The following is a 57,671-nucleotide window of genomic DNA, read 5'->3' as shown; positions in this document are numbered from 1 at the left end:
GCGGTATTGATGCCGGAAAGTTGCAACTCACTGCGCCAGCTGATGGCCTTACTCCAGTCCACCACCGCGCTGAGATCGGCAGTACCCTGCAATGCCGCCAGCCGCAGTTTATCGAGGGTAAACTGCTGCACATTGCCTTTGCCATCAAGGCTGATCTCTGCCGGAGGAAGCGCGTCGCCTTTCACGGCTGTGCGCAGCGACATCAGGTAATCCGTCGCCTTGCCGCTAAAGTTAAAGCTGAAATTATCCGCCTGATACTGTACCGGGCCGGTTAGCGGCCAGCGTAACTGCGGGCTGCTCAGCGTCATCGCCAGCGGCAGGCCTGCCTGCGCCAGTTCGGTGCTGGCATCCAGCTGCGCCTGCAACGGACCGGAGAGATTCAGCGCCAGTTTCAGCTGTTCGCGCATCGCGCCGCCCAGCGTCATTTTGATCTTTTCACCTTTTAACGGATCGATATTCAGCGTGCCGTTAAGGGTGAAATCCACCGGCCAGTTATCCGCCAGTTGCGCCTGACCGCTGGCGTTCAGCTGCCCCTGTGGTGAATCAATATCGAACGTTTCTAAATGCAGTACCCGGTTTGCCGTTTTCGCTTTGACCAGCAGGCGGTTCACGGCGATATCCGTGTCGCCCGTCAGGCGCAATTGCTCACCGACAATCTCCTGCACCTCGATATCCAGCGGCAGCTGGAAATCCGGCAGTGCCGGCAACAGCGGCTGGGCAAACATCGCCTGCAGCGTTTCACCCAGCGGCTTCTCTTCCGGTTGCGGTGCCGTCACTTTTGGCTGGATAACCTGCTCATCTGCCACCTGCGCCGCTTTCGGCAGCGCCACCAGCAGGCTCTGAATGCGCGTCGGTGCTAACGTCAGTGAACGCCCCTGCCAGTTCACGCCGCTGGAGAATTCCAGCAGCGACACCGTGGTGTCATCGATTTTGATATTGATGTTGTTCAGCGCCAGGCGGCGCAGGCTGATGGGATACGGCGTCGACAAATCGCCGCTGGCGCTCTCCTGCTGCGGCGCAGGCTCGGCGGCGGGCGGCATCTGCTTGCTGTCGACCACCACGCTGACATCTTTCAGCGCCAGATCGTTGACGCAAAACGCCGAATTCTTCAGGCAGCCTAAGTCAACGGCAAGGTGAAACTCACCGGCGCTGACGGATACACCGGGCATCTCAAACTGAATACCGCTCAGCGTCAGGTTGCGCCAGCCGCCGTCCACCTGCTTAATCGCCAGCCCCGGCACCCAGCGCGTGGCGCCGTTAAGCAGCAGATGCAGGCCCGGGGTGGTGCCAATCAGAAACGCGATGCCGCCAAGCAGCAGCAGGAGAACAATCAGAATGCCGATCAGGACCTTTTTCCACAGACTCATAGTTCAGGCCCCAGTCCAATGTAAAACTGCACATCACGCTCCTGTTGGTCGCCAATCGGCCGGGCAATATCGAGTTTGATCGGCCCCACCGGCGACTGCCAGCGCACACCAAAGCCCGCGCCGGTTTTAAAGTTACTCTGTTTGATGTCGTTCACTGCTTCACCGGAATCGACAAACACCGCGCCCCACCATTTGCCAGTCACATTGTACTGGTACTCCAGCGAGCCGGTTGCCAGCTTCGAGGCACCGGTCAGCTTGCCGTCGTCATCGCGCGGTGAAATGCCTTTGTATTTATAACCACGAATGCTGCGGTCGCCACCGGCGAAGAAGCGCAGATCCGGCGGAACACGCTCGAAATCATTGGTTTCGATCCAGCCAAGATTGCCGCGCACAACAAAGCGATGTTTTTCCGCCAGCGTGCGGATCCACACGTTCTGTGCCTGCACCACCGCGAAATCGACATCCGAACCCCAGGTGGTATCGGAAACATCCAGTGAGTAGCGCTGCGAGTCGCCCCAGGTCGGCATCAGGCCGCCGCGCGAACGGGTGCGATTGACGCTGACGCCAGGGTAAATCAGCATGGTGGTATTGGTGACGCTGCCCTGGGTAAAGTGGTCGAGGCTCCAGCGCAGATTGATGGCGCGCTGCCAGCCGCTGCTGCTGTCCCAGTAACGCGAGGCCGCCAGCGTGGTGGAATCGGATTTGGTATCGTTGAGGTCGGTGCGTTTCAGCCCGCCCTGCAGCAGATAGTATTGCTCCAGCGGGCTTTTCAGCAGCGGCACTTTATAGCTGAAATCCAGTTGCTGCTCGGGTGCGGAGACATTGGCGCTGGTGGTCAGGCTGTGACCGCGATCGTTGACCCACGGCTTTTTCCAGCTGGCTTTCACCCGCGGGCCAACATCAGTCGAGTAACCGACCCCGGTTTCGATGGTGTTTTCGGTACGCGGCGACATCACGCCATGCAGCGGCAGGATCTTATTTTTATCGGTTTTGGCAAATTCCGGCGCCACCACCACCGAGTTAAACCAGCCGGTCGCTGACAGGCGGCGATTCAGCTCGGCCAGGTCGCGCGAACTGTAATAGTCCCCTTTTTTAAACGGCAGCAGGTTCTGCAAATACTCTTCACGGATTTGCGAACCTTCAAAAGTAACGTCGCCGAAGCGGTAACGCTGACCGCTGTCGTAGTCGATATCCCAGAACGCCTCGCGGCGCTCCGCCGCGACGCCAAGCTGACTTTTGCGGAAATCGCCATCAAAGTAGCCGTTACGTAGCGCGAGACTGGTGAAGTTACTTTTGAAGCTATCGTATTTGCCGTGGTTGAGGATATCGCCCGGTTTCGCTTTTCCCTCGCGCACCATTTTCTGGTAGTCCTCATCATTGCGCGCATCGCCGCGCACAATCACCGAGACACCCGCAATTTTCACCGGTTCACCGGCTTTCACCCGGGCGATCAGCACCGGGCGGCCGCCCTGCGCAGGCGCGGGACGCGATTCAAATGCTATATCCGGGTCATAGTAACCCAGTGCACGCAGGCCCTCTTTAATCGCCGTCGACACCCTGGCGCGAAAGCGGCCATCGGCCGACACTTCATCGCTGGTGATGGTCGAGAGACGCGCCCTGACGTTTTTCTGTAAATCCCCGGATAATCCTTCCAGTTGCAGGCGAACATTCGCAGCCTGTGCAGCAGGCGCGAGCATCAGCAAGCAACACCAATAACCAAGATGAATTCGTGGCACGCTTACTCCTGTTTCTCTTGCCAGCCCAAATCCAGATGGGCTTACTATTTTCTCTGTCACGCACGAACGGCGGATCCCCTGTTCAGGCGCTTATTAACAGGAGTGTAACCAGGTAACGCCATTAGACAAGGATGAAAGTCGCGCAATAACGCCACTTTCGGGCGAAAAAGCGTATTGTCGTCTATTTTTTCCACAAGCCTGTCACCACTAGCCGCGGGATATCTGCTGCTGCTATAATCCGCAGCGTGTCTGAATGAGACACCCATTATCTTTTCTGCTCCGGTGCATGATGCCGCCGTACTGACGCAGACATTTTTGGCATGGACAGCCGTTTAATCGAGAAGTTGTACACGCAGGTACGCTGCCTTCCGCGCTACACCAGGCCAAAAATGACAAGAGAAACCAACCAACGGAAATTCTATGTTAGATAGCCTGCTTGTCATATTAGTGCTGATTGCGATCAGTTCGTTTTTCTCCCTGTCGGAGATTTCGCTGGCCGCTGCACGCAAAATTAAACTGAAGTTATTAGCCGATGAAGGCAACATCAACGCCATGCATGTGATGAAGATGCAGGAAACCCCTGGCATGTTCTTTACCGTGGTGCAGATTGGCCTGAACGCCGTCGCGATTCTCGGCGGTATTGTCGGTGACGCCGCATTCTCGCCCGCGTTTTACACCCTGCTGGTACGGGTGATGTCGCCAGAGCTGGCGGAACAGCTGAGCTTTATCTGCTCGTTCACTCTGGTGACCAGCTTCTTTATCCTGTTCGCAGATCTGACGCCAAAACGTATCGGCATGATTGCGCCAGAAGCCATCGCGTTGCGCATTATCAATCCGATGCGCTTCTGCCTGTTCGTCTTCCGCCCTCTGGTGTGGTTCTTTAACGGCATGGCGAATATGATTTTCCGCCTGTTTAAAATTCCGATGGTGCGTAAAGACGATATCACCTCTGATGATATTTACGCGGTCGTGGAAGCCGGTGCGCTGGCCGGGGTGCTGCGTAAGCAGGAACATGAGCTGATTGAGAACGTGTTTGAACTCGAATCACGCACCGTGCCCTCTTCCATGACCTCGCGCGAGAATATCGTCTGGTTTGATTTGCATGAAGATGAAGCCAGCCTGAAGGCGAAAATCGCCCAGCATCCGCATTCGAAGTTCCTGGTGTGCAACGAAGATATCGACCATATCATTGGCTATGTCGACTCAAAAGAGCTGCTGCTGCGCGTACTGGGCAACCAGAGCATGACCCTCAGCAGCGGCGTGCAGATTCGTTCTGCACTGATTGTGCCGGACACGCTGACCCTCTCCGAAGCGCTGGAAAGCTTTAAAACCGCAGGCGAAGACTTCGCGGTGATCATGAACGAGTATGCGCTGGTGGTCGGTATTATCACGCTTAATGATGTGATGACCACGCTGATGGGCGACCTGGTCGGTCAGGGAATGGAAGAGCAGATCGTGGCGCGTGATGAAAACTCGTGGCTGGTGGAAGGCGGTACACCGATTGAAGATGTGATGCGCGCACTGAGCATCAACGAGTTCCCTCATTCCGACAACTACGAGACTATTGGCGGCTTTATGATGTATATGCTGCGCAAGATCCCGAAACGTACCGACTTTGTGAAGTTTGCCGGCTACAAGTTTGAAGTAGTGGATATCGACAGTTACCGCATCGACCAGCTGCTGGTAACCCGCATCGATGAACGCCCGGCATCGGCACTGCATCCGGCCAAAGCGACAGAGGCGGAAACGCAGGATTAAGCAACAAAAAGGGCGCGATGATCGCGCCCTTAATGTTTCAGGTCACTGAGCCGGTTAATTAAACTCAGTTTGCAGACGTAGCACCTGGCGATTGACTTCGGACATCACGCTGAAATGCTGTTTGTCCTTAATGCGCGGCATAAGGATCTTCCCCTTATCAAACTCAAACGCGCCAACGTCCTTAATGTACAACCTTCCTTTGAACAGCGTCTTTACGTACTTCGCCACCTGCAGTGGGTTGTAACGCTGGAATATTTTCATTCTGTTATAACTCCTGAGGGTTTAAGTCCACTACGCCTCGCCGTTGCCAAATTTGGCACGAACCACTGAAGCGCAAATTCCTGTTAACTATAGACCAGCCTGTTCTTCGATTGTTCCGAAAAGCGACTTTTTTTACTGAACTTACACAACATTACAGAATAGTATGTTACATCAATATGGCTATTCAGTATAAACCTTCATTCAACAGGGATTTGTGCTGCATGCCGCAAAGCTGGCAACCCGGCGCGACAGACGCATATTCCACGCTTATCATTGCAGAAACATGAATAAGTGGTCGGATCACCTGCCTGTAATGGAGCGCCTATGTTAACTGCCCGTTTTTTCACCCTTTTACTGTCCCTGCTGCTACCTTTTTCCGCCTTTTCCCATAACTTTATCGAGGGTCAGCGTGTCGCCCCTGTCGGTATTGCTGACCGGGGAGAACTGATCTGGCAGCAGGATGAATTCAGCTACCAGAAATGGAACAGTGCCCAGTTGTCCGGCAAAGTGCGCGTTATCCAGCACATCGCCGGGCGCTCCTCCGCCAAAGAGAAAAACGCTGCGCTGATTGAGGCCATCAAAGCCGCACAACTGCCGCATGATCGCTATCAGACCACCACCATCGTTAATACCGATGACGCCATCCCCGGTACTGGCATGTTTGTGCGCAGCAGTATCGAGAGCAATAAAAAGCAGTACCCGTGGTCGCAGTTTATTGTCGACAGCTACGGCGCAGCGAAAAACGCCTGGGGACTGGACGATGCAGGATCGGCGATTATCGTGCTGGATAAACAGGGAGAAGTGCGTTTTGCCAAAGATGGCGCACTCACACAGGATGAAGTGAAGCAGGTCATCGGGTTACTGCATAAATTGCTGCAGTAACCGCCAGCATCCTTTGCTGTATGACAGACTGATGAGCAGGTGTCCGTGGACACCTGCTCATGGATGCCATACCGTCCGTCTCACCAGCAGCATGGCATATCAGTCAGTTACTGTTTATCCACAGTAACTCTTATATCGGTCGCCTTCGCCACATCTTTAGTCGCAAAGTGAGCGGATGGGATAACGATCAGAAAATGGAGACGCGGAATCCCGGGTTAAGGAATGACTCGCGTGGCGCGTAGTCCAGCGTCTGACCGTGCCAGTCATGAACATGCGCGCCCGCGGCAATCGCCACCGCATGCCCCGCGCCGGTATCCCAGATATTGGTCGGCCCAAAACGTGGATAGAGCTGTGCTTTCCCTTCCGCCACCAGGCAGAATTTCAGCGATGAGCCGATGGAAACGGTCTGATGCTCCCCCATCTGCTTCAGATACTCTTTCAGTTCCTCATCAGAACTGGCATGAGAACGGCTAATCACCACCAGTGGCGGGCGGGCATCACGGACATGGATCTGCACTTTATGGCCGCCCTCTTCTTTCCAGGCCTTGCCGTCCGCCGCCGCGTACAGCACATCCATTGCCGGTGCATACACCACGCCCAGCACCGGTTTACCCTGCTCGATCAACGCGATATTGACGGTAAATTCACCGTTACGCTTGATAAACTCTTTGGTGCCATCCAGTGGATCGACCAGCCAGTAACGCTGCCAGTGCTGACGCACGTCCCAGCCTGGCGGATCTTCTTCCGAAAGCACCGGCACGTCCGGCGTCAGGGCGCACAGCCCCTGCACAATCACCTTATGCGCGGCGATATCCGCAGCGGTCACCGGCGAATCATCGGATTTGCGTTCAACATCCAGCGGCGCCTGATCGTTATAAACCGTCATAATCGCCGCACCCGCGTCACGGGACAGCTGGCAAATTTGTTCTAACATTCGTCACCTCATGCTTTGCTTTGTCATGGCGATACCCAACAGCATAACGTAATGACTGCCAGCAGGCTTACTGTTTTTCATCCGCCAGACCGGGTTAATTTTCCGTTACAGTTCACAACTTTGTGAGATTAAGCGTAACCTTTGCACGGTAATCTGAGATCCTGATTCATAAACGGGCGTAATCACTGACAGGAGAATGTGATGCTGAAATCTGGTCTGACACTGCTGGCGTTACTGGTTGCCAGCAGCCTTAATGCGGCAACGGTCGATTTGCGAATACTGGAAACCACCGATCTGCACAGTAATATGATGGACTTCGATTACTACAAAGATACCCCGACGGAAAAGTTCGGTCTGGTGCGTACCGCCACCCTGATTGATGCCGCACGTAAAGAGAGCAAAAACAGCGTGCTGGTCGATAATGGCGACATCATTCAGGGCAGTCCGCTCGGTGATTATATGGCGGCAAAGGGGCTGAAAGCCGGTGAGATCCACCCGGTGTATAAGGCGCTGAACACGCTCGATTACAGCGTCGGCAACCTCGGTAATCATGAGTTTAATTACGGCCTCGACTACCTGCATAAAGCCATCAGCGGTGCACGGTTCCCTTATATCAATGCCAACGTCATCGACAGCAAAACCGGCAAACCGCTGTTTACCCCTTACCTGATTGAACCGCGCGAAGTCACTGACCGCGACGGTAAAACCCATCAGATAAAAATTGGCTATATCGGCTTTGTACCGCCACAGATTATGGTGTGGGACAAAACCAACCTGCAGGGCAAAGTGACGGTTAACGACATCACCGAAACCGCCCGCAAGCTGGTGCCGGAGATGCGACAGCAGGGCGCGGATATTGTCGTCGCCATCCCCCACTCCGGCCTCTCCAGCGAGCCGTATAAAGCGCTGGCGGAAAACTCAGTGTACTACCTCAGCCAGGTACCGGGCATCGACGCGATTATGTTCGGTCACGCCCATGCCGTGTTCCCGGGCAAAGAGTTTGCGGCAATTAAAGGTGCCGATATTCAGCAGGGCACGATTAACGGTATTCCGGCAGTGATGCCCGGCATGTGGGGCGACCATCTCGGCGTGGTTGATCTGGTGCTGGATAACCAGAACGGTAAATGGCAGGTGAGCAGCGCCCGCGCGCAGGCGCGTCCGATCTATGACACGGCAGCGAAGAAATCACTGGCGGCGGAAGATCCGGCGCTGGTAAAAGTGCTGGCGGATGATCATCGCGCCACACGCGAGTTTGTCGCCAAACCGATTGGCCGCTCTGCGGATGTGATGTACAGCTACCTGTCGCTGGTGCAGGACGATCCTACAGTGCAGATCGTCAATAACGCGCAGACCGACTACGTGAAGCACTTTATTCAGGGCGATCCTGATTTAGCGCAGTTACCGGTGCTGTCCGCCGCCGCGCCGTTCAAGGCTGGCGGTCGTAAGAACGATCCTGCCAGTTATGTCGAAGTGGAAAAAGGCCAGCTGACCTTCCGTAATGCCGCCGATCTCTATCTCTATCCGAATACACTGGTGGTGATGAAAGTCAGCGGCCAGCAGGTGAAAGAGTGGCTGGAGTGCGCCGCCGGGCAGTTTAACCAGATCGATGCTCACAGCACGCAACCGCAGGCACTGATTAACTGGGATTTCCGTACCTACAATTTCGATGTCATCGACGGGGTGAATTACCAGATCGATATCACCCAGCCCGCGCGCTATGACGCCGAATGCAAGCTGATTAACCCGAATGCTTCACGTATTAAGCAGCTGACATATCAGGGCAAAGCGGTTGATCCTGCCGCCACTTTCCTGGTTGCCACCAATAACTACCGTGCTTATGGCGCGAAGTTTGCGGGTACTGGCGAGCAGTATGTGGCGTTTGCTTCACCGGACGAGAATCGCTCCGTGGTGGCGGCCTATATCAGCGCCCAGAGCAAGGCTCATGGCGAAGTGAAGCCGCAGGCGGATAACAACTGGCGACTGGCACCTGTGGCGACGGACACGAAGCTGGATCTGCGTTTTGAAACCGCGCCAACGGAAAAAGCGACGGCGTTTATTCAGCAGCATGCGCAGTATCCGATGACAGCGAAGGGGAGCGATGAGACAGGGTTTGCGATCTGGAGTGTGAATTTAGCGCGGTAAAGGCGAGTCACTGCTGCGGAGGGGGAACAACAGGCCCAGTGCCCGCAATTCCCCCATCCCGACCTTCCCCCGCACGCGGGGGAAGGAGGTCATGACGCCCCGTCAGCAAAGGGGCAGTCATCAGGCAACAGAGATTACAGAATCTCTAACAGCTCAACTTCGAAGATCAGGGTGCTCAGTGGCGGAATAGAGGCACCGGCACCACGCTCACCGTAGGCCAGGTTGTGTGGAATCACCAGTTCCCATTTAGAACCAACCGGCATCAGCGTCAGCGCTTCGATCCAGCCTGCGATCACGCCGCTGACCGGGAATTCTGCTGGCTCACCACGCTGCACGGAGCTGTCGAACACGGTGCCGTCGATCAGTTTACCGGTGTAGTGCACACGTACACGATCCTGACGTGAAGGGATCGCACCTTCACCCTGAGTGATCACGCTGAACTGCAGGCCAGACTCGGTGCTGCTCACGCCTTCACGCTTCAGGTTGTCTTCAAGGAATTTCACACCCGCTGCCGCCATCTCCTGCTGACGCTCACGACGTACCGCATCAGCACGCTCATGTACTTCACGCAGCGCACGGTGCACCACATCAACCGGCACAGCTGGCGCATTCCCTTCCAGCGCATCGCGCAGACCTGCCAGCAGGGCTTCTGGTTGCAGACCCTGCAAACCAGATTCCAGCAGCTGCTGGCCAACCTGTAAACCGATACCGTAACTTGCTTGCGCTTCCACGCTGTCAAAAGAAGGGGTTGTCATGGATTTTCCTTTCATCATTGTTCAATCGAAAGGCAGAGCATAACAGTGTGTGGCCTGAGGGTAAAATCTCCTGTTCCAGTAATGACATTTGCCGCAGAAACAGAAACAATAGCCCTAAGCTAAATTAATTACGCCCTTAAGGTCACGCTTCTGGCTTGTGCTTTTTACATCAAACAGTTAGCAGACTATATTTGTTAGTCGATACTGAACGATGCCTGTACAGCCAGACGTCCGGGTTAACGAGGTTATATCCATGGGGAGAATTGCCCCTCAGCGCAGGAAGCGCCAGCCGTTTTACCATCCGGTACTGAGAATGTGGATGGCAAATCGCAAACCATCAGCGCGTGATGCGCGTCAGGAGGAGGAGATGATGTCTGAAGGAGCTTCATCACGCGGCAAACAGTGGCTGAGTAAAGTCTGGCACCTTGCCGATGACGTCAGCTGGATGGATCCGCTCCCACCCGCCCATCGCCGTGGCATCATTGCGGCCCTGCTGGTGATGCTGCTGGCGTTTCTCTGGCCTGCGCCGCAAAGCAATGCACCCACGCCACCGCCACTACGCAGCGGTGCGGCGACTGAAGTGCCGCTACAGGCGGAACTGTATGATAATAACCAGAACGCTCCACAGCAGCAGACCAGCGCCCCACCACCACCTTCAGCGGACGCACAGGGACAATGGCGCAATTATCAGGTGTCATCTGGTCAGACGCTGGCGCAGCTGTTCCGCGACAATAACCTGCCAGTGGGCGATGTGTTTGCCATGGCACAGGTGGAAGGTGACGATAAGCCGCTGAGTAACTTACGTAACGGGCAGAGTGTGAAAATACGGCTGAATGCCAGCGGTGTGGTCACCGGATTAACCGTCGACAGCAGTAGCGGCCCGATTCTGTTTACCCGCCAGCCGGATGGCACGTTTATCCGCGCGCAATAGTCTTTACTGGTCAGGGTGGGGGAAGGGGCTAATCCAGCGTGAGGTGGTCGCAACAGCGATATCATTCAACCCGACGACATTCCTCCACAAACAAAAACGCCGACCCTAAGGCCGGCGTTTCTGCATTTACTGAATAAAATTATTCAGCAACTACATTCACGATCAGTTTCGCGAATACTTCGCTGTGAACCTGGAAGTCCACTTCGTGCTCACCGGTGGTGCGCAGAACGCCGTTCGGCAGACGAACTTCGCTCTTAGCCACTTCAACGCCAGCTGCAGTTACAGCATCAGCGATGTCGCGGGTACCGATGGAACCGAACAGTTTACCTTCGTCGCCTGATTTAGACGCGACGGTAACGGTGCCCAGTGCGTTGATTTTCTCAGCGCGTGCATTGGCAGCAGCCAGAACGTCAGCCAGTTTAGCTTCCAGTTCTGCACGGCGTGCTTCGAAGAACTCAACGTTTTTCTTGGTAGCAGGAACAGCTTTACCCTGTGGAACCAGGAAGTTACGAGCGTAGCCCGCTTTAACGTTAACCTGATCACCCAGGCCGCCCAGGTTTGCTACTTTATCAAGCAGAATAACTTGCATTACCTTATCCTCTTAAAGTCGTTATATGGACAGTTGCCGATTACTGATGACGATCAGTGTACGGCAGCAGAGACAGGTAACGCGCGCGCTTGATAGCACGAGCCAGCTGACGCTGGTATTTTGCGCGAGTACCGGTGATACGGCTCGGTACAATCTTACCGCTTTCAGTGATGTAGTTTTTCAGCGTTGCGATATCTTTATAATCGATCTCTTGAACGCCTTCCGCGGTGAAACGGCAGAACTTGCGACGACGGAAATAACGTGCCATTTGGCTAGTCTCCAGAATCTATCAATTCAATCTGCTCGGCATGTAACACAATCTTGCTCAGGCCATTGCGCCCTTGATGGCAGCTAATAAAACCTGAAACAGTGAGTTGCGTGCCGACCGTTATACTTTGAGTAATGTCCTGATGCGTCGCGCCACTAATAATAACGGGCATACGACACCAGGCTTGCCGGTAAAATCCGGCTTCTTCCTGCTGCGAGCGGTGCTCAAGCACAAACTGGCAGTGTGGAATACCTGACGGGCTAACTTTTCGAACCGGTGTCTTGCACACTGTGCCGGACAGACTCAGCCGATTAACCGTCACGGTCAATTACTCTTCAGAATCCCCAGCATCTGCATCATCAGAGGTTTCGCTAGCATACTCGTCGCGACGCTCACGGCGTTCGTCTTTCGCTTTAACCATCGGAGATGCTTCGGTAACCGCGTGCTTAACGCGCATAACCATGCTGCGAATAACGGCGTCGTTGAAGCGGAAGTTAGTTTCCAGCTCATCGATCACTTCCTGCGGAGCTTCAACGTTCAGCAGAACGTAGTGAGCTTTGTGCAGTTTGTTGATCGGGTAAGCCAGCTGACGACGGCCCCAGTCTTCCAGGCGGTGGATCGTGCCCTGTGCACCAGTGATAGCACCAGTGTAACGCTCGATCATGCCAGGAACCTGTTCGCTTTGGTCAGGGTGAACCATAAATACGATTTCGTAATGACGCATCGAATTTGCTCCTTACGGATTATTCAGCCTCCTGTCAGGGTCAGCCGTGGCCCATGGAAGCAAGGAACGTTTTTAAGTACGGCTGAAAAATTGACGCGTAATCATACTGACGTCTCCGCGCAAACTCAAGCCACAGCCGCAATTAAATCTCACAGATGATGCGTAAAGAAGGTGACAACCGCACTTAATGCTGGCGGCGTAATGCGGTGCCCTACCCCGGCCTCGGTCAGAAAGGTCAGGTTGCTGTCCAGCGACGCCGCCCGCAGCGCCTGTTCCAGCCGCAACGTCTCCGCTGCGGGCACCACATCATCGGCATCGCCATGCCATAACAGCAGTGGACGATCCGCCAGTTTTGCCAGCTGATGGCTGACATCATAATCCGCCAGCGGCGCCAGTCGCGCAGCTCGATCTGCCGTCTGCGCGACAAAAGGCGGGAACAGGGTCTGGCTGAGCGTGCTGAAATAACCGGAACCCATCAGACAAGCCACGCTCTTCACCTGTGGATTACGCGCCATAATGCCCAGCGCCGTCATCCCGCCCATCGATGCGCCCGCCACAGCAAAACGCGCCGCTTCCACCAGCCCGGCCTGACGCAGCGCCGCTTCCAGCGACGGCAGCTCATCAATATTCTGGCGCAAAATTTCCCAGAAATGCCCCAGCAGGTATTCAGCATCACCGTGATAACGCGAACCATGCTGCTCAGCATCCGGCATCACCACGCGAAATCCGGCCTGTGCCAGCGCGACAGCAAAGTAAGAGTACACCTCTTTCGATGAGGTAAAGCCGTGATAAAACACCACCGTCGGCAGTGGCACGCCGCGCCGCCCGGCTGGCGCGGCGTGCAGACACTCAATTTCCGCAAATGACTCCGTCACAATCTCGATCATTTCACCCTCACCAGACAGTTGTTGCGAATAGTTATTATTACAATTAAAAATAATTCATTAACCACATGGTTATTGGGGTAAATATTGACCACCCGTTGCCGTTATTCGTACTGCAACACCTCAATTGAACCACTGAGGCATCACCTGCTTTTTAAAACTTATAAGGTAAAACCATGAAACGTCTTTCACTCAGCAAATGGAGCTTGGGAGTAAAGCTGTCTGTAATGACGTCGTTTAGCGTGGCTGTGCTGTTTCTTATTCTCACGCTGTCATTGACTCATAACGCTGCAAAACAGCTGCAAAACTTAACACTGGGGAATATGCAGAACCAGGTCGCCGGTATTGGCGATATGGCCGGTATGTTTAATGCCACGTTAAGTGAGGAAGTGACCAATTACACCAGGCTTTTCCAGAGCTTTCTGCCGAAAAAATTTACCCGCGATGATTCAACGATGGTCACCGTGGGCAGTGAATCCACCCCCACCTTACGCGCGGGGCTGAAATCACTCAACCTCGATGAAGTCTCGGTCGATGACTTCCTCGAACGCACCGGCGCTATTTCCACCATTTTTGTGCGCAGAGGGGACGATTACATTCGTATCGCCACCTCATTGCGTAAAGAAGATGGCACCCGCGCCATGGGCACCAAACTGGATCGCACCAGCCCGGCGTGGGCGCTGGCAAACAAGGGTGAAACTTACCGCGGTCTGGCGATGCTGTTTGGTAAGCGCTATATCACCCAGTATCAGCCAGTGAAAAACGATGCAGGCGAGATCATTGGCATCCTGTTTGTCGGTGTCGATATCACCTCTCAGTTCCAGCTGATGCGCGAAAAAGTGCTGAATAAAACGCTCGGTGACAGCGGCTACTTTAGTGTGATCAATGGCGCGCCAGGCGCAGCCCAGGGACAATATCTGTTCCATAAAACACTGGAAGGCAAAAAGCCGGACTGGGCTGCCGAAGACCAGCAGCGCCTGTTGCAGGAAAAACAGGGCACCATGCGCATTGTTAATCAGCAGGGCGAAACCGAGATCATTGCCTGGCAGCAGCTTCCCGGCTGGAACTGGGTGATTGCCGGTGAAGTCAGTGAAGCCAGTCTGCTGGCACCGATTAACGCTACACGTAACGCCTTCCTGCTGGCAGGCGCGGCGCTGGTACTGGTGTTTGCTCTCAGCTTTGTCTGGATTACCCGCCGCTGGTTAAGCAAACCGCTGCAGCAGGTGATTGAACTGGCACAGCACTATGCCGCAGGCGATCTGCGTTCAACGCTGGAGACTCAGCGTCAGGACGAAGTCGGCCAGCTGATTCACGCAATTAACGGCATCGGCGACGGGCTGGAGCGCATTGTGGCGCAGGTGCGTCACGCAGCGGAAGAGATCAGTCAGGGCACCGACGAAATCGCCGCCAGCAGCAGCAACATCAGCGAGCAGATCGTGCAACAAGCCAGCAGCGTGGAAGAGACTTCCGCCAGTATGGAACAGCTGGGCGCGACAGTAGAGCAGAATGCGGACAACGTCTCGCAGGCGCTGAAACTGGTTGCCGAAGCGGCGGATGCAGTCGAGCACGGTGGCGATACCGTGACCCGTTCGGTCAGCACCATGTCGGCGATTAAAGTCTCCTCGCAGAGCATTGTGGAAATCACCCATGTGATTGAATCGATTGCCTTCCAGACCAATATTCTGGCACTGAACGCGGCGGTGGAAGCGGCGCGTGCGGGTGAACATGGCAAAGGCTTTGCGGTGGTTGCCGCCGAAGTGCGTGCGCTGGCGCAGCGCAGTGCGCAGGCGGCGAAAGAGATTGATACCCTGATTGAGGATTCGATCAGTAAAGTGACGGAAGGTCATCATCTGTCGGAACAAACGCGCACGGCGATGGATAATATCGTCAGCCGCATGGAGCAGGTGAAAGCGCTGATGGGCGAGATCGATGTTGCCTCGCATGAGCAGTCAGCCGGTATCAACCAGGTGAACGTGGCGATGTCGCAGATTGGTCAGGCGACGCATCACAACACCGAAATGGTGGCGCGTTCTGAGCAGACGGCCGCAGAGCTGAGCCAGAAAGGTCATCATCTCAACCATTTAGTGAGCGTATTCACACTCAAGGGCTAACACTTTGGCGGGGATGGCGTACACTGATGCCATCCCCGACCGGAGAATCCCTGATGCGTCGTATCACTTATCTTCTTCTGGCGCTGCTGCTGACTGGCTGCAGCGCTTTTCGCACCACGCCACAACCGCCTCCCGCACCCGGTCCACAGGCGCAGCAGATTAACCGCGCCCAGAGTATGACGCTGACCAAACTGGCGAATATCACCGCCACCGAACGCGGTTCGCCGGATGATGCCGAGCGGGCACTGGCTGCGCAGGCGAACGCAGCAGGTGCGCCCTATTATCACATCATTATGATCAGCGAAACGGTGATTCCGGGCGTCTGGTACGGCACCGCAACGCTGTACGGCACGGCATCAGCCACCGGTGGCACGCAACAGTAAGCGCGCGCAGTTGTCCTCGCTCAGCGTGCTGGCACCACGGGTATCCAGCATCTGGCAACACCAGGCATCTGCCAGCGGCGGCTCAAGGTGTTTCAGCACCTGCGCGGCCACCGCCAGCTGAAACAGCTGCGTGGTGATATCACGCGCCTGCGCTTCCAGCGGATGACGCAGGCGCAATTTCAGCTGCCGCCAGCAGCGTTCAAATGGCCGGCTGATGCCTTTTACCGCGTCGAATTCCATCTGCAGCATCTCCATCACGCCCGGCTGCTTGTTCAGCACGCGCAGGACATCGAGACACATCACATTGCCCGAACCTTCCCAGATGCTGTTGACCGGCATTTCGCGATACAGGCGCGGTAACTCACTCTCTTCGCAATAGCCAATACCCCCGAGGATTTCCATCGCTTCGGCGACAAAGGGTATGCCACTTTGGCAGATGACATATTTCGCCGCCGGGGTGAACAGGCGGCTAAAGGCACGCTGCATCTCATCCTGAGGTTGTGACCAGGCACGCGCCAGCCGCAGCAACAGAGCGGTCTGCCCTTCCAGCTGTAACGCCTGCGCACTGAGCACCTGACGCATAAGCGGCTGATCGACCAGATTACGCCCCATCACCTGCCGCTGATGGGCGTGGTACAGCGCCACCGACAAGGCGCGCCGCATCAGGCCGTGGCTGCCAAGCGCACAGTCAAAACGGGTATGGCCGCCCATTTTCAGGATCTGTCGCACGCCTTCACCCTCTTCGCCCAGCAACCAGCCGCTAGCATGGCAGAACTCGACTTCGCTGCTGGCATTGGCGCGGTTGCCCAGCTTGTCTTTCAGGCGCTCAATGCGAATCGCATTACGGCTGCCGTCCGGCAACAGGCGTGGCAGCATGAAACAGCTCAACCCGCCTTTGGCCTGCGCCAGCACCAGATGCGCATCACTTTGCGGCACCGAGAAAAACCATTTATGGCCGGTAAGCTGATAAATCTCGCCCGCACCGCGAGCCGCCAGCGGTTCGGCGCGCGTAGTATTGCTCAGCACATCGGTGCCGCCCTGTTTTTCGGTCATCCCCATACCAATCAGTAAACCCTGTTTCTGTGGCGCAGGTTGCTGATGGGGATCGTAGCGGTCGGACAGCAGGCCCGGCAGCCAGTCGTGAAATGACGCTGGCAGGCTTTGCTGTAACAGCGGAATCGCGCCAAAGGTCATGGTAACCGGGCACAGCGTGCCGGCTTCGACCTGCGCATGCAGGATAAAACGCGCGGCACGCGCCACCAGGGCGCCAGGGCTGGCATCACTCTGCCAGCAGAGGTTATGCACGCGGTTGGCACACAGTCCCTGCATCAGCACATGCCAGGCGGGGTGAAAGCGCACGTCATCAATGCGCTCACCGCGACTGTCATAGCGCAGCAATTCCGGCGGTGCAGCGTTAGCCAGCCGCCCCAGTTCCAGCGACTCTGCGCTACCGAGTTGCTGACCAACCGACGCCTGCAGTTCCACATCCCAGCCTGCGCCTTCACGCACCAGCGCTTCGCGCAGCGGCGTATCAGAGAGAAACAGATTACTGTTATTCAGCGGACGTGGCTGATTAAAAACGGTATGCGTATCCCAGGACATATTCGCCTCCCTGTTTTTTTACTAACAAGTATGCGACGTCGGGGAAAAAGTGCCGAAAAATGACAGGATTTTCGGGGCGCGGTCACGCCCCGGAGAGGATTACTTGCTGCTGCGCTGGCGTACTGCCTCAAACAGACAGATACCGGTTGCCACTGACACGTTCAGTGAGGACACACTGCCCGCCATCGGAATGCTGATCAGCTCATCGCAGTGTTCGCGCGTCAGACGGCGCATACCTTCACCTTCTGCGCCCATCACCAGCGCCATCGGGCCGGTCATTTTGCTCTGATACAGATGGTGATCGGCTTCACCCGCCGTACCGACGATCCAGACGTTAGATTCCTGCAGCAGACGCATGGTGCGCACGAGGTTAGTCACCCGGATCAGCGGTACACTTTCCGCTGCGCCACAGGCCACTTTTTTCGCCGTGGAATTCAGTTGCGCGGAACGATCGCGCGGGACAATCACCGCATGCACACCGGCCGCATCGGCACTACGCAGGCAGGCGCCAAGGTTATGCGGGTCGGTGACGCCATCGAGAATCAGCAGGAATGGCTGATCCAGACTGGCAAGCAGATCCGGCAGATCGTTTTCCTGATACTGGCGACCGCCCTTCACGTGCGCCACGATACCCTGATGCACGCCACCTTCGACTTTGCTGTCCAGCCACTGACGGCTTGCCAGCTGAATGACAATCCCCTGGGCTTCCAGCGCCTTGATCAACGGCTGCAAACGACGATCGTCACGTCCTTTCAGAATAAACACTTCCTGAAAACGCTGCGGATCGCGCTCCAGCATCGCCTGCACGGCGTGGATACCAAAAACAATTTCACTCATGTCGTTAACTCAATGATTAATATATTTTTTACCCCCTTCCTCATAACATGAGGAAGGGCTGGGGTGGGGGAACCATCAGCGCCAGTGTCGCCGGCTCCCCCACCCTGACGTTTACGAACCGCATCCCAGTGGTTCGCCCTGACGGGCCAAAACAAGCTTCGGCCAAACGAGGGAAGGGACGATCACGGCGTAAATCAGCTGTTCTCGACAGTTTTCTTTTTCGACGCACGTTTCGCTTTAGTCGCGGCGGCGATTTTACGGGTTTTCGCCGATGGAGTTTTGGTTTTTTTCGCTTTAGCGTCACTTTTCACTTTCGTGTCGCTCTGCGCTTTCACCTCAGCTTCAGCGACCTGCCCCCCACTGCGCGCTTTACCGCCCTTTTTCGCTTTGCCGGTGCTTTTCGCTTTGCCCGGACGCGGTTTATCGCTGCGGAAAGCGCTGTCCGGTTCGAAGTTCACCCCTTTACGCATCTGACGACGCTTGCCGGCATTCTTCGCTTCACCGTTTTTCGCCCGGTCACGCTCAGTTTTGCCTGCGCCACGCGGTTTACGGCTGCTGGAGATCAATGCGAAATCAATCTTGCGCTCGTCCATATGCACCGCATCCACACGCACTTCCACAGTATCGCCCAGGCGATATGTCTGGCCGCTGGATTCACCAATCAGGCGCTGACCAACCGCATCGAAACGATAGTAGTCGTTGTCGAGGGTGGAAACATGCACCAGACCGTCGATAAACAGATCGATCAGACGCACAAAGAAACCGAAACCGGCCACGCTGGAGATGACACCGGTAAAGGTCTGCCCCACCTGATCCTGCATAAAGTCGCACTTCAGCCAGTCGGCAACATCACGCGTGGCTTCATCAGCACGGCGTTCGGTCATCGAGCAGTGCTGACCCAGTTGCAGCATCTCATTCAGTTCGTAGTGATAGCCACCGGTCGGCGTGGTATTGCCCACCAGCGTGCCCGCTTCACGCGCCAGCAGATATTTGATCGCACGGTGCAACAGCAGATCAGGATAACGACGGATCGGCGACGTAAAGTGGGCGTAGGACGCCAGCGCCAGACCGAAGTGACCACGGTTTTCCGGATCGTAGACCGCCTGTTTCATGGAACGCAGCAGCATAGTCTGCAGCATCTCGTGATCGGGACGATCGGCGATCTGCTCCAGCAGTTCGGCATAATCCAGCGGCTGTGGTTTCGCGCCACCTGGCAGTGACAGGCCCAGCTCGCTCAGTACGGTACGGAAACTGGTGATGCTGTCATCGCTTGGGCGATCGTGATCGCGAAACAGTGCCGGTTCGTTATGCTTTTCAACAAAACGTGCCGAGGCGATGTTGGCGAGGATCATGCACTCTTCAATCAGCTTATGCGCATCGTTACGCACGGTGTGCTCGATGCGTTCAATACGGCGTTCCGCATTGAAAATAAACTTCGGTTCTTCCGTTTCGAAGGAGATACCGCCGCGCTGGGCACGCGCCTGCTCCAGCACTTTATACATGCTGTACAGCTCTTCGAGATGCGGAACCTGCGTATGGTACTGCTCACGTAGCGCCTGTTCGCCATCAAGGATATGCCACACCTTGGTGTATGTCAGACGCGCATGGGAACGCATCACCGCTTCATAGTGTTTATAGCCGGTGAGTTTACCCTGCGCGGAAATGGTCATCTCGCATACCATACACAGGCGATCCACCTGCGGGTTCAGCGAGCACAGACCATTCGACAGGATCTCCGGCAGCATTGGCACCACCTGCGACGGGAAGTATACCGACGTACCACGGTTAACCGCTTCAGTATCCAGCGCACTGCCAGGACGCACGTAGTAGCTGACATCCGCAATCGCTACCCACAGGCGCCAGCCGCCACCGCGTTTTTTCTCGCAGTACACCGCATCATCGAAATCGCGTGCGTCTTCACCATCAATGGTGACCAGCGGCAGATCGCGCAGATCGACACGTCCGACTTTCGCCTCTTCCGGCACTTCTTCGCTCAGGTGCGCCACTTCGGCTTCTACCTGATCCGGCCAGCCCGACGGGATATCATGGGTGCGCAGCGCCATTTCCACGGCCAGGCCAGTGCCCATATTATCGCCAAGAATTTCAATGATATGGCCAATCGCTTTACTGCGGCGCGTCGGGCGCTGCTGCAGGTCAACCACTACCACCGACCCCATGCGTGAGCCCATAATGTGCTCAGGCGGGATCAGAATATCAAAGCTCAGACGGCTGTCGTCCGGCACCACAAAGCCCACGCCAGACTCGGTAAAGTAGCGGCCAACAATCTGGCTGTTACGCGGTTCCAGCACGCGCACCACGCGCGCTTCACGGCGGCCTTTGCGGTCAGCGCCCATTGCCTGAGCAAGGATCACATCGCCGTGCATGCACATCTTCATCTGCTCAGCGGAGAGATAAAGATCGTCTTTCTGGCCTTCAATGCGCAAAAAGCCAAAGCCATCGCGGTGACCAATCACTTTACCGCGCAGCAGATCGAGGCGTTCCGGCAGGGCGTAGCATTGACGGCGGGTAAACACCAGCTGTCCGTCACGCTCCATCGCGCGCAGACGACGGCGCAGTGCTTCCAGTTGTTCTTCACCGCTAATTCCCAGCTCAACGGCCAGCTCTTCACGGCTGGCCGGTTTTTCGCGTTTATCTAAGTGCGTGAGAATAAATTCACGGCTGGGAATCGGGTTTTCGTATTTTTCAGCTTCTCTTTCCTGAAAAGGATCTTGTGACATTTCGGTTCCTCCGGTGTCAGCGACTGCTGAGTGACGGCGGGTCCGTCAGCAGTAATTTATAGAGCGGGTGGTTATCTTCCACGAGGTCTGCGAGGGTGTATTTGTCCAGCTCACGCAGAAAACACTGCACGGCGTCGTACAGCGCCTGCTTCAGGCGACAGGCGGAGGTGATATGACAAAACTCATGGCTGCAATTCACCAGCTGCAACGGTTCCATTTCACGTACAACCTGACCAATAACGATCTCTTCGGCAGGTTTCCCCAGCCGGATACCGCCATTTTTACCCCGCACCGCCGCGACATAACCGCAGCGGCTCAGCTGGTTGATAATTTTAACCATATGATTACGCGAGACATTATAGGTCTCACTCACTTCAGTAATACTGGTCATCCGGTCATCGGGAAGCGACGCCATATAAATCAGCGCACGCAGGCCGTAATCTGTAAAACTGGTTAGCTGCACATGTACCTCAGTGGATCACCGACTGGCATCATCCGCTCTGATGCAATTTCTTTAGATGATGATAAACCAGCCCGCGGTATTTCAGGGCAATTTTTTAAACAAGGGGTGATAACTGAACGAAAACAGGCAGGAAGCAACGAGCAGACAAAGGCCGGACATCGTCCGGCCTGAGTAGTGAGATTATGCGTCAAACGGGTCGCGCAGAATCATAGTTTCACTGCGATCCGGGCCGGTAGAAATAATATCAATCGGCACACCGGTCACTTCTTCAACGCGCTTGATGTAATCGCGCGCCGCCTGTGGCAGGCCATCAAGGCTCTTCACGCCAAAGGTGTTCTCTTTCCAGCCTGGCAAGGATTCATAGATTGGCTCAATGCCTTCCCAGCCTTCCGCCGCCAGTGGCGTGGTGGTCACTTCGCGGCCATCCGGCATACGGTAAGCGACACAGATCTTCACTTCGTCCAGACCATCCAGCACGTCCAGTTTGGTCATGCAGAAACCAGACAGGGAGTTGATCTGTACTGCACGACGCACCGCGACCGCATCCAGCCAGCCGGTACGACGACGACGGCCGGTGGTGGCGCCAAACTCATTGCCTTTAGCACACAGGAATTCACCGGTTTCGTCGAACAGTTCGGTCGGGAATGGACCTGCACCCACACGGGTAGAGTAGGCTTTCACGATACCCAGCACGTAATCAACGTAACGTGGACCCAGGCCGGAGCCGGTCGCCACGCCACCTGCAGTGGTGTTGGAAGAGGTCACATACGGATAAGTACCGTGGTCGATATCCAGCAGCGTGCCCTGCGCGCCTTCGAACATCACCAGGTCGCCACGCTTACGCGCGCCATCCAGCAGTTCAGAAACGTCAACCACCATCGCGGTCAGGATGTCGGCAATTGCCATCACATCATTCAGAACCGTATCGTAATCAACCGCTTCTTCTTTGTAGTAGTTCACCAGCTGGAAGTTATGGTATTCCATCACTTCTTTCAGCTTCGCGGCGAAGGTTTCTTTATCAAACAGGTCGCCAACGCGCAGACCGCGACGTGCAACTTTATCTTCGTAAGCCGGGCCAATGCCGCGACCGGTGGTGCCGATGGCTTTCGCACCGCGTGCTTTTTCACGCGCCACATCCAGCGCCACATGGTACTGCAGGATCAGCGGACAAGCTTCAGACAGCAGCAGACGTTCACGTACCGGGATACCACGTTCTTCCAGGCCTTTCATCTCTTTCATCAGCGCAGCAGGCGACAGTACAACACCGTTGCCGATGATGCTGGTGACGTTTTCACGCAGGATGCCAGATGGAATTAAGTGGAGGACGGTTTTTTCACCGTTGATGACTAGCGTATGGCCAGCGTTATGACCACCCTGGTAACGCACAACGTATTTCGCGCGTTCAGTCAGCAGGTCAACAATCTTACCTTTACCTTCGTCACCCCATTGGGTGCCCAGTACGACGACGTTCTTACCCATTTTTCAAAATCACCGATTGCTTAAAAATGGATTCTACCATCGTAATTTTTGTCTTTCAGCACTTTTAGCACACGTTTGCGCAGTTTTTTTGCCCACCTGTGACTCAGGACAGATGACGGCTCACCATGTAGTAAATCACCACCCCGGCCACCACCAGACCACCGCCAAAACGGCGCAGTAAGTGGTCAGGCAACTGGCTCATGGTGCGGATCATGCCGCGCCAGGCACGCGGTAACAGCATCGGGCCAAGCCCTTCCAGCACCAGAACTAATGCCAGCGCCAGCAAAATAGTCGAGTTCATATGTCATCCAATAAAAAAGGGCCGGAAACCATTCCAGCCCTTTAGCATAACATCGTTATGAATTAACGTGTTGAGGTCGATGGCGACTTCATAAAGCGGAAGAAATCGCTGTCAGGGCTCAGCACCATCACATCCTGATTGCTGCCGAAGCTGTTGTCATAGGCGCGCAGGCTGCGGATAAAGGCATAGAAATCCGGGTCCTGACTGAATGCGTTAGCAAACAGTTTCGCCGCTTCCGCATCGCCTTCACCACGGGTGATCAGCGCGGTACGCTGTGCTTCTGCCAGAGTACGGGTCACTTCGTAATCCGCTGTCGCACGCAATTTTTCCGCCTCTTCCTGACCCTGTGAACGCTGGCTACGCGCTACCGCTTCACGCTCAGCGCGCATACGGTTAAAGATCGCGTCAGACACTTCGGTCGGCAGGTTGATCTGCTTGATACGTACGTCAACGACCTGAATACCCAGCGCCGCCATACTGTTCGGGTTGATAGCCGGCTCTTTGCTGCTGGTTTCACGCTCAACGCGTGCCGCCGCTGAAGCAATGGCATCATCCGCCGCCGGGGTGGCGATCTCATCATCGCTGCCTGCGCTACCGGTGTTCAGTGCATCACGCACATCAGTCGTCAGGCGACCACGCGAGTCAGTGACGATATCTTTCACATCCAGGCGACCCATTTCAGAACGCAGACGGTCGCTGAACTTACGTTTCAGCAGCACTTCCGCCTGTGACACATCACCACCACCAGTTGCCAGGTAATAGCGGCTGAAATCGCTGATGCGCCATTTGATGTAAGAATCAACGATCAGGTCTTTCTTCTCTTTGGTAACAAAGCGATCTGCCTGGTTATCCATGGTCTGGGTACGTGCATCCAGTGTCTTCACAGATTCCAGGAACGGGATCTTAAAGTGCAGGCCTGGCGCAAACACCTGCGGTTTATTTTCATCATCGCGCAGAACTTTACCGAAACGCAGTACAATACCGCGCTCGCCTTCCTGCACCACAAACAGTGACGCGTAGAGCACCACCAGCACAACAATTAATCCAACGATTAGTGGCTTACGCATTGCTTACTCTCTCCCTTCGCGCTGGGTATCGTTGCGCTGCGCATTAGCGCGACGCTGATCCATGATGTTTTCCGGACTGAACGACGAACTGCTGCTGGCGCGATCATTACTGTTCGACGCTGGCGGCAGGCGCAACAGGCTGTTGTTACTGCTGTCCTGACTGTTATTTTGTGATGAACCTGTCTGACCACGCATAATCTGATCCAACGGCAGCACCATCAGGCTGTTGCCTTTATCGTTGACCAGCACTTTACGGGTGTGGCTCAGCACACGCTCCATGGTTTCGATATACAGACGTTCGCGGGTGATCTGCGGCGCGGCTTTATACTCCGGCAGCAGTTTAGCGAAGCGTTCCACTTCACCCTGCGCTTCCAGTACCACACGTGCTTTATAAGCACGCGCTTCTTCCAGAATACGCTGTGCCTGACCGTTCGCACGTGGCTGCACTTCGTTGGCGTAGGCTTCGGCTTCACGTACATACTGCTCGCGGTTTTCACGCGCAGCGATGGCATCATCAAACGCTGCCTTCACTTCTTCCGGTGGACGTGCCGCCTGGAAGTTAACGTCCAGCAGGGTAATCCCCATGTCGTACGGGCGAATGGTCTCTTCCAGCTCACGCTGGGTATCGCTACGCACCACGGTACGGCCTTCCGTCAGAATACGGTCCATGGTGGAACGGCCAATCACACCGCGCAGCGCGCTGTCGGTTGCCTGGCGCAGGCTGTCGTCAGCACTGGTCACGGCAAACAGGTAGCGTTCCGGATTGGTGACGCGGTACTGCACGTTCATCTCAACGCGCACCACGTTTTCGTCCGAGGTCAGCATCACACCGGATGCCGCCAGCTCACGTACCGCTTCGACATTGACCGCACGCACCTGATCGATAAAGGTTGGCTTCCAGTTCAGGCCGGGCTCGACCAGATGGTCGAACTTACCAAAACGGGTGACCACACCGCGCTCGGCTTCTTTGATGGTATAGAAACCACTGGCCGCCCAGACCACCACAGCCGCCACCGCCATAATCGACAACAGTCGTCCGCCATTGCCCGACGATCGACCACCGCTATTCTCACTGCTGCTCTTGCCACCGCCCAGTCCACCCAGCTTCTTGCTGAGCTTACGGAAGATATCATCAAGATCAGGTGGTCCTTTGTCGCGACCTCCTTTGTTTCCCCCAGAGTTGCCGCCTTGATTATTGCTGCTTCCCCACGGGTCGCGGTCCTGTCCGTTATTCCCGGGCTGATTCCACGCCATGTTTATACTCCATTAATTGTGTGTGCGGTGGTATCCCTGCCGGGATACGCGTTTCAGGCAAAATCAATCAAACAATGTAATCCACCAGCCCCGGCTCCTGCTTGCACAGCCGACGCCAGTCAATAACCGGCATGCGCACCTGTAAACCGACGCTGCCATCCTCTTCATTCCACTCTTTCTCAATCGCCTGCAGCTGGTAGAAACGGCTGCGCAAGCGCCCCGCTTCCGGCGGCAGACGTAAATCGTACTGCGCGATTTCACCGGCAAGGCGTTCGGTCAGTGCCTGGTGCAACAATTCAACACCCAGACCGGTCTGCGCCGAGAGCCATACCCGAATCGGCAGATTTTCATCGTTGCGGTCGATACGCGGCTCAAAGCCCTCCAGCATATCGATTTTGTTCATCACTAATAGCGTCGGGATCTCATTCGCGTCGATCTCTTCGAGCACCACATCGACCGCTTCAATATTTTCATCAACGCGAAGATCCGCAGCGTCAATCACATGCAGCAACAGCGTTGCCTGGCGCGTTTCCTGCAACGTCGCTTTAAACGCCGCCACCAGATCGTGTGGCAGATGGCGGATAAAACCTACCGTATCCGCCAGTACCACTTCCCCGACATCAGGCACATTCAGACGTCGCAGCGTAGGGTCCAGCGTGGCGAACAGCTGATCCGCAGCATAGACATCCGCCGAGGTAATACAGTTAAACAGCGTGGATTTACCGGCGTTGGTATAGCCCACCAGCGACGCGGTCGGCACATCGGCCTTGGCGCGCGCCTGTCGTCCCTGCTCGCGCTGCTTCTCAACGCGTTCAAGGCGGGACAGGATCTGGCTGATGCGGTTACGCAGCAGGCGGCGGTCCGTTTCCAGCTGAGTTTCACCTGGACCACGCAGGCCGATACCGCCTTTCTGACGCTCCAGGTGGGTCCAGCCGCGTACCAGGCGTGTTGCCAGGTGGCGCAACTGTGCCAGCTCGACCTGCAATTTACCCTCATGGGTGCGGGCGCGCTGGGCAAAAATATCCAGGATTAAACCGGTGCGGTCGATCACGCGACACTCACACAGACGCTCAAGATTACGTTCCTGAGCCGGGGTTAAGGCGTGATCAAATAACACCACCGATGCGCCGCTGGCTTTCACCGCATCAGCGATTTCGACTGCCTTTCCTTCACCGACAAAATATTTGGGATGTGGTGCTTTACGGCTGCCTGTCACCACACGCAGCGCTTCGACACCCGCGGAAGAGACCAGAGTTTCAAACTCCATCAGGTCTTCCATATCTTTGTCTTGCGAGAAATAGATGTGAACCAGGACGGCCTGCTCACCGGCATCGTAACGGTCAAACAAGCGTAGGACCTCTCATTAGTAACTGGACCAGGACGGGGAACTCAGGGAATAACGAACTCCCCGTCCAGGCATAACGGGATACGCGCTTACTCAGCGTTTTCACCGTCAGATTGTTGCTGCGCAGAAGGCGCGCTGCTACCGCCGCCGTGATAGTTGCTGCTGCCACCGGTGCCACTGTTGCTGTGATGGGATACCGGACGGGACGGAACCACGGTGGAAATAGCGTGCTTGTACACCATCTGGCTTACCGTGTTTTTCAGCAAAATCACAAACTGATCAAAAGACTCAATCTGCCCCTGCAGCTTGATGCCATTTACCAAATAAATCGAAACCGGAACACGTTCGCGACGCAGTGCGTTCAGGAACGGGTCTTGCAATGATTGCCCCTTAGCCATTCTATCTTTTCCTTATATGCTTGTTGTTTATTACTTAAGAACCCTGTGGTTCTGAAATACTGCGTAAAAATTTGCGCACGATAACGCACCAATTGTACACAATCACCCATGCTTCGCACTAAGAACCTGTAACACGTTTTCACGGGCAAGTTCTGGCTGTTCGCTGTCAAGCCAGTGAACATTTTCCCAGCCTCGTAACCACGTGATCTGGCGCTTAGCTAACTGCCGGGTCGCGCAAATTCCCCGATAAACCATTTCGTCGTAATCGATTTCGCCAGCAAGATATGACCACATCTGGCGGTAGCCGACACAGCGAATGGAAGGCAAGTCCGTATGCAAATCTCCTCGTGCAAACAGTGCCCGAGCCTCCGCTTCAAAACCTGACGCCAACATCTGCTTAAAACGCAATGCTATACGTTCATGTAACACGTCGCGTTTCGCAGGGGCGATAGCAAACTGTATCACTTCGTAAGGCAAAGCTTCGCCCGCTGTTTTTGTCAGTTCCGTTAAAGTTTTACCCGAAATAAAAAAAACTTCCAGTGCTCGCGAGAGTCTCTGGGGATCATTCGGATGAATACGACTTCCGGCCACGGGATCTATTTCACATAACTGGCGGTGTAAGGCATCCCAACCCTGTTCACTCGCCATCTGCTCAATACGCTCGCGCACTGCAGGGTCAGCCGAGGGCAACGGCGACAGCCCTTCCAGCAACGCTTTGTAATAGAGCATCGTACCACCAACAAGCAACGGAATACGGCCATCACGGCTAATTTCCGCCATTTCTGCCAAAGCATCACGGCGAAACTCCGCGGCTGAATAAGCCTGCGCAGGATCGCGAATGTCCAGCAGCCGATGAGGCGCCTGAGCTAACTCCTCCGCGGACGGTTTGGCGGTGCCAATATCCATGCCGCGGTAAATCAGGGCGGAGTCCACGCTGATCAGCTCAACCGGCAGACGTTTGCGCAGCTCAATCGCTAACGCCGTCTTACCGGAAGCTGTCGGCCCCATCAAAAAAATCGCCTTAGTCCGGCCCGCCATTGTTTCTTCACTCATACTTCAGGGCGTTCAGCGCCGTATCAATTTCAATCGGTTGCACTAAACCAGAAGGTGGCGATTTCACCAGCGCCGGGCAAAGCCGTTCAACTTCCGCCAGCAGCGCAATCGCCTGCGAGTGATTCCAGTGCGGATGTTCTGCCACCGCGTGGCGCGCCAGCCACTGTGCAATCGACGCTGGCGCAACATCCTGCTGCCGGGCGAGATAGCCTAACAGTTCTGGAATCAAGTTTTGTAAATTTTGTTGGCGCAATGGTAAAGGCACCGCGCGTAATGTCACATGCTGGGCGTCAGTCTGCAGGTCGATACCTAAAAGCGCCAGTAACGCGCTAAAACGCCCTGCAGCTTCGCGTTCCGGCTGGGCAATTTTCAGCCGCACCGGGATTAATAACGGCTGCGGTTTCAGCCCTTCTTCACCCGGGTCGAGCTGCGCCTGTTTCACCCAGCGTTCAGCCACCGGCAACGCCAGCAACGCCAGCGTGGCGCCGCGTTCAATCAGCGCATACTGCTCGCGTACCACGGTCAGCACCCGGCCAAAACTCTGGCTGTGGGCGTCTAACGGCTCGGCTTTCTGCGGTGCTGGCGCGGGTGTCCGCTCAGGTTCACGGGCGCGCGACGGCTCCGGAGTATTCAGTAGTTGCTGATACAGTGCACCTTCCCGTTTCTGATAACCCGGTTCCTGACGCGGCCAGTTTGCCTGACCACCACCGCTGTGGCTGCTTCTGCCAGCACTGGATGGCGAAGGTGCAGAGTCCCCGCTCGTCTTACGTGGTTCCGGTTGCCAGCTGGCGGCAGGTTTCGCGGGTGCCGGTGTGGCGAAATGGTTCGCGCCAGCCGCCTGACGGTTTTCCGGTTGCCAGCGTTCGGCTGGCGCATCATCCGCAGCGCCGAACGACAGGGTTTCCGCGCCGCTTTCCTGCAGCACACTGAGTACGCCCTGATAGATAAAATCATGCACCAGCCGTGACTGGTGAAAACGCACTTCATGCTTCGCCGGATGGACATTGACATCCACCTGGTGCGGATCAATTTCCAGATAGAGCACGTAAGCGGGCTGATTATCCGCCCCCAGTTTATCCTGATAGGCCTGGCGGATAGCATGGTTGATCAGCCGGTCACGCATCATACGGCCATTAACGTAGCAATACTGCAGTTCGCTGATCTGGCGCGAGCCCGCCGGATCTGCCACCCAGCCACGCAGCGTGAGATCGCCGTGCTGCCACTCAATTTTTAGCGCATGGCTGATAAAGGCGCTGCCACAAATCGCGCCCAGCCGCCGCTCCTGCTGACTGCTTTCATTGACACCACGGTACTGACGCACCAGCTTACCGTTATGGGTCAGCGAGATCGCCACATCGAAACGCGCCAGCGCGATACGCCGCACCACTTCATCAATATGGGCGAACTCGGTTTTCTCGGTACGCATAAATTTGCGCCGCGCCGGGGTGTTATAAAACAGATCCAGCACTTCCAGCGTAGTGCCGGGCGGATGAGCAGCCGGTTTGACCGTCACCGCCATCTCGCGGCCCTCGGCATAGGCCTGCCAGGCTTCATGCTGTTCGGCGGTGCGCGAGGTCAGCATCAGGCGAGAGACGGAACTGATACTGGCCAGCGCCTCGCCACGAAAGCCGAGGCTGACTATCGCTTCCAGATCGTCGAGCGAGGTGATTTTACTGGTGGCATGACGCGCCAGCGCCATCGCCAGCTCATCTTTATTGATGCCACAGCCATTGTCACGGATGCGGATCAGTTTCGCGCCACCTTTCTCAATATCGATATCGATACGCGTCGCGCCCGCATCCAGGCTGTTCTCCACCAGCTCCTTGACCACCGATGCCGGACGTTCCACCACCTCACCCGCCGCGATTTGGTTGGCCAGTTGAGGCGGTAATACCTGAATGGGCATGATTAATCCTCGTCGTTAATGAAGTCCTGACTTCCCCCTCATAAAATAGGGGAGGGTTGGGGTGGGGGAACAAGCAACGCCATGCCAGCCTTCCCCCGTTCACGGGGGAAGGGACGGTTGGATCAGCGCGACCGTCAGGATGCCGGAATGGTTAAGGTCTGTCCCAGCATCACATTGGAACTCTTCATATTATTCGCCTGCATAATTGCCTGCGAACTGACGCCATAGCGGGCAGCAATGCCCGTCAGCGAATCGCCGCGCACCACTTTATGTTTGCGCGGCTGGCTGCTGGCCGTCGTCGTACTGGCGCTGCCCGCCGGCACTTTTAACCGCTGTCCAACCCAGACGACATCTTTCTTCAGAGTGTTCAGCGAGCGCATGGTCGCCATACTGACGCCATAGTGCGCAGCAATCCCGGATAATGTCTCACCGCGTTTCACCACATGACGCGTGGTTGCGCCGGTGTACTCTGTTGCTGTCGCGGTCCTGTTTGACTCTACGCTAACCGCCGCTGCGGACTCCAGTGGCCGGTTTTCCTCCTTTGGGGCAGACTGTAGCGGATGCCCCTGGAAGTAACTGCGCAGCCCTTTGTATATCGATTCGGCAATTTTCTGCTGGTAACCGCTGCTGCCCAGTAGCCGTTCTTCGGATGGATTACTGATAAAGCCCGTTTCCACCAGCAGGGAAGGAATGTCCGGTGAACGCAGCACGCCAAGGCTGGCATGTTCCGGACGCCGTTTATGCAGAGACCCCACCCGCTGCAGCTGAGCAATCACCTTCACCGCCACATCGTAACCGACACGCTGCGAATGACCGAACTGCAGATCGAGTACCGCCTGGCTGAGATAAGGGTCGGCCTGGCTGTTCGCCAGCAAATCACCCGCACCGCCCAGCAGTTCGGATTGTTTTTCATGCTGCTCCAGCCAGTTTGCCATCTCACTGTTGGCACGACGGTTAGACAACACCCATACCGAGGCACCCGAGGCGCTGCGGTTTGGCGCGGCATCGGCGTGAATCGACACCAGCAGATTGGCATTCTGCTTACGCGCCACGTCCGAACGTCCCATCACCGAAATAAAGTAATCGCCATCACGGGTGAGCACGCCTTTAAACATCGGGTCATCATTCAGCAGCGCCTGCAACTTGCGGGCAATCGCGATAGTGACATTTTTCTCTTTCAGACCGCCACCACCAATCGCGCCCGGGTCCTGGCCACCGTGACCGGCATCAATTGCCACAATCACCGTATCGTTAGCGCTGCTACTGCGTCCTGGCGCAACACGGCTGCTGCCGCTGGTGACCGCCGTCACTTTATCGCCGCTAAACGGGTTGCTGGCAGGCGTCGAGGTCACCGGATTGGCGCGGGAAATCGTGCTGACCGGTGCGGACGACGCCGTGCTGCGTTTCGCCGTCTGGGTGCCATTGATGGTAAACACCACCTTGTAATTCTCACCGTTACGCTGTGTCACGACACGTGTTTTCGCTGGCTGCGTCAGTTCAAACACCAGGCGAATGCTCTGATTGTCTTTCGGCTGGCTGGAGCGAATACGTTTAACGATATTGTCGCCGCTAAAGCTCAGCGGTAATCCCTGTACCACGCCGCTTTTTCGAATATCCAGCACCACCCGATTCGGATTGCTGAGCGGGAAGAAGCCATAGACCGGCTGACCACTAAAGCTCAGCGAGACCGTCGCCTCGTTGTCGCCGTTGGCGACCTGAATATCCGATAAATTGGCGGCAAGGGAAGAGAACGAAACCAGACACCATGTCAGGATTAACGCGACTTTGATGCGCAACATCATGAGGGTTCCCTGCCCGCGGTAAACTGCTGCAACATGGCTTCACCCGCCGCCGACAGAGCGGAGATTTCCGCCTGGCGTGCCGTGCCCTGATAGTGCAGGTGCAGCGCTAAATCCGGCGGCGGCAGTACGCCTTCCCCCTGCTGCGGCCACTCCACCAGGCAGATGGCATCCTGCGCAAAGTAATCGCGGATGCCCATAAATTCGAGTTCTTCCGGGTCGGCAAGGCGATAAAGGTCAAAATGGTAAACGTTGTGCGCAGGCAGCGCATAGGGTTCCACCAGCGTGTAAGTCGGGCTTTTCACATTGCCCTGATGGCCTAATGCCTGTAAGAAACCGCGACTAAAGGTGGTTTTCCCGGCCCCTAAATCGCCATAAAGATGGATCACCGCCGCGCTGTCGCAGACACGGGCCAGTTGCGCCCCCAGTTCAAGGGTAGCTGCCTCATCGGGCAATGCGATAACACTGGTATTCATGCTTTCGTATTCGACATCTCAGGATTAACAAACAGGTGCAGCCCGGAAAACAGATCGCTTGCCAGCATGCCACGCGTACCATAACGCGCAGCCTGGTGATCAGCGGCTGCGCCATGCGCCACACATCCGGCGCAGGCTGCATCATACAACGAGAGTTTTTGCGCTGACAGTGCGCCGATAATGCCGGAAAGCACATCACCCATGCCACCCGTCGCCATACCGGCGTTGCCGACATCCGCAAACGCCATCTCCCCTTGCTGGCTGGCAATAATCGTACCCGCCCCTTTTAAGACCACCACCCCGCCATAGCGCCTGACCAGGCGTTGCGCTGCATGTAAGCGGTCACTTTCAATGTCCGCCGTTTTCACATTCAGCAGACGCGCCGCTTCGCCGGGATGTGGCGTAATGATGCGATTCTGACGCTTCTCCGGGCTGATTGCCAGTAAGTTAAGCGCATCCGCATCCCAAAGCATCGGTTTCAGGCAGTTTTCCACTTTTTTCAGCGCCTTCTTACCCCATTCGCCCTGACCCAGCCCCGGCCCGATAACCACCACATCCGCCCATTCCAGCCCGGCCTCCAGCGTGGCGGGACTGAGCGCCTGCACCATCAGCTCCGGGCAGGCCGTCAGCAGCGGCGCGATATTCTCCTGGTGAGTAAGCACTCGCACCAGTCCGGCACCTGCTCGCAGCGCGGCCTCGCCGGCAAGCCGAATCGCCCCTGCCGTACCGTGGTCGCCGCCAATCACCAGCAAACGGCCATGATCGCCTTTATGCGCCGTCGCGCGGCGGGGTTTCAGCCAGTGGCAGAGCGATTGCGCATCGTAACGCGCCATGGGTGGATTCTGCCCCGCCAGCCATGCATCGAGTCCAAGCGCATCGCAGTGCAACGCGCCGGTATACTCGCGTGCTTTGCCCGTCAGCAATCCGGGTTTCAGCGCAATAAACGTCAGCGTTGCGCTGGCATTTATCACCTCACCCGGCGTGGTGCCGGTGCTCGCCAGCAAACCGGACGGGATATCGACGGCAAAAACGGGCGCATCATGCTGGTTCGCCTTGCGGATTACGTCATCGTAAGGCGCTTTCGGCGGGCGATTAAGCCCGGTGCCCAGCAAAGCATCGACAATCACATCGACATTATCCGGCCAGCTCACGTCCGCGGCATGAATCAACCCACCCGCGTCCAGCCAGGCCGCACGCGCTGCCTGCGCTTCTTCCGGCAATGGACCGCTGCCTTCACAGGCCAGCAGCGTCACCTCGATACCTGCCGCCTGCGCCAGCCGCGCCACCACATAGCCATCACCGCCGTTATTGCCGTGGCCACACAGGATCAGCCAGTGGCGTGCCGCAGGCCAGCATTGCTGAATACGGTGAAACGCGGCACTGCCGGCACGCTGCATCAGCTCATACAGACTGATGCCCAGGCTGTCCGCCGCTGCGCGTTCCAGCGTGCCAATCGCCTGCGCGGGCCAGACAGAGTGTGGTAAACTGCAGTGGTTTTCTCTTTGGTTATGGTCAGTCATGTCACACCCTCTCGATCTCCATCAGCTTGCTCAGGATATAAAACAGTGGGGACTGTCGCTCGGTTTTCAGCAGGTCGGTATTTGCGATACCGATTTAACACTGGAAGAACCGCGCCTGCAGGCATGGCTGGACAAACAGTACCACGGCGAAATGGACTGGATGGCGCGCCACGGTATGATGCGCGCGCGTCCCCATGAACTGCTGCCCGGCACCCTGCGTGTGATCAGCGTACGCATGAACTACCTGCCCGCCAAAGCGGCATTTGCCAGCACGCTGAAAAATCCCCGGCTCGGCTATGTTAGCCGTTATGCACTGGGCCGTGATTACCACAAAGTATTACGCAATCACCTGAAAAAACTCGGTGATATGATCCGTGAGCATTGTGGTGATGCTCAGTATCGCCCGTTTGTCGACTCCGCGCCGCTGCTGGAACGCCCGCTGGCCGCCAAAGCCGGCTTAGGCTGGACCGGTAAACACTCTCTGATTCTGAATCGCGAAGCCGGTTCCTGGTTCTTCCTTGGCGAACTGCTGATCGATATTCCGCTGCCCGTCGACCAGCCGCAGGAAGAGAACTGCGGCCGCTGCGTGGCCTGCATCACCACCTGCCCTACCGGAGCGATTGTCGAGCCATATGTGGTGGATGCACGGCGCTGTATCTCCTATCTCACCATTGAGCTGGAAGGCGCGATTCCCGAGGAGTTCCGTCCGCTGATTGGCAACCGCATCTATGGCTGTGATGACTGCCAGTTGATTTGTCCATGGAATCGTTACGGCCAACTGACCGACGAAGATGATTTTAGCCCACGCGCCGTATTACATGCGCCGCCGCTGAGCGAACTTTTTGCCTGGGATGAAGCGAAGTTTCTGCGCATTACGGAAGGTTCGGCGATCCGCCGCATTGGTCATTTGCGCTGGTTACGCAATGTTGCCGTGGCAATGGGCAATGCGCCCTGGGACCCGGCAATCGTGGCGCAGCTGGAGGCGCGCGTGGGAGAGAATACGCTGCTGGATGAACATATTCACTGGGCGCTGGCGCAGCAGCAGAGCAAACGCAGCGAACATGCCATTGAGGTGCAGACCTCGCAACAGAAAAGGCTGGTCCGTGCTATCGAAAAAGGACTACCGCGTGACGCCTGAGCAAAAAACGGCATAGCTTATGCCGAAAAAACCTTTTCCACATGCTGTGCATAAAAATAAAAAGTCGTTGTCATTCAACTGTCACAGGCATGGCAAGTGATCCAGATAACAAATTGAAATAATATATTTTCTATTATTTTCAGGCGGTTACTTGTGATATGTAAAAAAATGCTGTGCAGATCAAAGGACGCAGTCAACGGTTATCCTGTGGATAACTCTGTTTACAATATTTTGTCAATCTGCAAATACGGGCATGCGCGGGTGATTTATCATTGTGGATAATTCAACCGTACACAAAAGAAGCGTGTGAAAGCGTAGCAGAACAAGCAATAACACTAACTATCTGTTTTTAAAGCGCTTTCCTGAAAGGACATCAGGAAAGGTCGCTATTGTGGACTGATTCGCCTGTGATAGCAAGCCCTGCCGCACTTTTTTCGCTTCAGAGCCAGCGCTGGCCTGAGGGTGGAAAAGAACGCATTCCGTAAGACAGCCTTATCGTCATCCTGAGCAAAAAAGCGCGAGAAATCATCGCATCAGCGCCAGATGCTGCTGGAAAGCATAAAACCATCACTGTTTGTGGTCAAAACACCCAAAAAATGTGCAGATTTAGAGACACTTGTCTTGGTGATTCGCGCTGCTATTATTAAGAATAGTAATCATTATCAATAAAACTTCAGCGCAGCCATGGACAGGGATGCCACGCCTTTACTGCGCGCACCGCTTTACTCACAGCTAACAATAAGAGCTTACTTCTGGGGAATTCATGCTATGGCAGGCACAACAGGGAACCCGCACCATGAGGCGCGGCACGATCCCGCCAATATCACAGAAAATGCAATGCAGGGCGTACCGGAAAGCTGGGCGCGCATTATGCGGTTTGACCAGCCGCTGGAAGGCGTCAATATCTGCTGTATGAGCGGCCAGCCTGACACCAGCTGGTCGTTTCAGGCCGAAGGCGGCCCGTCACTGTCGATGAGCATTCTGCTGGAAGGCTGCATTGAGTCGGCTATCGATCACGGTGATGTGTTTATGCTGAACGCGGGCTCGGTGATCCTTAGCGCCACTGCGCAGCATCTCTCCGGCAGCAATATCCTGTCGCCCGCCCCTGACTTCCGCATGGTCAACATTAATCTGACCCCCGCCGCGCTGGGCAGGATGACCGGATTGAGTATGGACGATGTGCTGAAATATATGCGCTCAACGACGGGCGGCATGCCGCATGTGGATGCCTGCGTGGCGCATCTGCCGCTGTTCAGTGCTCTGCAGCGCCTGGCCGCGGAAATGAGTCAGTGCCACTACCTCGACAGCAAGGCGCGCAATGTGTTTCTGTGCGCCAAAGTCAGCGAAGCCCTTGCCGCAGTACTGGATCAGTGCTCGCGTGAACGCGGTAACGCCTCGACGCTGCGCGCCGTTCCTTCAGATCGCTTACGGCTGCTACAGGCACGCGCCATGCTGGAAGATCGCCACCAGGAACCCTGGAGCGTCCAGTCGCTGGCACAGGCAGTGGGACTGAATGAGAAACGCCTGCAGGCCGGTTTTAACGCCCTGTATGGCAGCACCGTTCATGAATCGCTGACGCGTATCCGCCTTGATGTGGCACTGGCGATGCTCTCTTCCGGCGCCAGCGTCACCGATACCGCTCAGGCCGTCGGCTTTGCCAATGTCAGCCACTTTAGCAAGGTCTTTCGCAACACGATTGGCGTTTCCCCCAGGCGCTGGGTGCATGGCCACCCGCCAGCCAAATAGCTCCCCAACCTGCCCGCCATACAGCCGTATCGGGCAGTTCACACAGCTTTATGTCAGCATAACGTAAATAGTGATATGAAAATGTTGCCGTAATAGACAACTTTTGTCTGAAACGCGGTAGCCGATTTTTTCCGCATCTCATAGCATCCAGCCTCCGGGAGAAAATCTGGTCAGTGTGCCAGTGCCCGCGGTGGAGACCTTTTCCCCCGCACAACCTCGTGTGCACCAGCACAGCATGACACAGGGGAAGCCACACTGACCCACCGTTAAACGGGATACGAGCGCCACAATAACGAAATGATTCTAATTATCATTATCACTCTCATGCTCATATCCGTACTCATCACGATGTCATTGTGCTTATTTTAAAAGGTTAATACGGACATGATTTGGGGTCGAAAACACGGCAGCCAGCAGATAACCCGCAACCTGACCAGATTATTGCTGATCATCATGCTGGTGCCTGGAGGTGGACAGGTATGGGCAGCCGAAACAGGGCAGGATGAGACTCAGGACACGGCCACCAGCACCACCGCCAGTGACACGCTGACGGTAACAGAAAGCGCCCCGCCGCCGCCTCCACCGCCGCGTAATGATAAAACCGGTGCCAGCAAGGAAGATGTTGAACGGCGTGGCGCCAGCCATCTGAGTGACGTGATCGACCAGGTGTCCGGCACCTCGATGAACAGCCTGTATGCCCGCCCCGACGTGTCGGTCGGTATACAGGGCGTCGCCGGTCATGGCCGCGTGACTCAGCAGCTGGAAGGCGTGACGCAAAATTTTCACGCTTTTACCTCGGATATCGGCCAGACCGGCTCCATTTTTGTTGAACCACAATTCCTGCAATCGATGGATGTCAGCCGCGGCACCAGCAGCGGCACCGGTTCACTCGGCGGCCTTGGCAGTACCGTTGATTTCCGCTACCTCGACCTTGATGACGTTTTACGTCCCGGCCAGCGCCTGGGCGGAATGGTGCGCGGCTCTACCGGGTTCAGCGAATATGCCAACGGGCAGAAACCCTCTGGCTCCCTGTTCCTTGCCGGACGAGATGAAAGCTGGGAGGTGATGCTGGGCGCGTCACACAGCAAGAACGATGCTTACAAAGTCGGCAGCAATTTTAATGATGGCGCAATGCTGAATGAGTTTCATGCCACCAATCTGCTATTTGCGACGGGCAGTAATCAGTTCCCGACAACAAGTAATTGTGCTTATGCCGTCAGAGGGATCGCGGGCGGCACAAGGGACGGACTCGAGAACTGCCAGATGACGCCACAGCAGTTAGCGTGGTTCCAGCAGGCGACGAAATCAGGCGCATTAAAAGGCACAGAGCGTGAAACCGAATCCCAGTTACTGCGGCTGCGCCACTATTTCAACGATGAATATGCGCAAAGCCTGGAACTGTTCGCCACCGCCAGCCATGCGAAATATAAAACGGATCTGCAACCCTATATTCGTGCATCAACAGTTGATAGTGAAGATGCAGCATGGACCGATCAGCTTTGGTCGGTAGATACCAAACTGGATAACCAGGTCGTGAACCTGAAATACAATGCCGCCTTTTCCGAACTGATTAACCCTCAGGTGCAGCTGTACCATGAAGAACAGGAACGCAAACAAAGCTGGACGGGTATTGCAGGCTCTAATGCTTCAGGCTGGCCCCTGCACTATGACGTCAACATCCAGTCCACAGGTTTAAAACTGGCTAACACCAGCCATTTCTCGCTACCGGTGGTGGGTGACTGGCGTTTCGATGCCGGAGTAGAAATGCGCCGCGCCGATAAAAAAGTGGACAGTTTTAACGAAGATGATGCGCTAAAGCAGATCAACGCCAGCAGAGGGATAGACTATACCGCCCAGAAATGGGATACCGATTCACGTGATACCAGCCAGAGCATCGCTCTGAACCTCAGTACTGACGGCGATACGCCATGGCAGTTCACCGCGGGTGTTGGCTTCCAGCGGCTGAAAATGGATATTTATTCGCCAAACTTCATGAGTGGCAACGTCTCACATGAAGGCACGAAATACACCTTAGCCTACTTTAGAAGAATGTATATCGCACAGGGCTATTCAACATCACAAGCCATCGCCATGGCGAGAGAGACCGCCGCGCAGTATACCGACTCGTTCAAAATCGATACATCACAAGGCACCGACTCGCGCTATGTCAGTGATAACCAGCAACATCACTTTAACCTGAAATCCGGCAATATCGGCACGCAATATACCCTGCCAGACACCGGACTCAGCACCTATGCTTCGCTCGGCTATAGTGAGCGAGCACCCACCAGCAACGAGATGTATACCTCTGGTGCCTGGATGCGACAGTTATTTGTGACCAACCCGGACCTGAAACCCGAAAAGAATGTTTCGCTACAGCTGGGAGTGAACTACAACCACCACGCCTGGCTCACGGATTCAGATGAAGTCAACGTTGGCGTAGGTTTCTACCGCAACCGTATTCGCAACTATATCGGTTATGGCCCAATGTGGATGAGAGATGACGTGATCTCAGGCGATGCGGGTTCAACCCCTTCCGCAGTGGGCAACGTTAATAACCTTGAAGCGGTAATCCGTCAGGGGTTTGAGCTAAATCTCGCCTATCAACAGCCGCTGTTTTATATCCGCAGTAACCTGACCCTGCCGCTTCGTCACGACAACAAAATGTGCAGCGTAAAATCCCCCAGCGGTAACAGCTATTACAAAACCACAGATGCGAGTGGCAACACCGTCTATACCCGTACGGGCAGCGGCGGCACGCAGTGCTATTCGGGCTGGAACTGGATGGAGACCAGCCTGATCGAACCGATCCGCGGCAGCGTTACCGCCGCTCTGACACCGTACAGCGGCCAGCTGGAAATGGGCGCGACATTGCATTATCGCGGTAAACAGCGCGCCGCTTACTGGTACGTAAAAGATGTCCAGGACTCAGGCACTGACAGAACACAGAACGAATTGCCGGATAACGATGGCTGGCTTGAAGTGTCGCTCTGGCCCAAAACCTTCAAAGTGGACCTGTTTGCTAACTACCATTTCAGCGAGCAGTTCAAAGTGGGCGTGTACCTTGCCAACCTGACCGACCAATTTGACGGCACCACCACTTCCATGGGCTACAACTTCTACCCTGGTCGTACCCTGACGGCCAATATGGAGTATCGCTTTTAACTTTGCCGCTTCAGCCATTGGGGCTGAGCAACTGTACCGGGGTGGCGCCCGGATGATGTTTAAAGGAGAAAACAGCATGTCTTTACAGTCTGAAATCACCAGCTGGCGCGCTGACTACGACCAAACCAACGTCAACACCTACAACCCGGCCTATCTGGGTTCACTGCGCGATACCGACGGTGTCTATCATACCGGTGCAGGGACCTATAAAAGCGGCAACAACCCCTATGATTTCAATATCTATACGGGTCAGGGCGTGGATCATAATGACTCAGACAATGGTGGCGGCAAGTATCTGGTGACATCCACTAACGGTTTTTCATGGAGTACCACCGATGCAAATAGCAACAACCTCTATGAGTTCCAGTCCTCAGGTAGTCTGAATACGTTATACCTCGGCCACACGCCGGATAATGACACGGGTGCAGCGCCGTTGTCTGGCACTCTGACCACCTTTAACAGCGACTACCCACTGATCGTTGTCACTGGCTTCAACATTGCGATCGACTCGGTTGCTTCCAGCGTATTCGGCGTAGCCAACGGCAACTCCGCTATCGCCGTTTCCGGCACCTTCGCCAGCCTGCTGGCAAACTCGTCACTGTTCGAAAGCGCGACGCTGAACACCGCTCTGCTGTACAGCCTGACCTTCGACAGCACCACCACCCAGGCATTTGAGTTCGTGCTGGATAAATACCTGGAGTCAAAAGGTTCCGATATCACCGATTCCTTCGCCGATATCCAGAGCGCACTGTCCGGTACGGGCGTATCCATCAGCTACTACGACCAGGCCAGCGACTATGCGTCCGGCGGTGTGGTGACCTCTGCGGTAGCGCAGGCGTCGCTGGCCGAATCGACCAGCGACCTCCTGCAGGCAGCCTGAGCCGCCAGCCAGAAAGTAAAACGAGGTAACAGGCGCGTGCTGACGCTTTTGTGAAGGAAGGAATCCGCACGTTGCCTGATGTAATGCCGGGGCTGATACAGCCCCGCTTTCCGGCCACCGTGCATGTTAACGGCTGGCGACAACGCCTGCAAACAGAAGCCGCAGGCTGGTTTCACTCTCCCGGCAACTGCCGTGAGAGATCGATGTTGCGTAAAAGGGGCTGGACTGTAATGACAACGGGCAATTCCCGGCCGGTAACCAATGCGCGTGGTGAGCTGGCCCGCGCCCTGCTGAGCTACAAACGTAGTTTTATTCATATCGGTGTCTTTTCAGGGGTGATCAACCTGCTGATGCTGGCACCCGCCCTGTATATGCTGCAGGTGTATGATCGGGTACTCACCTCCGGCAACGCCATGACACTGCTGATGCTGACGCTGATGGTGCTGATGATGTTCGCCTTTATGGGCGCACTGGAGTGGGTGCGCAGCCTGGTAGTGTTACGCCTGAGCACCGGTTTTGACCGCACACTGGCGCCGCGTATCTTCGATGCCGCGTTCAGCGCCAATCTGAAAACCGGCAAACTCAATGCCGCCCAGCCGCTGGAAGATTTGCAGCAACTGCGCCAGTTCGCCACCGGCCAGTCGCTGTTTGCGCTGTTTGATGCTCCGTGGTTCCCGGTTTATCTGCTGGTGATGTTTCTGTTCCACCCACTGCTCGGCTGGTTTGCCCTCGCTGGCACCATCGTGCTGATGGCGATTGGCTGGCTCAACGAACGCGTCACCCGTCCTCATCTGCAACGAGCGGGGGCGCTGGCGATCTCATCACGGCGCGATGCTGCGGCCAATCTGCGCAATGCCGAAGCCGTGGCGGGGATGGGGATGCTCAGTAATCTGCGCCGTCGCTGGGCCGTACAGCATCTCGATTACGTACGGGAACAAAACCTCGCCAGCGCCCGCATGGCCGGGATTCAGGGCTGGAACAAGGCGCTGCGCATGGCGGTACAGTCGCTGGCGCTGGGTCTCGGTGCCTGGCTGGTGCTGAACCATGAAATGACCGCCGGAATGATGATCGCCGGGTCGATTCTGCTGGGACGCGCACTGGCACCGATTGATCAAATCATCGGCGCATCACGCCAGTGGACCAGTGTGAAAGAGGCCGAGCGTCGTCTGAGCCAGCTACTGGCTGACTTCCCACCGCTGGCCGCCGGAATGGATTTCCCGCGCCCCGCTGGCGCGCTGGCAGCACAAGCGCTGATGGCCGCTCCGCCCAGCCAGACGCAGCCGGTGCTGCGCGGGATCGACTTTACACTGGACGCCGGTCAGACGCTGGTGGTCATCGGCTCCTCCGGTGCGGGCAAGACCACACTGGCGCGCTGTCTGGTCAATGCCTGGCCACCACTGCGCGGTAGCGTCCGACTCGACGGTGCGCCACTGGATCAATGGCGGGCGGAAACACTGGGCACACTGGTGGGGTATCTGCCACAGGATGTACAGCTGTTTGCCGGTAGCGTGGCGGAAAATATTGCCCGTTTCGGCGAACTGGACGAACAGCAAGTGATTGCCGCCGCACAGATGGCGGGCGTGCATGAACTGATTCTGCAGCTGCCCGCAGGTTATCAGACCCGCCTTGGCGAAAACGGTATGGGCTTGTCAGGCGGACAGCGCCAGCGCGTCGGACTGGCGCGCGCATTGTACGGTGATCCCTGCCTGGTGGTGCTGGACGAACCTAACGCCAATCTTGATGAAGCCGGTGATGCGATGCTGGCGCAGGCGATCGGGCGCATCAAAAAGGCCGGTGTCACGCTGGTGGTGATCACCCATAAACCCAATATTCTTCAGCAGGCCGACAAACTGCTGGTTCTGCATGCCGGCACACAGGCCGACTTCGGTCCGCTGGCCGAGGTGATGCAGCGTATTCAGCGCAACACGCCAGCACAATCCCAGGCACAAACCAGGCACCCATCTTCTCCTCAGACCAGCACCCGAGTGACGCCGCTGACAACCGTCTCATTCGGTCACGCCTTACCACGCAGGGGGGGCGCATGAGCACAAACCCGATGCTGAATACTGCCGTAAGCAGCGAAGCCGCGCTACCAGAGGATGACCTGTTGTCAGTCGATAACCGCCACTACGTACGTCTGGGCTGGCTTATCGTGCTGGCTGGCGTCAGTGCGTTTATCGCCTGGGCCGCGCTGGCACCGCTCGATGCAGGCATCCCGCTGGAAGCAAAAGTCGTCGTCAGAGGCAACAGCAAGGCGGTGCAGCCGCTGGCCAGCGGCAAAGTGCAGCACATCCTGGTCGCCGACGGCGACAAGGTGCAGGCTGGACAGTTGCTGGTAGAACTGGTGCCTACCCTGCCTGCCAATCAGCTTGATGCGCTGCGCTTCCAGTATCTCAGCAGCCTGGCGAGCGAGAACCGGCTGGTAGCCGAACGCGAGGGTCTGGCGCAGATCCGTTTTGACGATCGCCTGCTGAACAGCGACAGCCTGCAGCGCGACGAAATTATCCAGACCCAGCAACAACTGTTCGCCAGCCGCCGCAGTGCTCAACAGGCGACACTCGACGGCCTGGCCGCCGCGTTAAACGGCTCGCGCGATCAGCGTGACAGTCTGCGCCGCAGTCTGCAGGCACGTCAGCAGCAGCGTACCACCTTCGAACGCCAGCTGGCAGGGCAGCGTGCACTGGCGGATGACGGCCTGCTGGCGCGCAATCGCCTGCTGGAAACAGAACGCCAGTACCTGCAACTGAACGGTTCGATTGCTGACGATCAGGGGCGACTGGCCAGTCTGGAAGGCCAGCTGCGTGAAGCACAATTGCAGTTGATTCAGCAGCGCGAGAATTATCAGAAGGAACTGCGTAACACGCTGGCCGATACCCGAATCCGCAGCGCGGAGCTGCTGGCGCGGCTGGACAACGCACAGTACGAACTGAGCAATACCCGTATTGTTGCGCCTGCCAGCGGTATCGTGGCCGGACTCAGGGTATTTACCGAAGGTGGCGTGGTCAGTACGGGCGATAAACTGATGGATATCGTACCTGGCGATCAACCGCTGCGGGTTGAAGGGCGTCTGCCCGTGCAGTCAGTCGACAAAGTACATCCCGGCCAGCAGGTGGAGCTGGAATTTATGGCCTTTAGCCGCACTTCAACGCCAAAACTGCCGGGTACGGTGCGTACCATCTCCGCCGATCGGCTGGAAGATGCCGAAGGCCAGCCCTACTACCATGTGGAGATCATCGTCGACGGCCTGCAGGGACGTGAAGTGCTGCCGGGATTGCAGTTGCAGCCGGGGATGCCCGTCACCGCCTTTGTCAAAACCGGTGAACGCACCCTGATGAACTATCTGGTGAAGCCACTGCGTGATCGTACCCGACTGGCGCTGACGGAGGATTAAATGAAGGGATGCAGTCACACAACAGGCCGCCGCCTCGGTGCGGCGAAACCGATATGCAGATCGGTACTGGTCTTGCTGACGTCACTGGCCATCACACCGCTGGCGCTGGCGGATTTTCTTACACCATCGTCGTTGTCCGCGCAGCAGGAATCCCGCACGGCATTGCTGCCAGGCGACGCGCCAACGATGAATCTGGTGCAGGCCTACGAGCGCATGTTGCTTAACGATCCGCAGGTACAGGCGGCACGCGCCGCGCGTGATGCTGGCCGCGATGCGGGCAATATCGCGCGCGCTGCGTTGCTGCCACAGGCTTCAATCAACTATCTGCGTAACCGCACACGCCTGGCGGAAAAAGTGGCTATATCCGGTTCGGATCAGTCGCTGACGGTAAAGGATAAATTCTACGGTCAGCGCCGTGGCGTGACCATCGAGCAAACGCTGTTCGACTACTCGGCGATCAGTACCTATCGTATGGGCGAAACCCAGGCGGAGTATGCCGATCTGCAGTACCGTTTGCAGTTTCAGCAGGAAGCGGTGGCGTTAATTGACGCCTATCTGAATGCCCTGCTGGCGCGGGATTCACTGCAACTTGCACGCTATCAGCTGCGTGTCTACCAGGATATGCTGCGCGGTAACGAGCGGATGATGGCGCAGGGCGAAGGCACGCGCATCGATATCCTTGAAACCCGCACCCAGATTGGCGCGACAGAAGCTGAACTGGTGAACTATGAAAACGAACTGGCCGACCGCCTGCGTGAGCTTGCGATGCTGCTGGGCGAACCGTTGCATCAGCAGCAACTGATGGCGATTAACCTGAAAACCGGCCTGTTACCGCTGCACAATGCCGACCTGAAAACATTGCTGGCCGATGCGCAACAGCAGAACCCGGAAGTGCAGGCGGCAAGGCTGGGGGTACGTTACAACGATCTGACCATTGAGCGGGAAAAAGGCCAGTTTATGCCGCGCGTCTCGGCTTACGCCTCGTATGAGCATATCGAATCCGACAATATCAACAACAAAGGCCGTAACTACGACAGCAACACCATTGGTTTGCAGGTCACTGTCCCGCTGTTTAACGGCGGCTCCAGTTATTATGCCACGCGCCAAGCGGTCAACCGCCGTGAGCAGGCACGCTTCGAGCTGGATCATGCCACCAGTAACACCGCCACCATGCTGGAGAAATACTGGCGCGTCTGCACCACCAGTGGCAGGCGCATTCAAACCCTGCGACAGAACGCCGCCGACAGCAGCGAGCTGGTGCAGGCGATGCGCCGCAGTGTCTCCGGTGGCGAGCGTACCAACACCGATGCGCTGAATGCCGAGCGCCAGGCTTATCAGGCACGCCTTGAGTTGCTGCGCAGCTATGTGGAGTGGTTCCAGGGTTACGCCAAACTGCAGTTCTATGCCGGACGTTTTTCTGAAGATGATGTGCTGGTGCTGAACCGGCAACTGGTATCTACCAGCAGCCAGCGTCCTGATGCTGACAAGGCGTTTTAATTAACGGCCCGCTCGCGGGTAAGCCTGCCGGTTTACCCGCCAATTTCGGCTGTCAGCCACTGAATATACTCCGCTATGGCTGCTTCGTTTCTCTGACAGTATGACCATTTCTGATAGCGCCGTATGGTGATAAATCCCGCCTGCCGCAGGAGATCAATATGGCGGCTGGCGGTTGGCTGCGCCACCTGTAAGGCCTCAGCGATCAGCGTAATACAGACACCGAAGGTCTGCGGATCAGCTGACACCTGCCCGCTAAAATGTTGCTGCGGATATTTAAGCAGTCGCAGTATTTCCAGTCGCGGTTCACTGGCTAATGCCCTGATCTGGGTTGATCTCTCGCTCATAGTTTGTTTTATATAGTCATATAGCAAATATTGAATATGAGGATAACATGATTGACCCCCTGCTGGTCACTCTCCATCAGCGGTTAATATCGCTGCCACTGGCTGCGGATTTACAGGCACTGCGGGAGCATGTCCTTGCATGCTGGCCCATACAACCCGAAAAAAACCGCCGGATGAAAAAAACCGTGCATCAGCCCGCGGTGGATTATCTTGACCAGGCGTTAAGCATCGGCGAGGTATCAGGAGAAAAAGAGATTTGCCGGCTCCTCCGCGGGCTGGCACCGTACTTAAGCTGGAATTTTGGTTATCAGCCACACCCGGATTTCCCCCGCCTTGCGGAACAAGTCGCGTTCTCGCCATTGATCGGGCCTGACGATGTGTGGATTTCATCTCAGCTGGCTATCGGTCTGACCCTGATTGCGCCAGAAACCCTTTATCCGGCACATCATCATCAGGCGGCAGAAATCTACCTGCCATTGTCTGGCACGGGTTTATGGTCGATGGGCAATACGGAATTTCATCCCCGCAAACCGGGTGAGTTAATTATTCATCATAGCCACGTCCCGCATGCGACACAGGCGCAACACGAACCGGTTCTGGCATTGTATATATGGCATGGGGAATTAGCGTCGCCATCGGAATGGCTGTAGATCGGGCATGACGAAGCAAAATATCTGAAAGATGACGTCGGGATAAAACAAGGAAGTTTATCTGAAGATGCGATTAAAACATGACTGGAGCGGGAAACGAGACTCGAACTCGCGACCCCGACCTTGGCAAGGTCGTGCTCTACCAACTGAGCTATTCCCGCTTAGGAGTGGTGCAGTGCTGTAAACAGCGACACGAAATTTGGAGCGGGAAACGAGACTCGAACTCGCGACCCCGACCTTGGCAAGGTCGTGCTCTACCAACTGAGCTATTCCCGCATCACATCGTGCCACCTGACGTTGATTTATCATTTAACTTGTTGATTAAAAATGAATTTTCATCATCAAGCCCGTCAGGAATGGGCGCTATTATGGCCCTGTTCGAAAAAGCTGGCAAGCACTTTGTTGCAAAGCACCGCTCGAACGTCTAAAAGTTCGTCACACCGCACATTTGCTCCACAAAAAGTATGGATAAAAAGGCAAATGATGTCGCATTCCGGCTGCGTTGCGATTTGACGGCCCTCCCGCCAATGTATAAAATTTTATACAAAAGGAGACCTTATGGAAAAGGATATCGACTGGCGAGGGAGTTCCCTTGAGGATCTAAAACGCTTTCCTGATGATGCAAAAAGAACCGCTGGCTTCGAATTAAACCGGGTTCAAAATGGCCATGAGCCTTACCATTTTAAGCGTGTCGATGACTGGGGAGCCGGTGTAACGGAAATTAAAATCAAAGATAAAGACGGCGCATGGCGTGTGATCTATGTCGCCAAATTCGAGAAGAAAATTTACGTTCTACACTGTTTTCAAAAAAAGACACAGAAAACCAGCCCGGGTGACGCAGCCATCATCAAAGCGCGTTACAAAACGGTGGTAGCCGACATTAAAGAGGCCAAACATGACTGACAAAATCGATACGCAATCGCGGCACGTGACCAAAGCAGGCGGCAACGTATTCGCTGATTTGGGTTTTGCGCCAGACGAAGCTGCCAGCATGCTGGCAGAATCAAAGGCTGAAATGGCACGCACCGATGAGCTAAAGCGACAATTAATGGCAGAGATCAACAACTGGATGAAAGCCACTAATCAGCGTCAGGTCACGGCAGCGAAGATTTTACACACCACCCGCCCGCGAGTTTCCGATGTGGTTAACCAGAAAACAGAGAAATTCACGATAGATGCACTCGTTGGTATGGCGGGTTACATTGGCAAAAAAGTGCACCTGATCATTGAATAAACAGCGTATTACACCTGCGTCAGCCGGGCGCAGGCTGCCACAATCCGTTTGCCCGCTTCAACCACGCTGTCCTCATCCATGGCAATCGACAACCGGAAATAAGGCGACAGACCATAAGCGCTGCCGCCAACGCCAGAGACACCGCTCTCCAGCAAGTAACCCAGTACATCCGCTTCATTCTCCAGTACGGTGCCGTCCGGCTTTGTGCGTCCCAGCAGTCCTGTACAACGGCAGAAGACAAAAAACGCCCCCTGCGGCGGTAGCACTTCCACGCCTGGCACATCGGCCAGTAACGCCACCAGCTTATCGCGCCGCTGCTGGTATGCCGCCTGCTGCGGTGCCAGAAAGTCCAGCCCGCCTTCCAGCGCGGCCAGCGCCGCCGCCTGGCTGACCGAACTGGCGCCAGAACTCACCTGCGACTGCACCACCACCATCGCTTTAATCAACGCAGCAGGCCCGGCACCATAGCCAATACGCCATCCCGTCATAGCGTAGGTTTTCGATACGCCACCCACCAGCAGCGTACGCTCCTGCAGATCGGCGGCAATATTGAGTAAACCGCGATGCTGGCGACCATCAAACAGAATATGTTCGTACAGCTCGTCCAGCATAATCCACACCTGCGGATGCTGACGCAGCACCGCGGCCAGCGCGTCCAGCTCCTGCGGTGAATAAATCGCACCGCTGGGGTTGCCCGGGTTGTTCAGCACCAGCCAGCGGGTGTCCGGCGTAATCGCCGCCGCCAGCTGTTCCGGTTGCAGTTTATACGCCTGCTCCAGATGACAGGGAATAATGCGCGGCGTACCGCCATTAAAACTGACCGCATCGGGAAATGTCGGCCAGTAAGGGGCCGGGATAATCACTTCATCACCGTGATTCAGCGTGGCGGCAAAGGCATTGAAAATCACCTGTTTCGCCCCGTTGGCCACCATGATGTTTTCCGGCTGATACGCCAGCTGATTCTCATCCTGCAACTTACGCTGCACAGCCGCACGCAAGGCGGGCACGCCGGGAATCGGTGGATATTTGGTTTCGCCGCGCGCAATGGCGGCATACGCCGCCTGCTTAATATGCTCCGGCGTATCGAAATCCGGCTCGCCGATGGTTAAGTCGATAATATCCACGCCAGCCGCTTTCAGTTCACGGGTACGCTGGCGGGCGGCGGCATTAGCAGAAAGCGTCACGCGCTGGACGCGGGCAGATAAAGAGAGTGTCATCGCGTTAGCCTCGCGCCGGATCGGGTAAACCGAGGTTTTCACGTAAGGTATTGTACTGGTACTCCTCGCGGAACAGACCGCGCCGGCGCAGCTCCGGGATCACCAGCTCAACAAACAGTGACAGCTGCTCCGGCATAATCGCCGGCATAATATTGAAGCCGTCCGCGCCGCCCTGCTCCAGCCACTGCTGGAAGTTGTCAGCAATCTCCTCCGCCGTCCCGACCAGTACGCGATGCCCACGGGAACCGGCCGCAATGGCCGCCAGCTCACGCAGCGTCAGATTCTCACGCTCCGCCAGATCGGTCAGCAGTTTCACCCGGCTCTGCCCGCCCTCAATGGCTGGCGCTTCCGGCACCGGACCGTCGAGCGGGAACGGGCTGAGATCCATACCAAAGCGAGTGGACAGCTGTTTAATACCGTTATCGATATCCACCAGCTGATTCAGTTCACGCCAGGTGGCCCAGGCCTCTTCACGGGTACGACCAACGATCGGCATCACTCCCGGCAGGATCAGCACATGATCCGGGTTGCGCCCGGCGGCTTCCACCTGCTGCTTCTGCGCCTGGTAGAAGCTCTGCGCTTCTTCCAGCGTTGCCGCGGCGGTAAACACCACTTCGGCGGTCGCTGCCGCCAGTTTTTGCCCGTCAGCGGAGGAACCGGCTTCAATAATCACCGGACGTCCCTGCGGCGAGCGGTCAATATTCAGCGGACCCTGCACCTGGAAATGGTGCCCTTTGTGGTTGATCGCCTGAATTTTGTCATCAACAAAATATTGTCCGCTGGCTTTATCATGCACCACCGCCCCTTCCTGCCAGCCTTCCCACAGCTTAAAAGTGACATCGAGAAACTCATGAGCCACCGCGTAGCGCTCGGCGTGGCTGGGCATATCGTCGCGGCTGAAGTTACGCGCCACATCGGTGGAGAACGAGGTCACCACATTCCATGCCGCACGGCCGTGACTGATATGGTCCAGCGACGAGAAGGCGCGCGCCAGGCTAAACGGATCGCTGAAGGTGGTGGACACCGTTGCCGCCAGACCGATATGCCGGGTATTGACCGCCAGCGCCGACAGCAGCGTCAGCGGCTCAAAGCGCGCCATGGTGGACGGCAGACGGTACACGCTGGTCGCCAGCGCATCACCGACAAAAAACATATCGAATTTGCCTTCTTCTGCTTTACGTGCAATCCAGGTCAGCCATTCGATATCCGTCGGTGATTCCTGCTGCTGCGACAGACGCCAGCCGCTGACGTGATGACCCAGCGGCTGGACAAACAAGCCGAGGCGCAGCTGGCGACGGTTTTCAGTGTGGTGTGACATGCGCGATCCTTAAAAATGACGGTCAGTCGCCAGCAACGCCTGTTCGATGGCGCTGGCAGCAAGAGAAAACGGTAAACGGGCGGCATTGGCCGCAGAGAATTTCACTTCGCTTGCGATGGCAGCGAAGGCGGCGGCGCGATTGCCTGCCAGCGGTGATAAGGTCAGTGGCGCATCATATTGACGCAGCAGCGCCAGTAATCCGGCGTCCGGCTGGCCACTGGCGCTTTCCAGCAGTGACTGTACCAGCAGACAGAAGCCGACCTTTTCGCCATGCAGCCAGTCATGCAGCTCAGGTTGATGGGTGAGCCGGTTATGAATGGCATGCGCCACCCCGGGAGCGGGCGTGTCATCGCGCATACTGTTCGCCATCCCCGCCAGCGCAATATTGGCGTCAATCACCTTGATTAACGCCGGGTTGACGATGCCCTGCTGGTTCGCCTGCACCGCTTCTGCGCCATACTGCGCAAAGGTATCGACGGCCATTTTCGCTGCCTGCACTTTCAGGTTCAGCGCCAGGCTGTCGCCATTCTTCTGCTGATAAGGAACAAACTCGTACCATTTCGCCAGCGCATCAACAATCCCGGCTTTCAGATAGCGCACATCACTGCGCGCAATCACCTCGCTGTCGACCAGCACCAGTTGTGGCATCCGCGCCAGCGGGATACTGCGCAGATGCCCGCCCTGCGCATTGTAGATAATGCTGACCGGCGACCAGGCGGCACAGGTGGCAGCGACCGTCGGCAGCGTGACCAGCGCCACCTCGTCCAGTGCATTGGCGACAGCTTTCGCGCAATCGAGCACCCGCCCGCCGCCAATGCCTAACACCAGTGTGGCGCCAGACTGCTGCACGCGAGCCTGATGCTCCGCAATCGCGTCATCGCTGCACTCACCGGCAAGGAACCCGACCTGATAGTGAATCTGATTTGCCTGCAGGCTGCTTTCCAGCTGCGGATTGACCGCCTGCCAGGCCTGAGGGCTGGTAATGATCGCAACAGACTTGGCAAGGGGAGCAATATATTCACCTGCCCGGGCAGTCAGGCCGGGCTGCTGGAGATAACGGTGCGGCGATTTGATAGCAAGCACGTTTATAACCTGTGTATTAATTCAGAATTTACGGGCAGCAATAACCCGTCCCCGGAATAGAGAAGTCAAACTTTTGTCGTCAATGGAATTATTAATGACAGGGTCATTAATGGCGGAAATAATTCATTTTCATCATGCTACGAGAAAATAAAAATTAATCAACGCCTGTCCGATTATTTCAATTTCACAAATTCGCATATCGATAGTGTAAATTTATCTATAGCCTGCAAAACACTTGCACGCTGTGCTGGATCAAAGAAATGATGTCATAAACCGAGGCTAATTTCAGATAGCGGAAAGGTTATTTCCCTTTCTTTAATTAACCCTAAAAATAATGAGAGATATATGTCCTCACATCCTATCGATTATCTGTTAATTGGCAATAATTTTGGCACTGCGGAAATGCGCGCGATCTGGTCCGAACAAAATCGCCTGACGCAACAGGTGGCGGTGGAAGTCGCACTGGCGCGCGCACAGGGCGAGCTGGGTGTGATCCCGGCCGCGGCCGCCGACACCATTGCCGCGGCAGCCGATGCCAGCCTGCTTGATGTCACCACCATCGCCAGCGATGCCGCACAGATGAAACACTCCCTGATGCCCACCCTGAAAGCGCTGCAACGGCAGTGCGGCGATGCCGGGGAATATATCCATTATGGCGTCACCACCCAGGATATTGTCGATACCGCCACAGTATTGCAGCTGAAGCAGACGCTGCAACGGGTGACACGCGACTGTGTGGTGATTGCCGAAACGCTGATTCAGCTGGCGCAAACCCATCAATATACGCTGATGGCCGGACGTACCCACGGAATGCAGGCACAACCGATCACTTTTGGTTTTAAAGTTGCCGTCTGGCTCGATGAATTCATTCGCCACCTCGATCGGCTGAAAGAGATCAGCCCACGCCTGCTGACCGGCAATCTGGCGGGTGCCATCAGCACCTATGCTGCGCTGGGTGAGGCAGGGCCGCAGGTGGAGCGGCTGGCACTCAGCAAGCTGGAACTGAATACGCCGACTATTGGCTGGCAGGCCGCGCGCGACCGTTTTTCCGAATTCGCCTCTGTGGCGGTGCTGATCAGCGGCACACTGGGGAAAATCGGCAACGAGCTGTACAACCTGATGCGCACGGAAGTGGGGGAAATCGAAGAGCCGTTTAATCCGGGGAAAATCGGTTCCACCACCATGCCGCACAAACGCAATCCGGCGGCGCTGGAAGGCTTAGCCAGCCTGACTGCGCCGCTGCAAAAAAGCGCCAGCCTGATCTATCACTCGATGCACGTTGAACATGAACGCGATGCCATGAGCTGGCGCGCAGAGTGGCTGGCATTGCCGGAAATCTGCCTCTATCTCTCCGCACAGTTACAGGGCGCACGCGCCATTCTGCCGGGCATCACGGTGAATCAGCGCCGGATGCTGGCTAATCTGCAGCTGCAGGACGGTTTACTGCTGTCGGAAAAAGTGATGTTTGAGGTCGGCAAAAAGCTGGGCAAACAAAGCGCCCATGAGCTGGTGTATCAGTGCGCCATGCAGGCTTATGAACAGCAGCGCTCTTTCCAGCAGGTGCTGCTGGAGCACCCGCAACTTGCCCCATATATCACCGCCGCCGAACTGCAGCAGTGGCTCGATCCGGCCAACTATATCGGCTGTGCGCCGCAGAAAGTGGATGACGTCATCCAGTTTGCGCGCCGTTCTGGCCATTTATCACAGGAGTCTCACCCATGACAGCCGTTTACCGCGCGCTGACCCTCGCCGATCGCGAAGCGTATCTGGCGTTAATGCTCGCGGCTTACGCGCCCGTAAAAGCGCTGGGCATTCACTTCGACGCCGCCACGGCAGACGGGGAAAAAGTCACCCGTCATCTGCAGCAGCACGGGGTATATGCGCTGTTTATTGACCAGCGTATGGTGTCATCCGTCACTCTGCGCTATCCCTGGGGGCCGCTGCCCGGCCCGTTTGGCCTGCCGCATATCGGCTGGTTTGGCGCAGACCCGGCGTTCAACGGCCACAGCTACGGCAGAAAACTGCTGAACTGGCTGGAACAGGAGGTGTTGCTGGCGCAACTGAAAGCGCCCGCCTATTCGCTGGGCACCGCCATCAGCCACCCGTGGCTGAAAGAGATGTACCAGAAACTGGGCTTTCAGCCGCAGCACACCACCGATCTCGGTAAAGGCCATATCACGTTGTATATGAAGAAAGTGCTGGATGAAGCACGCCATCATGAGTGGCTGGCACGCCAGGAACGCCACTTAACAGGAGTGTAAAATGTTCACCATTCCCGCCCCCTTTCAGCCACTGGCTGCGTTTCTGCAAGATTTCCGCCATGAAATGCATCGCTTTCCCGAGCTGTCTAACCAGGAATTCGCCACCACCGCGCGCATCAGAGCGGTGCTGGAACAGCATCAGATCCGTATTCTTGATCTGCCGCTGGCGACCGGGCTGGTCGCGGAAATCGGTGAACAGGCTGGCCCGCTGGTGGTGCTGCGTTCAGATATTGATGCACTGCCGATCGAGGAGAAGTCGGGGGTGGATTACACCTCCGAACATGCGGGCGTGATGCACGCCTGCGGGCACGATTTCCATACTTCTGCCGCGCTGGGCGCAGCGATCATGCTGAAGCAGCAGGAAGCGACGCTGCCAGGTCGCGTACGCATTCTGTTCCAGGCGGCAGAAGAGACCGGGCACGGCGCGCCCGCGCTGCTGGCAACAGGGGCGCTGGACGGTGCCACTGTGATCTTTGGTATCCATAATGACCCGGGCTTGCCGGTCGGCGTGCTGGGGAGCAAAGCGGGGGCACTCACCGCGGGTGTCGATCGCTTCACCATTACGATTAGCGGCACCGGCAGCCATGCCGCGCGGCCGCATGAAGGTAATGACCCGATAGTGATTGCCGGACAGGTGATCGCCGCGTTGCAGACGCTAATCGCGCGCAATGTGCCATCAAATCAGAACGCGGTGGTTTCCATCACTCAGATCCACAGCGGCAGCACCTGGAATGTAATCCCCGACAGCGCGTGGCTGGGAGGAACGGTGCGCAGCTTTGACCAGCAAACGCGCGAACTGATTGAGCGTCGCTTCCGTCAGGTATTGCAGGGGATTGGTGCCGCGTTTACCAGTGATATCAGCCTCGACTGGCAGCCAGGACCACCTTCGGTGGTTAATGATGCGGCGTGGGTCGATTTTGCCCTTGAGCAGGGCGCCGCGGTTGGCTTCGAGGCACGTCGGGTTGAGGCCAGCCCGATTGGCGAAGACTTTGCGTTTTACCAGCAGCAGCTGCCCGGCGCGTTTATTATGGTCGGTTCCGGTGGCCCTTTTGCCCTGCATCATCCGCAATTCCGCGTCGATGATCGTGCCCTGTTCCCGACCGCCCGCTACTTTGTGCAGCTGGCGACCGAGGCGTTAAGCCGTCTGAGCAAAGGGGACGCCTGATGTCACTGACATTACAGCTTGCCGAACGTATTGTCAGCGTCCGGCCAGGCGATCATGCGCGGGAAAAAGCGCGTCAGGGGGTGCTGGATTTTATCGCCGTCTGTCTGCCGGTGATCAGCCACGCGCTGCCCGACAGCGGACTGCAGAGCTTACGCCAGGTCTATCGCGGCAAAGACAGCCAGACCCGCGCCCTGCTGCTGGGGTATGCCGGGCATGCGCTGGACTATGATGATTTTCATCCCGACTTTCGTGGCCATCCGGGCACCGTGATCCTGCCTGCGCTGCTGGCGCTGGCGGAAGAACATCCCACCATCAGCCATACGCGTTTTCTCGATGCTTATATTGCGGGCGTCGAGGTGGCGGGGAGACTCGGGCTGGCCGCCGGGCCACGCCACTACCAGCTTGGTTTTCATAACACCGCCACGCTGGGCGTCATCGCCGCCGCCGCCGCAGGCGCGTATCTGCTGACGGCGAATCGTGAGCAAACCACCATTGCCCTTGGTATTGCGGCGACCCGTGCCAGCGGCCTGCGGGCGCAGTTCGGCAGCGCGGTCAAACCGCTGCATGCTGGCTTCGCGGCGCAGGCGGCCGTCAGCGCCGTGCAGCTGACGCTGGCCGGATTTCACGGCCAGTCCACCGCCGTGCTGGAGCGTTTTCTGGCAGCCTATGGCGACGGACAGCAGCAGCCGGAAAAACTGACCGCAGACTGGGGAGCGCCGTGGCGTATTATCACGCCGGGGCTCGAGTTTAAACCCTGGCCCACCTGCGCAGGCACCCACAGTGCTGCAGACGCGGCGCGCCTGTTACGCCAGCAGTGGCTGCAACAGAGCAACACTATCGAAGCGCTGATACAGCAGGTGGTGCGCATTGAGGTCGCCTTCCCGCCCGGTGGCGATATCGCCGCCTTTATCCGCCAGCCGGTCAGTGGCATTGAGGCACGCTTTAGCCTCGAATATGTGATTGCCATGATGTTGCTGCGTGATGAACTGCGGGTGGAGGATTTCGCTGAACAGCCCGTTGAGGAAGAGATTATGGCACTGGCCAGCAAAGTTACGCGCTGCCCGGATGCCAGTGCACCGCCAGATGAGCTGAATCCTGCCCTGCGCTTTCATCAGGTCACACTGTATCTGCGCAATGGCGAACACCTGCAACAGCGCGTTACCCGGCAGCAAAGCATCGCCACGCCGGTGGATTTGCCGCACAAGCTACGCGGTTGCCTGCCGGAAGCGTCAGAGGAACAGTTACAGAATGTAGTGGCGCTCTGCCAGTTGCAGAATCACGCTGATTTACAGCAGCTGTGTGCGTTGTTGAAATGAGATGTGATGACGGTCAGAGGCCGTCTTACCGATGCTTCAGCAAGACGGCCTGATTAGTGCAGATGGCCGCGCCGTGACGCCCTGTACGATGACAGTGCTGACAGCATCACTGCAGCACTGTCGTTTCGTTTATCAGAAGTCGATGCGTACACCCGCATCCGCCATCAGTGGCGACTCAACATGGTTCCCCTTGCGATAACTGACTTCGCTGTACACCGAGGTGTTGCTGGTCAGCTGTGCCGCGATGCCCGCGCCATAACGGCCCGTCGTACCAGAGAAATCATTGTTAAAGTGCTCAGTTCCGCCCATCAGCACGTCATTGTGTTTGATGAACTCATGCTCCACCGCGGCCGTCACGTAAGGGCTGACCGACATGCTTTCACCCAGATCAATGCGTTTACCCACACTCACGCCGGTTTCCCCGCGCATTGACTGCATACGATCGGCTTTCGCTTCGAGGCCGTTGCTCAGTTTTACGTCCCTGCCATCCGCAGTAAAGTACGCGGCACGCAGGTAAGGCTCAATATACACCTCTGCTGGCAGGTTAAAGCGGTAACCCGTTTCCAGCGCGGCGCCAACGCCTTTCTGCTCAAACTGCCCCTTCACCCCAAGCCCGGTTTCGGTATGCGATCGGACGGACGTGCTGAAATGGTTATATTCCAGCATACCGTCAACATAGTAGCCCTGAGCGCCCAGCCAGCTGCTGTAGATACCGCCGCCCCAGCTTTCGACGCCGCTGGTGTTACCGCGATCCTGCTTCAGGTCGTTAGTGGAATAGCTACCAAACAGACCCAGCGCCAGACGATCGCTGCCCAGCTCAACCATCTTATCGCCACCCAGTTCAACGCCATTCTGTCTGAGGCGATAGCCCGCACTACCCGCGGCGCTGACATGAGAATCCCCGGTCAGGTAACGTCCCCAGATCCCACCCGCACTGGCCTTCTGAATATCGCCACGGCGGGAACGGACACTTTGCATTTCGCTGTCAGCAATAAACTGTCCCGCAGACAGCGCACCTAACAGCGCATCAGTTGAGCGGGTTGTCTCGCTTTTATCCTGGCGAATAATCACATCGTCAGGATGAGCCGGGTCGCGGATTAATTTCCCGACATAAACAGGTAAATCAATACCCTCAATCTTTTCACCATTGCGTGCAATCAGATCGAAAGCGCCCTGGTTTTTTCCGGCACTGTTAACACTAATCAGATTCAGTTCATCAGCCTGGGGGCGGATTCAAGTTCGAAGTGCAACGCTAAGCCGCCTGTCTTAACTCTGCAAAGACCACTGAAGGCTGCCGGAACCC

The 57,671-nt window shown here is 56.4% G+C and carries 50 protein-coding genes and 2 tRNA genes (1 of these 52 running past the window's edge); 20 read left to right on the top strand and 32 right to left on the bottom strand.

All coding sequences use genetic code 11. The annotated features are described in order from the left end of the window. Both tamB and tamA read right to left on the bottom strand, forming a co-directional pair. On the bottom strand, positions 1 to 1,367 hold the 5' portion of the coding sequence (gene tamB, locus ACSZO1_RS05165; protein ID WP_437610190.1) for an autotransporter assembly complex protein TamB. Its footprint begins 2,404 nt before the window's first position; only the first 1,367 of its 3,771 coding nucleotides appear in the window; the start codon lies at positions 1,365 to 1,367; its stop codon lies beyond the left edge, outside the window. Further along, complete coding sequence (gene tamA, locus ACSZO1_RS05160) at positions 1,364 to 3,064, bottom strand: autotransporter assembly complex protein TamA (RefSeq protein ID WP_437610216.1); 1,701 nt, start codon at positions 3,062 to 3,064, stop codon at positions 1,364 to 1,366. Before tamA ends, tamB begins: the two co-directional genes overlap by 4 nt. Positions 3,065 to 3,523: 459 nt before the next feature. Here tamA and ACSZO1_RS05155 point away from each other — a divergent pair, with 459 nt between their 5' ends. Continuing rightward, complete coding sequence (locus tag ACSZO1_RS05155) at positions 3,524 to 4,861, top strand: hemolysin family protein (protein ID WP_437610188.1); 1,338 nt, start codon at positions 3,524 to 3,526, stop codon at positions 4,859 to 4,861. 54 nt (positions 4,862 to 4,915) lie between these two features. Here ACSZO1_RS05155 and ACSZO1_RS05150 read toward each other — a convergent pair whose 3' ends face one another. Further along, a complete protein-coding gene (locus ACSZO1_RS05150; protein WP_437610186.1) occupies positions 4,916 to 5,122 on the bottom strand; it encodes a DUF1107 domain-containing protein in 207 nt (68 codons plus the stop codon). A 324-nt stretch (positions 5,123 to 5,446) separates the two neighbouring features. On the opposite strand from ACSZO1_RS05150, the gene ACSZO1_RS05145 reads away from it, so the two are divergent. Further along, positions 5,447 to 6,004, top strand: a complete 558-nt coding sequence (locus tag ACSZO1_RS05145; protein ID WP_437610184.1) for a YtfJ family protein — start codon at positions 5,447 to 5,449, stop codon at positions 6,002 to 6,004. 187 nt (positions 6,005 to 6,191) lie between these two features. Here the strand turns inward: ACSZO1_RS05145 and cysQ are convergent, their stop codons facing one another. Beyond that, a complete protein-coding gene (gene cysQ, locus ACSZO1_RS05140; RefSeq protein WP_437610182.1) occupies positions 6,192 to 6,938 on the bottom strand; it encodes a 3'(2'),5'-bisphosphate nucleotidase CysQ in 747 nt (248 codons plus the stop codon). Positions 6,939 to 7,139: 201 nt separating this feature from the next. Between cysQ and ACSZO1_RS05135 the strand changes: the two genes are divergently transcribed. After that, the gene (locus ACSZO1_RS05135; protein WP_437610180.1) at positions 7,140 to 9,080 is read left to right on the top strand and encodes a bifunctional 2',3'-cyclic-nucleotide 2'-phosphodiesterase/3'-nucleotidase; all 1,941 of its coding nucleotides are present in this window, start codon (positions 7,140 to 7,142) and stop codon (positions 9,078 to 9,080) included. A gap of 134 nt (positions 9,081 to 9,214) precedes the next feature. On the opposite strand, the gene fklB is transcribed toward ACSZO1_RS05135, so the two are convergent. Then, entirely contained in the window at positions 9,215 to 9,835 is a 621-nt protein-coding gene (fklB, locus tag ACSZO1_RS05130) for an FKBP-type peptidyl-prolyl cis-trans isomerase (protein ID WP_437610178.1), read from the bottom strand. A 367-nt stretch (positions 9,836 to 10,202) separates the two neighbouring features. Here fklB and ACSZO1_RS05125 point away from each other — a divergent pair, with 367 nt between their 5' ends. Continuing rightward, positions 10,203 to 10,766: an OapA family protein gene (locus tag ACSZO1_RS05125; RefSeq protein WP_437610214.1), complete on the top strand. Its 564-nt coding sequence runs from the start codon at positions 10,203 to 10,205 to the stop codon at positions 10,764 to 10,766. Between the two features lie 139 nt (positions 10,767 to 10,905). On the opposite strand, the gene rplI is transcribed toward ACSZO1_RS05125, so the two are convergent. The 5 genes from rplI to yjfP all read right to left on the bottom strand — a co-directional run bounded on the left by rplI (position 10,906) and on the right by yjfP (position 13,234). Continuing rightward, positions 10,906 to 11,355, bottom strand: a complete 450-nt coding sequence (gene rplI, locus ACSZO1_RS05120; RefSeq protein WP_437610176.1) for a 50S ribosomal protein L9 — start codon at positions 11,353 to 11,355, stop codon at positions 10,906 to 10,908. Between the two features lie 40 nt (positions 11,356 to 11,395). Continuing rightward, positions 11,396 to 11,623, bottom strand: a complete 228-nt coding sequence (gene rpsR / locus ACSZO1_RS05115; protein WP_000135199.1) for a 30S ribosomal protein S18 — start codon at positions 11,621 to 11,623, stop codon at positions 11,396 to 11,398. Between the two features lie 4 nt (positions 11,624 to 11,627). Further along, on the bottom strand, positions 11,628 to 11,945 hold the full coding sequence (priB, locus tag ACSZO1_RS05110) for a primosomal replication protein N (RefSeq protein WP_437610212.1): 318 nt from the start codon (positions 11,943 to 11,945) through the stop codon (positions 11,628 to 11,630). A gap of 6 nt (positions 11,946 to 11,951) precedes the next feature. Then, entirely contained in the window at positions 11,952 to 12,347 is a 396-nt protein-coding gene (rpsF, locus tag ACSZO1_RS05105; RefSeq protein ID WP_437610174.1) for a 30S ribosomal protein S6, read from the bottom strand. A gap of 149 nt (positions 12,348 to 12,496) precedes the next feature. Then, positions 12,497 to 13,234 (bottom strand): esterase, encoded by a 738-nt coding sequence (gene yjfP / locus ACSZO1_RS05100; RefSeq protein ID WP_437610172.1) that lies wholly within the window; start codon positions 13,232 to 13,234, stop codon positions 12,497 to 12,499. A 173-nt stretch (positions 13,235 to 13,407) separates the two neighbouring features. Here yjfP and ACSZO1_RS05095 point away from each other — a divergent pair, with 173 nt between their 5' ends. Together ACSZO1_RS05095 and bsmA are read left to right on the top strand one after the other, a co-directional pair. After that, the gene (locus tag ACSZO1_RS05095; protein ID WP_437610170.1) at positions 13,408 to 15,342 is read left to right on the top strand and encodes a methyl-accepting chemotaxis protein; all 1,935 of its coding nucleotides are present in this window, start codon (positions 13,408 to 13,410) and stop codon (positions 15,340 to 15,342) included. A 53-nt stretch (positions 15,343 to 15,395) separates the two neighbouring features. Further along, positions 15,396 to 15,725, top strand: coding sequence for a biofilm peroxide resistance protein BsmA (gene bsmA / locus ACSZO1_RS05090; RefSeq protein ID WP_437610210.1), 330 nt, complete (start codon positions 15,396 to 15,398; stop codon positions 15,723 to 15,725). Here bsmA and ACSZO1_RS05085 read toward each other — a convergent pair. The 15 genes from ACSZO1_RS05085 to nnr form a co-directional block, all read right to left on the bottom strand. After that, entirely contained in the window at positions 15,699 to 17,327 is a 1,629-nt protein-coding gene (locus ACSZO1_RS05085; RefSeq protein ID WP_437610168.1) for an isovaleryl-CoA dehydrogenase, read from the bottom strand. The two genes, bsmA and ACSZO1_RS05085, sit on opposite strands and share 27 nt — an antisense overlap. 99 nt (positions 17,328 to 17,426) lie before the next feature. Then, complete coding sequence (rlmB, locus tag ACSZO1_RS05080; RefSeq protein ID WP_437610166.1) at positions 17,427 to 18,164, bottom strand: 23S rRNA (guanosine(2251)-2'-O)-methyltransferase RlmB; 738 nt, start codon at positions 18,162 to 18,164, stop codon at positions 17,427 to 17,429. A 194-nt stretch (positions 18,165 to 18,358) separates the two neighbouring features. Further along, entirely contained in the window at positions 18,359 to 20,902 is a 2,544-nt protein-coding gene (gene rnr / locus ACSZO1_RS05075; RefSeq protein ID WP_437610165.1) for a ribonuclease R, read from the bottom strand. 16 nt (positions 20,903 to 20,918) lie between these two features. Beyond that, positions 20,919 to 21,365 carry a nitric oxide-sensing transcriptional repressor NsrR gene (gene nsrR / locus ACSZO1_RS05070; protein WP_437610163.1) on the bottom strand — a complete coding sequence of 149 codons (447 nt, stop codon included), beginning with the start codon at positions 21,363 to 21,365 and terminating at the stop codon, positions 20,919 to 20,921. A 180-nt stretch (positions 21,366 to 21,545) separates the two neighbouring features. Next, positions 21,546 to 22,844: an adenylosuccinate synthase gene (locus ACSZO1_RS05065; protein WP_437610161.1), complete on the bottom strand. Its 1,299-nt coding sequence runs from the start codon at positions 22,842 to 22,844 to the stop codon at positions 21,546 to 21,548. Positions 22,845 to 22,947: 103 nt separating this feature from the next. Next, complete coding sequence (locus tag ACSZO1_RS05060) at positions 22,948 to 23,145, bottom strand: DUF2065 family protein (RefSeq protein WP_437610159.1); 198 nt, start codon at positions 23,143 to 23,145, stop codon at positions 22,948 to 22,950. Between the two features lie 62 nt (positions 23,146 to 23,207). Further along, on the bottom strand, positions 23,208 to 24,212 hold the full coding sequence (hflC, locus tag ACSZO1_RS05055) for a protease modulator HflC (RefSeq protein WP_437610157.1): 1,005 nt from the start codon (positions 24,210 to 24,212) through the stop codon (positions 23,208 to 23,210). Positions 24,213 to 24,215: 3 nt separating this feature from the next. Beyond that, positions 24,216 to 25,466 (bottom strand): FtsH protease activity modulator HflK, encoded by a 1,251-nt coding sequence (hflK, locus tag ACSZO1_RS05050; RefSeq protein ID WP_437610155.1) that lies wholly within the window; start codon positions 25,464 to 25,466, stop codon positions 24,216 to 24,218. Positions 25,467 to 25,533: 67 nt separating this feature from the next. Beyond that, positions 25,534 to 26,814, bottom strand: coding sequence for a ribosome rescue GTPase HflX (gene hflX, locus ACSZO1_RS05045; RefSeq protein WP_437610153.1), 1,281 nt, complete (start codon positions 26,812 to 26,814; stop codon positions 25,534 to 25,536). An 86-nt stretch (positions 26,815 to 26,900) separates the two neighbouring features. Continuing rightward, complete coding sequence (gene hfq, locus ACSZO1_RS05040; protein ID WP_437610151.1) at positions 26,901 to 27,209, bottom strand: RNA chaperone Hfq; 309 nt, start codon at positions 27,207 to 27,209, stop codon at positions 26,901 to 26,903. Between the two features lie 102 nt (positions 27,210 to 27,311). Further along, positions 27,312 to 28,262, bottom strand: coding sequence for a tRNA (adenosine(37)-N6)-dimethylallyltransferase MiaA (miaA, locus tag ACSZO1_RS05035; protein ID WP_437610149.1), 951 nt, complete (start codon positions 28,260 to 28,262; stop codon positions 27,312 to 27,314). Beyond that, entirely contained in the window at positions 28,255 to 30,168 is a 1,914-nt protein-coding gene (gene mutL, locus ACSZO1_RS05030; RefSeq protein WP_437610147.1) for a DNA mismatch repair endonuclease MutL, read from the bottom strand. Before mutL ends, miaA begins: the two co-directional genes overlap by 8 nt. 134 nt (positions 30,169 to 30,302) lie before the next feature. Further along, on the bottom strand, positions 30,303 to 31,970 hold the full coding sequence (gene amiB, locus ACSZO1_RS05025; RefSeq protein WP_437610145.1) for an N-acetylmuramoyl-L-alanine amidase AmiB: 1,668 nt from the start codon (positions 31,968 to 31,970) through the stop codon (positions 30,303 to 30,305). After that, positions 31,967 to 32,443 (bottom strand): tRNA (adenosine(37)-N6)-threonylcarbamoyltransferase complex ATPase subunit type 1 TsaE, encoded by a 477-nt coding sequence (gene tsaE / locus ACSZO1_RS05020; protein WP_437610143.1) that lies wholly within the window; start codon positions 32,441 to 32,443, stop codon positions 31,967 to 31,969. Before tsaE ends, amiB begins: the two co-directional genes overlap by 4 nt. After that, positions 32,440 to 33,963, bottom strand: a complete 1,524-nt coding sequence (gene nnr / locus ACSZO1_RS05015) for a bifunctional ADP-dependent NAD(P)H-hydrate dehydratase/NAD(P)H-hydrate epimerase (RefSeq protein WP_437610141.1) — start codon at positions 33,961 to 33,963, stop codon at positions 32,440 to 32,442. The genes tsaE and nnr overlap by 4 nt, the downstream gene beginning before the upstream one ends. On the opposite strand from nnr, the gene queG reads away from it, so the two are divergent. The 7 genes from queG to ACSZO1_RS04980 all read left to right on the top strand — a co-directional run bounded on the left by queG (position 33,962) and on the right by ACSZO1_RS04980 (position 45,780). Next, entirely contained in the window at positions 33,962 to 35,101 is a 1,140-nt protein-coding gene (gene queG, locus ACSZO1_RS05010; protein WP_437610139.1) for a tRNA epoxyqueuosine(34) reductase QueG, read from the top strand. The two genes, nnr and queG, sit on opposite strands and share 2 nt — an antisense overlap. A gap of 768 nt (positions 35,102 to 35,869) precedes the next feature. Continuing rightward, on the top strand, positions 35,870 to 36,847 hold the full coding sequence (locus tag ACSZO1_RS05005; protein ID WP_437610137.1) for a helix-turn-helix transcriptional regulator: 978 nt from the start codon (positions 35,870 to 35,872) through the stop codon (positions 36,845 to 36,847). Positions 36,848 to 37,231: 384 nt separating this feature from the next. After that, complete coding sequence (locus tag ACSZO1_RS05000) at positions 37,232 to 40,012, top strand: TonB-dependent receptor domain-containing protein (protein WP_437610135.1); 2,781 nt, start codon at positions 37,232 to 37,234, stop codon at positions 40,010 to 40,012. A 76-nt stretch (positions 40,013 to 40,088) separates the two neighbouring features. Further along, a complete protein-coding gene (locus ACSZO1_RS04995; protein WP_437610134.1) occupies positions 40,089 to 40,892 on the top strand; it encodes a hypothetical protein in 804 nt (267 codons plus the stop codon). 230 nt (positions 40,893 to 41,122) lie between these two features. Continuing rightward, the gene (locus tag ACSZO1_RS04990) at positions 41,123 to 42,937 is read left to right on the top strand and encodes a type I secretion system permease/ATPase (RefSeq protein ID WP_437610132.1); all 1,815 of its coding nucleotides are present in this window, start codon (positions 41,123 to 41,125) and stop codon (positions 42,935 to 42,937) included. After that, the gene (locus ACSZO1_RS04985) at positions 42,934 to 44,283 is read left to right on the top strand and encodes an HlyD family type I secretion periplasmic adaptor subunit (RefSeq protein ID WP_437610130.1); all 1,350 of its coding nucleotides are present in this window, start codon (positions 42,934 to 42,936) and stop codon (positions 44,281 to 44,283) included. The genes ACSZO1_RS04990 and ACSZO1_RS04985 overlap by 4 nt, the downstream gene beginning before the upstream one ends. Next, on the top strand, positions 44,284 to 45,780 hold the full coding sequence (locus tag ACSZO1_RS04980) for a TolC family outer membrane protein (RefSeq protein ID WP_437610128.1): 1,497 nt from the start codon (positions 44,284 to 44,286) through the stop codon (positions 45,778 to 45,780). A gap of 32 nt (positions 45,781 to 45,812) precedes the next feature. Here ACSZO1_RS04980 and ACSZO1_RS04975 read toward each other — a convergent pair whose 3' ends face one another. Further along, positions 45,813 to 46,124: an ArsR/SmtB family transcription factor gene (locus ACSZO1_RS04975; RefSeq protein ID WP_437610126.1), complete on the bottom strand. Its 312-nt coding sequence runs from the start codon at positions 46,122 to 46,124 to the stop codon at positions 45,813 to 45,815. Between the two features lie 47 nt (positions 46,125 to 46,171). Between ACSZO1_RS04975 and ACSZO1_RS04970 the strand changes: the two genes are divergently transcribed. Beyond that, positions 46,172 to 46,774: a dimethylsulfonioproprionate lyase family protein gene (locus tag ACSZO1_RS04970; RefSeq protein ID WP_437610124.1), complete on the top strand. Its 603-nt coding sequence runs from the start codon at positions 46,172 to 46,174 to the stop codon at positions 46,772 to 46,774. A gap of 85 nt (positions 46,775 to 46,859) precedes the next feature. Here the strand turns inward: ACSZO1_RS04970 and ACSZO1_RS04965 are convergent. Both ACSZO1_RS04965 and ACSZO1_RS04960 read right to left on the bottom strand, forming a co-directional pair. After that, a tRNA-Gly gene (locus ACSZO1_RS04965) sits at positions 46,860 to 46,935 on the bottom strand. Between the two features lie 39 nt (positions 46,936 to 46,974). Then, positions 46,975 to 47,050: transfer RNA gene (locus ACSZO1_RS04960), tRNA-Gly, on the bottom strand. Between the two features lie 282 nt (positions 47,051 to 47,332). Here ACSZO1_RS04960 and ACSZO1_RS04955 point away from each other — a divergent pair. Continuing rightward, entirely contained in the window at positions 47,333 to 47,677 is a 345-nt protein-coding gene (locus ACSZO1_RS04955; RefSeq protein WP_437610122.1) for a type II toxin-antitoxin system RelE/ParE family toxin, read from the top strand. Continuing rightward, complete coding sequence (locus tag ACSZO1_RS04950) at positions 47,670 to 48,008, top strand: helix-turn-helix domain-containing protein (protein ID WP_437610120.1); 339 nt, start codon at positions 47,670 to 47,672, stop codon at positions 48,006 to 48,008. Before ACSZO1_RS04955 ends, ACSZO1_RS04950 begins: the two co-directional genes overlap by 8 nt. 8 nt (positions 48,009 to 48,016) lie before the next feature. Here ACSZO1_RS04950 and ACSZO1_RS04945 read toward each other — a convergent pair whose 3' ends face one another. The 3 genes from ACSZO1_RS04945 to ACSZO1_RS04935 are packed head-to-tail and all read right to left on the bottom strand — an operon-like array spanning position 48,017 to position 51,626. Beyond that, complete coding sequence (locus ACSZO1_RS04945) at positions 48,017 to 49,225, bottom strand: aminotransferase class I/II-fold pyridoxal phosphate-dependent enzyme (RefSeq protein WP_437610118.1); 1,209 nt, start codon at positions 49,223 to 49,225, stop codon at positions 48,017 to 48,019. Positions 49,226 to 49,229: 4 nt separating this feature from the next. After that, complete coding sequence (locus ACSZO1_RS04940) at positions 49,230 to 50,543, bottom strand: LLM class flavin-dependent oxidoreductase (RefSeq protein ID WP_437610116.1); 1,314 nt, start codon at positions 50,541 to 50,543, stop codon at positions 49,230 to 49,232. 9 nt (positions 50,544 to 50,552) lie between these two features. Next, complete coding sequence (locus tag ACSZO1_RS04935) at positions 50,553 to 51,626, bottom strand: iron-containing alcohol dehydrogenase family protein (protein WP_437610114.1); 1,074 nt, start codon at positions 51,624 to 51,626, stop codon at positions 50,553 to 50,555. 345 nt (positions 51,627 to 51,971) lie between these two features. Here ACSZO1_RS04935 and purB point away from each other — a divergent pair, with 345 nt between their 5' ends. Genes purB through ACSZO1_RS04915 form a run of 4 tightly spaced genes read left to right on the top strand, consistent with a single transcriptional unit; the run spans position 51,972 to position 56,368 of the window. Then, positions 51,972 to 53,348, top strand: coding sequence for an adenylosuccinate lyase (gene purB, locus ACSZO1_RS04930; RefSeq protein ID WP_437610112.1), 1,377 nt, complete (start codon positions 51,972 to 51,974; stop codon positions 53,346 to 53,348). After that, positions 53,345 to 53,887, top strand: coding sequence for a GNAT family N-acetyltransferase (locus ACSZO1_RS04925; RefSeq protein WP_437610110.1), 543 nt, complete (start codon positions 53,345 to 53,347; stop codon positions 53,885 to 53,887). Before purB ends, ACSZO1_RS04925 begins: the two co-directional genes overlap by 4 nt. A 1-nt stretch (position 53,888) precedes the next feature. Next, on the top strand, positions 53,889 to 55,052 hold the full coding sequence (locus ACSZO1_RS04920; protein ID WP_437610108.1) for an amidohydrolase: 1,164 nt from the start codon (positions 53,889 to 53,891) through the stop codon (positions 55,050 to 55,052). Continuing rightward, positions 55,052 to 56,368, top strand: coding sequence for an MmgE/PrpD family protein (locus tag ACSZO1_RS04915; protein WP_437610106.1), 1,317 nt, complete (start codon positions 55,052 to 55,054; stop codon positions 56,366 to 56,368). The genes ACSZO1_RS04920 and ACSZO1_RS04915 overlap by 1 nt, the downstream gene beginning before the upstream one ends. A 132-nt stretch (positions 56,369 to 56,500) precedes the next feature. On the opposite strand, the gene ACSZO1_RS04910 is transcribed toward ACSZO1_RS04915, so the two are convergent. Beyond that, positions 56,501 to 57,580, bottom strand: a complete 1,080-nt coding sequence (locus tag ACSZO1_RS04910) for an autotransporter outer membrane beta-barrel domain-containing protein (RefSeq protein ID WP_437610208.1) — start codon at positions 57,578 to 57,580, stop codon at positions 56,501 to 56,503. Between the last annotated feature and the right edge of the window lie 91 nt (positions 57,581 to 57,671).

Source organism: Erwinia sp. V71 (assembly GCF_965644245.1).
Classification (GTDB): Bacteria; Pseudomonadota; Gammaproteobacteria; order Enterobacterales; family Enterobacteriaceae; genus Erwinia.
Note: the sequence above shows the minus strand (reverse complement) of the source record. Positions and strands in the feature narration are given on the sequence as shown.

What these genes read in the sequence shown, in the direction of transcription:
- ACSZO1_RS05085 (WP_437610168.1), bottom strand. Translation starts at nt 17,327, where the DNA reads ATGTCCTGGGATACGCATACCGTTTTTAATCAGCCACGTCCGCTGAAT.
- ACSZO1_RS04975 (WP_437610126.1), bottom strand. Translation starts at nt 46,124, where the DNA reads ATGAGCGAGAGATCAACCCAGATCAGGGCATTAGCCAGTGAACCGCGA.
- ACSZO1_RS05065 (WP_437610161.1), bottom strand. Translation starts at nt 22,844, where the DNA reads ATGGGTAAGAACGTCGTCGTACTGGGCACCCAATGGGGTGACGAAGGT.
- yjfP (WP_437610172.1), bottom strand. Translation starts at nt 13,234, where the DNA reads ATGATCGAGATTGTGACGGAGTCATTTGCGGAAATTGAGTGTCTGCAC.
- amiB (WP_437610145.1), bottom strand. Translation starts at nt 31,970, where the DNA reads ATGATGTTGCGCATCAAAGTCGCGTTAATCCTGACATGGTGTCTGGTT.
- ACSZO1_RS04945 (WP_437610118.1), bottom strand. Translation starts at nt 49,225, where the DNA reads ATGACACTCTCTTTATCTGCCCGCGTCCAGCGCGTGACGCTTTCTGCT.
- hfq (WP_437610151.1), bottom strand. Translation starts at nt 27,209, where the DNA reads ATGGCTAAGGGGCAATCATTGCAAGACCCGTTCCTGAACGCACTGCGT.
- ACSZO1_RS04920 (WP_437610108.1), top strand. Translation starts at nt 53,889, where the DNA reads ATGTTCACCATTCCCGCCCCCTTTCAGCCACTGGCTGCGTTTCTGCAA.
- ACSZO1_RS05145 (WP_437610184.1), top strand. Translation starts at nt 5,447, where the DNA reads ATGTTAACTGCCCGTTTTTTCACCCTTTTACTGTCCCTGCTGCTACCT.
- rplI (WP_437610176.1), bottom strand. Translation starts at nt 11,355, where the DNA reads ATGCAAGTTATTCTGCTTGATAAAGTAGCAAACCTGGGCGGCCTGGGT.
- tsaE (WP_437610143.1), bottom strand. Translation starts at nt 32,443, where the DNA reads ATGAATACCAGTGTTATCGCATTGCCCGATGAGGCAGCTACCCTTGAA.
- ACSZO1_RS04940 (WP_437610116.1), bottom strand. Translation starts at nt 50,543, where the DNA reads ATGTCACACCACACTGAAAACCGTCGCCAGCTGCGCCTCGGCTTGTTT.
- ACSZO1_RS05155 (WP_437610188.1), top strand. Translation starts at nt 3,524, where the DNA reads ATGTTAGATAGCCTGCTTGTCATATTAGTGCTGATTGCGATCAGTTCG.
- ACSZO1_RS05135 (WP_437610180.1), top strand. Translation starts at nt 7,140, where the DNA reads ATGCTGAAATCTGGTCTGACACTGCTGGCGTTACTGGTTGCCAGCAGC.
- hflC (WP_437610157.1), bottom strand. Translation starts at nt 24,212, where the DNA reads ATGCGTAAGCCACTAATCGTTGGATTAATTGTTGTGCTGGTGGTGCTC.
- ACSZO1_RS05005 (WP_437610137.1), top strand. Translation starts at nt 35,870, where the DNA reads ATGGCAGGCACAACAGGGAACCCGCACCATGAGGCGCGGCACGATCCC.
- ACSZO1_RS04980 (WP_437610128.1), top strand. Translation starts at nt 44,284, where the DNA reads ATGAAGGGATGCAGTCACACAACAGGCCGCCGCCTCGGTGCGGCGAAA.
- fklB (WP_437610178.1), bottom strand. Translation starts at nt 9,835, where the DNA reads ATGACAACCCCTTCTTTTGACAGCGTGGAAGCGCAAGCAAGTTACGGT.
- rlmB (WP_437610166.1), bottom strand. Translation starts at nt 18,164, where the DNA reads ATGAGTGAAATTGTTTTTGGTATCCACGCCGTGCAGGCGATGCTGGAG.
- cysQ (WP_437610182.1), bottom strand. Translation starts at nt 6,938, where the DNA reads ATGTTAGAACAAATTTGCCAGCTGTCCCGTGACGCGGGTGCGGCGATT.
- bsmA (WP_437610210.1), top strand. Translation starts at nt 15,396, where the DNA reads ATGCGTCGTATCACTTATCTTCTTCTGGCGCTGCTGCTGACTGGCTGC.
- nnr (WP_437610141.1), bottom strand. Translation starts at nt 33,963, where the DNA reads ATGACTGACCATAACCAAAGAGAAAACCACTGCAGTTTACCACACTCT.
- ACSZO1_RS04990 (WP_437610132.1), top strand. Translation starts at nt 41,123, where the DNA reads ATGACAACGGGCAATTCCCGGCCGGTAACCAATGCGCGTGGTGAGCTG.
- mutL (WP_437610147.1), bottom strand. Translation starts at nt 30,168, where the DNA reads ATGCCCATTCAGGTATTACCGCCTCAACTGGCCAACCAAATCGCGGCG.
- ACSZO1_RS05060 (WP_437610159.1), bottom strand. Translation starts at nt 23,145, where the DNA reads ATGAACTCGACTATTTTGCTGGCGCTGGCATTAGTTCTGGTGCTGGAA.
- miaA (WP_437610149.1), bottom strand. Translation starts at nt 28,262, where the DNA reads ATGAGTGAAGAAACAATGGCGGGCCGGACTAAGGCGATTTTTTTGATG.
- ACSZO1_RS05125 (WP_437610214.1), top strand. Translation starts at nt 10,203, where the DNA reads ATGATGTCTGAAGGAGCTTCATCACGCGGCAAACAGTGGCTGAGTAAA.
- ACSZO1_RS04985 (WP_437610130.1), top strand. Translation starts at nt 42,934, where the DNA reads ATGAGCACAAACCCGATGCTGAATACTGCCGTAAGCAGCGAAGCCGCG.
- hflK (WP_437610155.1), bottom strand. Translation starts at nt 25,466, where the DNA reads ATGGCGTGGAATCAGCCCGGGAATAACGGACAGGACCGCGACCCGTGG.
- rnr (WP_437610165.1), bottom strand. Translation starts at nt 20,902, where the DNA reads ATGTCACAAGATCCTTTTCAGGAAAGAGAAGCTGAAAAATACGAAAAC.
- ACSZO1_RS05095 (WP_437610170.1), top strand. Translation starts at nt 13,408, where the DNA reads ATGAAACGTCTTTCACTCAGCAAATGGAGCTTGGGAGTAAAGCTGTCT.
- ACSZO1_RS04970 (WP_437610124.1), top strand. Translation starts at nt 46,172, where the DNA reads ATGATTGACCCCCTGCTGGTCACTCTCCATCAGCGGTTAATATCGCTG.
- ACSZO1_RS04950 (WP_437610120.1), top strand. Translation starts at nt 47,670, where the DNA reads ATGACTGACAAAATCGATACGCAATCGCGGCACGTGACCAAAGCAGGC.
- rpsR (WP_000135199.1), bottom strand. Translation starts at nt 11,623, where the DNA reads ATGGCACGTTATTTCCGTCGTCGCAAGTTCTGCCGTTTCACCGCGGAA.
- ACSZO1_RS05000 (WP_437610135.1), top strand. Translation starts at nt 37,232, where the DNA reads ATGATTTGGGGTCGAAAACACGGCAGCCAGCAGATAACCCGCAACCTG.
- tamA (WP_437610216.1), bottom strand. Translation starts at nt 3,064, where the DNA reads ATGCTCGCGCCTGCTGCACAGGCTGCGAATGTTCGCCTGCAACTGGAA.
- purB (WP_437610112.1), top strand. Translation starts at nt 51,972, where the DNA reads ATGTCCTCACATCCTATCGATTATCTGTTAATTGGCAATAATTTTGGC.
- queG (WP_437610139.1), top strand. Translation starts at nt 33,962, where the DNA reads ATGTCACACCCTCTCGATCTCCATCAGCTTGCTCAGGATATAAAACAG.
- ACSZO1_RS05150 (WP_437610186.1), bottom strand. Translation starts at nt 5,122, where the DNA reads ATGAAAATATTCCAGCGTTACAACCCACTGCAGGTGGCGAAGTACGTA.
- ACSZO1_RS04995 (WP_437610134.1), top strand. Translation starts at nt 40,089, where the DNA reads ATGTCTTTACAGTCTGAAATCACCAGCTGGCGCGCTGACTACGACCAA.
- ACSZO1_RS04925 (WP_437610110.1), top strand. Translation starts at nt 53,345, where the DNA reads ATGACAGCCGTTTACCGCGCGCTGACCCTCGCCGATCGCGAAGCGTAT.
- ACSZO1_RS04955 (WP_437610122.1), top strand. Translation starts at nt 47,333, where the DNA reads ATGGAAAAGGATATCGACTGGCGAGGGAGTTCCCTTGAGGATCTAAAA.
- rpsF (WP_437610174.1), bottom strand. Translation starts at nt 12,347, where the DNA reads ATGCGTCATTACGAAATCGTATTTATGGTTCACCCTGACCAAAGCGAA.
- ACSZO1_RS04915 (WP_437610106.1), top strand. Translation starts at nt 55,052, where the DNA reads ATGTCACTGACATTACAGCTTGCCGAACGTATTGTCAGCGTCCGGCCA.